The 56,026-nt window shown below is 61.4% G+C and carries 54 protein-coding genes and 1 tRNA gene (2 of these 55 running past the window's edge); 10 read left to right on the forward strand and 45 right to left on the reverse strand.

Annotated features, from left to right (window positions below; genetic code table 11):
- The 5 genes from BMZ24_RS06060 to BMZ24_RS06080 form a co-directional block, all read right to left on the reverse strand.
- A protein-coding gene (locus tag BMZ24_RS06060) for an HAD family hydrolase (protein ID WP_092190340.1) crosses the window boundary here: on the reverse strand, positions 1-1,493 show its 5' portion. The gene continues 664 nt to the left of window position 1, outside the view; the window shows 1,493 of its 2,157 coding nt (coding positions 1-1,493); its start codon is at positions 1,491-1,493; the stop codon falls past the left edge of the window.
- A complete protein-coding gene (locus BMZ24_RS06065) occupies positions 1,490-2,455 on the reverse strand; it encodes a carbohydrate kinase family protein (protein ID WP_092190342.1) in 966 nt (321 codons plus the stop codon). Before BMZ24_RS06065 ends, BMZ24_RS06060 begins: the two co-directional genes overlap by 4 nt.
- Before the next feature lie 464 nt (positions 2,456-2,919).
- On the reverse strand, positions 2,920-4,380 hold the full coding sequence (locus BMZ24_RS06070; protein ID WP_092190344.1) for a carbon starvation CstA family protein: 1,461 nt from the start codon (positions 4,378-4,380) through the stop codon (positions 2,920-2,922).
- 245 nt (positions 4,381-4,625) lie between these two features.
- Complete coding sequence (locus BMZ24_RS06075; protein ID WP_092190346.1) at positions 4,626-6,332, reverse strand: LytS/YhcK type 5TM receptor domain-containing protein; 1,707 nt, start codon at positions 6,330-6,332, stop codon at positions 4,626-4,628.
- 9 nt (positions 6,333-6,341) lie between these two features.
- Positions 6,342-7,127: a LytR/AlgR family response regulator transcription factor gene (locus BMZ24_RS06080; protein WP_092190348.1), complete on the reverse strand. Its 786-nt coding sequence runs from the start codon at positions 7,125-7,127 to the stop codon at positions 6,342-6,344.
- Positions 7,128-7,443: 316 nt separating this feature from the next.
- On the opposite strand from BMZ24_RS06080, the gene crcB reads away from it, so the two are divergent.
- Positions 7,444-7,818: a fluoride efflux transporter CrcB gene (gene crcB / locus BMZ24_RS06085; protein WP_092190350.1), complete on the forward strand. Its 375-nt coding sequence runs from the start codon at positions 7,444-7,446 to the stop codon at positions 7,816-7,818.
- A gap of 81 nt (positions 7,819-7,899) precedes the next feature.
- On the opposite strand, the gene rpe is transcribed toward crcB, so the two are convergent.
- The 22 genes from rpe to fusA all read right to left on the reverse strand — a co-directional run bounded on the left by rpe (position 7,900) and on the right by fusA (position 30,938).
- Complete coding sequence (gene rpe, locus BMZ24_RS06090) at positions 7,900-8,568, reverse strand: ribulose-phosphate 3-epimerase (protein WP_092190352.1); 669 nt, start codon at positions 8,566-8,568, stop codon at positions 7,900-7,902.
- On the reverse strand, positions 8,565-9,023 hold the full coding sequence (gene ahbA, locus BMZ24_RS06095) for a siroheme decarboxylase subunit alpha (protein WP_092190876.1): 459 nt from the start codon (positions 9,021-9,023) through the stop codon (positions 8,565-8,567). Before ahbA ends, rpe begins: the two co-directional genes overlap by 4 nt.
- Before the next feature lie 11 nt (positions 9,024-9,034).
- Positions 9,035-10,237, reverse strand: a complete 1,203-nt coding sequence (gene ahbD / locus BMZ24_RS06100) for a heme b synthase (protein ID WP_208599812.1) — start codon at positions 10,235-10,237, stop codon at positions 9,035-9,037.
- Entirely contained in the window at positions 10,237-11,214 is a 978-nt protein-coding gene (gene hemB / locus BMZ24_RS06105; RefSeq protein WP_092190354.1) for a porphobilinogen synthase, read from the reverse strand. The genes ahbD and hemB overlap by 1 nt, the downstream gene beginning before the upstream one ends.
- A gap of 9 nt (positions 11,215-11,223) precedes the next feature.
- Positions 11,224-12,417, reverse strand: a complete 1,194-nt coding sequence (gene ahbC, locus BMZ24_RS06110) for a 12,18-didecarboxysiroheme deacetylase (RefSeq protein ID WP_092190356.1) — start codon at positions 12,415-12,417, stop codon at positions 11,224-11,226.
- A 144-nt stretch (positions 12,418-12,561) separates the two neighbouring features.
- A complete protein-coding gene (locus tag BMZ24_RS19655) occupies positions 12,562-12,735 on the reverse strand; it encodes a hypothetical protein (RefSeq protein ID WP_153304604.1) in 174 nt (57 codons plus the stop codon).
- Positions 12,735-13,670, reverse strand: coding sequence for a zinc-ribbon domain-containing protein (locus BMZ24_RS06115; protein WP_092190358.1), 936 nt, complete (start codon positions 13,668-13,670; stop codon positions 12,735-12,737). Before BMZ24_RS06115 ends, BMZ24_RS19655 begins: the two co-directional genes overlap by 1 nt.
- Before the next feature lie 51 nt (positions 13,671-13,721).
- The gene (asnB, locus tag BMZ24_RS06120) at positions 13,722-15,605 is read right to left on the reverse strand and encodes an asparagine synthase (glutamine-hydrolyzing) (RefSeq protein ID WP_092190360.1); all 1,884 of its coding nucleotides are present in this window, start codon (positions 15,603-15,605) and stop codon (positions 13,722-13,724) included.
- A gap of 84 nt (positions 15,606-15,689) precedes the next feature.
- On the reverse strand, positions 15,690-16,100 hold the full coding sequence (fliS, locus tag BMZ24_RS06125) for a flagellar export chaperone FliS (RefSeq protein WP_092190362.1): 411 nt from the start codon (positions 16,098-16,100) through the stop codon (positions 15,690-15,692).
- 18 nt (positions 16,101-16,118) lie between these two features.
- Positions 16,119-18,173, reverse strand: a complete 2,055-nt coding sequence (gene fliD, locus BMZ24_RS06130) for a flagellar filament capping protein FliD (protein WP_092190364.1) — start codon at positions 18,171-18,173, stop codon at positions 16,119-16,121.
- A gap of 138 nt (positions 18,174-18,311) precedes the next feature.
- Positions 18,312-19,265, reverse strand: a complete 954-nt coding sequence (locus tag BMZ24_RS06135) for a flagellin N-terminal helical domain-containing protein (RefSeq protein WP_092190366.1) — start codon at positions 19,263-19,265, stop codon at positions 18,312-18,314.
- Between the two features lie 147 nt (positions 19,266-19,412).
- Positions 19,413-20,159, reverse strand: coding sequence for a tRNA (adenosine(37)-N6)-threonylcarbamoyltransferase complex dimerization subunit type 1 TsaB (gene tsaB, locus BMZ24_RS06140; RefSeq protein ID WP_092190368.1), 747 nt, complete (start codon positions 20,157-20,159; stop codon positions 19,413-19,415).
- Positions 20,134-21,201, reverse strand: a complete 1,068-nt coding sequence (rseP, locus tag BMZ24_RS06145; protein ID WP_092190370.1) for an RIP metalloprotease RseP — start codon at positions 21,199-21,201, stop codon at positions 20,134-20,136. The genes tsaB and rseP overlap by 26 nt, the downstream gene beginning before the upstream one ends.
- A complete protein-coding gene (gene dxr / locus BMZ24_RS06150) occupies positions 21,195-22,406 on the reverse strand; it encodes a 1-deoxy-D-xylulose-5-phosphate reductoisomerase (RefSeq protein WP_092190372.1) in 1,212 nt (403 codons plus the stop codon). Before dxr ends, rseP begins: the two co-directional genes overlap by 7 nt.
- An 11-nt stretch (positions 22,407-22,417) precedes the next feature.
- Complete coding sequence (locus tag BMZ24_RS06155) at positions 22,418-23,212, reverse strand: phosphatidate cytidylyltransferase (protein WP_092190374.1); 795 nt, start codon at positions 23,210-23,212, stop codon at positions 22,418-22,420.
- Entirely contained in the window at positions 23,209-23,910 is a 702-nt protein-coding gene (gene uppS, locus BMZ24_RS06160; protein ID WP_092190376.1) for a polyprenyl diphosphate synthase, read from the reverse strand. Before uppS ends, BMZ24_RS06155 begins: the two co-directional genes overlap by 4 nt.
- Positions 23,911-23,919: 9 nt before the next feature.
- On the reverse strand, positions 23,920-24,474 hold the full coding sequence (frr, locus tag BMZ24_RS06165; RefSeq protein WP_092190378.1) for a ribosome recycling factor: 555 nt from the start codon (positions 24,472-24,474) through the stop codon (positions 23,920-23,922).
- A gap of 1 nt (position 24,475) precedes the next feature.
- Positions 24,476-25,195, reverse strand: coding sequence for a UMP kinase (pyrH, locus tag BMZ24_RS06170; protein WP_092190880.1), 720 nt, complete (start codon positions 25,193-25,195; stop codon positions 24,476-24,478).
- A 176-nt stretch (positions 25,196-25,371) separates the two neighbouring features.
- Positions 25,372-26,175 carry a translation elongation factor Ts gene (tsf, locus tag BMZ24_RS06175; protein ID WP_092190380.1) on the reverse strand — a complete coding sequence of 268 codons (804 nt, stop codon included), beginning with the start codon at positions 26,173-26,175 and terminating at the stop codon, positions 25,372-25,374.
- 4 nt (positions 26,176-26,179) lie between these two features.
- Entirely contained in the window at positions 26,180-26,965 is a 786-nt protein-coding gene (rpsB, locus tag BMZ24_RS06180; RefSeq protein ID WP_092190382.1) for a 30S ribosomal protein S2, read from the reverse strand.
- Between the two features lie 126 nt (positions 26,966-27,091).
- The gene (locus BMZ24_RS06185; protein ID WP_092190384.1) at positions 27,092-28,744 is read right to left on the reverse strand and encodes a ribonuclease J; all 1,653 of its coding nucleotides are present in this window, start codon (positions 28,742-28,744) and stop codon (positions 27,092-27,094) included.
- A gap of 133 nt (positions 28,745-28,877) precedes the next feature.
- Positions 28,878-30,938 (reverse strand): elongation factor G, encoded by a 2,061-nt coding sequence (fusA, locus tag BMZ24_RS06190; RefSeq protein ID WP_092190386.1) that lies wholly within the window; start codon positions 30,936-30,938, stop codon positions 28,878-28,880.
- 268 nt (positions 30,939-31,206) lie between these two features.
- Here fusA and BMZ24_RS06195 point away from each other — a divergent pair, with 268 nt between their 5' ends.
- Both BMZ24_RS06195 and BMZ24_RS06200 read left to right on the forward strand, forming a co-directional pair.
- Positions 31,207-32,184 carry a hypothetical protein gene (locus tag BMZ24_RS06195; protein ID WP_092190388.1) on the forward strand — a complete coding sequence of 326 codons (978 nt, stop codon included), beginning with the start codon at positions 31,207-31,209 and terminating at the stop codon, positions 32,182-32,184.
- Positions 32,181-33,275, forward strand: coding sequence for an SPL family radical SAM protein (locus tag BMZ24_RS06200; RefSeq protein ID WP_092190390.1), 1,095 nt, complete (start codon positions 32,181-32,183; stop codon positions 33,273-33,275). The genes BMZ24_RS06195 and BMZ24_RS06200 overlap by 4 nt, the downstream gene beginning before the upstream one ends.
- Positions 33,276-34,008: 733 nt before the next feature.
- Here BMZ24_RS06200 and BMZ24_RS06205 read toward each other — a convergent pair.
- The 16 genes from BMZ24_RS06205 to BMZ24_RS06280 form a co-directional block, all read right to left on the reverse strand.
- Positions 34,009-34,554, reverse strand: coding sequence for a hypothetical protein (locus BMZ24_RS06205; protein ID WP_092190392.1), 546 nt, complete (start codon positions 34,552-34,554; stop codon positions 34,009-34,011).
- A 90-nt stretch (positions 34,555-34,644) separates the two neighbouring features.
- Positions 34,645-35,652 carry a LuxR C-terminal-related transcriptional regulator gene (locus BMZ24_RS06210; RefSeq protein ID WP_092190394.1) on the reverse strand — a complete coding sequence of 336 codons (1,008 nt, stop codon included), beginning with the start codon at positions 35,650-35,652 and terminating at the stop codon, positions 34,645-34,647.
- Positions 35,653-35,679: 27 nt separating this feature from the next.
- A complete protein-coding gene (locus BMZ24_RS06215; protein ID WP_092190396.1) occupies positions 35,680-36,465 on the reverse strand; it encodes a tetratricopeptide repeat protein in 786 nt (261 codons plus the stop codon).
- Positions 36,466-36,483: 18 nt separating this feature from the next.
- Positions 36,484-37,197: an orotidine-5'-phosphate decarboxylase gene (pyrF, locus tag BMZ24_RS06220; RefSeq protein ID WP_092190882.1), complete on the reverse strand. Its 714-nt coding sequence runs from the start codon at positions 37,195-37,197 to the stop codon at positions 36,484-36,486.
- Complete coding sequence (gene gmk / locus BMZ24_RS06225) at positions 37,194-37,841, reverse strand: guanylate kinase (RefSeq protein ID WP_092190399.1); 648 nt, start codon at positions 37,839-37,841, stop codon at positions 37,194-37,196. The genes pyrF and gmk overlap by 4 nt, the downstream gene beginning before the upstream one ends.
- Positions 37,834-38,091, reverse strand: a complete 258-nt coding sequence (locus BMZ24_RS06230) for a DUF370 domain-containing protein (RefSeq protein ID WP_028576869.1) — start codon at positions 38,089-38,091, stop codon at positions 37,834-37,836. Before BMZ24_RS06230 ends, gmk begins: the two co-directional genes overlap by 8 nt.
- A 3-nt stretch (positions 38,092-38,094) precedes the next feature.
- Positions 38,095-38,976 (reverse strand): YicC/YloC family endoribonuclease, encoded by an 882-nt coding sequence (locus BMZ24_RS06235; protein ID WP_092190401.1) that lies wholly within the window; start codon positions 38,974-38,976, stop codon positions 38,095-38,097.
- Entirely contained in the window at positions 38,961-39,524 is a 564-nt protein-coding gene (locus BMZ24_RS06240; protein ID WP_092190403.1) for a DUF4416 family protein, read from the reverse strand. Before BMZ24_RS06240 ends, BMZ24_RS06235 begins: the two co-directional genes overlap by 16 nt.
- Positions 39,521-40,810: a MiaB/RimO family radical SAM methylthiotransferase gene (locus BMZ24_RS06245; RefSeq protein WP_092190405.1), complete on the reverse strand. Its 1,290-nt coding sequence runs from the start codon at positions 40,808-40,810 to the stop codon at positions 39,521-39,523. The genes BMZ24_RS06240 and BMZ24_RS06245 overlap by 4 nt, the downstream gene beginning before the upstream one ends.
- Complete coding sequence (gene mnmA, locus BMZ24_RS06250; RefSeq protein ID WP_092190407.1) at positions 40,800-41,843, reverse strand: tRNA 2-thiouridine(34) synthase MnmA; 1,044 nt, start codon at positions 41,841-41,843, stop codon at positions 40,800-40,802. Before mnmA ends, BMZ24_RS06245 begins: the two co-directional genes overlap by 11 nt.
- A gap of 30 nt (positions 41,844-41,873) precedes the next feature.
- Complete coding sequence (gene gatA / locus BMZ24_RS06255) at positions 41,874-43,340, reverse strand: Asp-tRNA(Asn)/Glu-tRNA(Gln) amidotransferase subunit GatA (protein WP_092190409.1); 1,467 nt, start codon at positions 43,338-43,340, stop codon at positions 41,874-41,876.
- Positions 43,341-43,381: 41 nt separating this feature from the next.
- On the reverse strand, positions 43,382-43,666 hold the full coding sequence (gene gatC / locus BMZ24_RS06260; RefSeq protein ID WP_092190411.1) for an Asp-tRNA(Asn)/Glu-tRNA(Gln) amidotransferase subunit GatC: 285 nt from the start codon (positions 43,664-43,666) through the stop codon (positions 43,382-43,384).
- Positions 43,667-43,668: 2 nt separating this feature from the next.
- On the reverse strand, positions 43,669-45,603 hold the full coding sequence (locus BMZ24_RS06265) for a type 1 periplasmic-binding domain-containing protein (protein WP_092190413.1): 1,935 nt from the start codon (positions 45,601-45,603) through the stop codon (positions 43,669-43,671).
- Between the two features lie 136 nt (positions 45,604-45,739).
- A complete protein-coding gene (dnaK, locus tag BMZ24_RS06270) occupies positions 45,740-47,647 on the reverse strand; it encodes a molecular chaperone DnaK (protein ID WP_092190415.1) in 1,908 nt (635 codons plus the stop codon).
- A gap of 243 nt (positions 47,648-47,890) precedes the next feature.
- Complete coding sequence (gene gap, locus BMZ24_RS06275) at positions 47,891-48,910, reverse strand: type I glyceraldehyde-3-phosphate dehydrogenase (RefSeq protein WP_092190417.1); 1,020 nt, start codon at positions 48,908-48,910, stop codon at positions 47,891-47,893.
- A gap of 10 nt (positions 48,911-48,920) precedes the next feature.
- Complete coding sequence (locus BMZ24_RS06280; protein ID WP_092190419.1) at positions 48,921-49,481, reverse strand: GAF domain-containing protein; 561 nt, start codon at positions 49,479-49,481, stop codon at positions 48,921-48,923.
- Positions 49,482-49,671: 190 nt separating this feature from the next.
- Here BMZ24_RS06280 and ndk point away from each other — a divergent pair, with 190 nt between their 5' ends.
- The 5 genes from ndk to BMZ24_RS06305 all read left to right on the forward strand — a co-directional run bounded on the left by ndk (position 49,672) and on the right by BMZ24_RS06305 (position 52,502).
- Complete coding sequence (gene ndk / locus BMZ24_RS06285) at positions 49,672-50,088, forward strand: nucleoside-diphosphate kinase (protein WP_092190421.1); 417 nt, start codon at positions 49,672-49,674, stop codon at positions 50,086-50,088.
- Entirely contained in the window at positions 50,088-50,879 is a 792-nt protein-coding gene (gene proC / locus BMZ24_RS06290; protein WP_092190423.1) for a pyrroline-5-carboxylate reductase, read from the forward strand. Before ndk ends, proC begins: the two co-directional genes overlap by 1 nt.
- Before the next feature lie 23 nt (positions 50,880-50,902).
- Complete coding sequence (locus BMZ24_RS06295; RefSeq protein ID WP_092190426.1) at positions 50,903-51,433, forward strand: GNAT family N-acetyltransferase; 531 nt, start codon at positions 50,903-50,905, stop codon at positions 51,431-51,433.
- A gap of 68 nt (positions 51,434-51,501) precedes the next feature.
- Positions 51,502-51,577, forward strand: a tRNA-Val gene (locus BMZ24_RS06300).
- A gap of 61 nt (positions 51,578-51,638) precedes the next feature.
- Positions 51,639-52,502, forward strand: a complete 864-nt coding sequence (locus BMZ24_RS06305; RefSeq protein WP_092190428.1) for a class I SAM-dependent methyltransferase — start codon at positions 51,639-51,641, stop codon at positions 52,500-52,502.
- Between the two features lie 70 nt (positions 52,503-52,572).
- Here the strand turns inward: BMZ24_RS06305 and cbiB are convergent, their stop codons facing one another.
- Both cbiB and BMZ24_RS06315 read right to left on the reverse strand, forming a co-directional pair.
- Complete coding sequence (cbiB, locus tag BMZ24_RS06310; RefSeq protein ID WP_092190430.1) at positions 52,573-53,544, reverse strand: adenosylcobinamide-phosphate synthase CbiB; 972 nt, start codon at positions 53,542-53,544, stop codon at positions 52,573-52,575.
- A gap of 15 nt (positions 53,545-53,559) precedes the next feature.
- The gene (locus BMZ24_RS06315) at positions 53,560-54,036 is read right to left on the reverse strand and encodes a tRNA (cytidine(34)-2'-O)-methyltransferase (protein ID WP_092190432.1); all 477 of its coding nucleotides are present in this window, start codon (positions 54,034-54,036) and stop codon (positions 53,560-53,562) included.
- A gap of 122 nt (positions 54,037-54,158) precedes the next feature.
- On the opposite strand from BMZ24_RS06315, the gene rfbB reads away from it, so the two are divergent.
- Entirely contained in the window at positions 54,159-55,184 is a 1,026-nt protein-coding gene (gene rfbB / locus BMZ24_RS06320; RefSeq protein WP_092190434.1) for a dTDP-glucose 4,6-dehydratase, read from the forward strand.
- A protein-coding gene (gene rfbD / locus BMZ24_RS06325) for a dTDP-4-dehydrorhamnose reductase (RefSeq protein WP_092190435.1) crosses the window boundary here: on the forward strand, positions 55,181-56,026 show its 5' portion. Its footprint extends 18 nt past the window's final position; the window shows 846 of its 864 coding nt (coding positions 1-846); it begins with the start codon at positions 55,181-55,183; the stop codon falls past the right edge of the window. Before rfbB ends, rfbD begins: the two co-directional genes overlap by 4 nt.

The following is a 56,026-nucleotide window of genomic DNA, read 5'->3' on the forward strand; positions in this document are numbered from 1 at the left end:
AGGGTCTGCAAGAGCGCCGTGAGCGAGTAGTTTTCGCCGATGAGGCTAAGATCCAGTTCCGCGAAGAGCGCCTGTTTGCGGGAAATGCCCCTGCGTCGGATCGGAGCCATGCGGATCAGCGGTGCGGTTTTTTCCACCAGCGGACGGACAACATCCAGATATTTTTCCACGTGCGCCTGCCATGAATAGTGACGGCGCACGCCGGACAGGCCGTTCTTGGCGAAGGTGCGCCACTCTTTTTTATCGATCAGGGTGCGTAGGATCGTTTCTGCCATGGACTCCTTGTCGAGGGGATCGATGAGGTGACCGTTGCGGCAGTTTTTGATGATGTCGATGGGGCCGCCTTCCTCCGTGGCCACGATGGGCAGCCCGCAGGCAGCGGCTTCGAGCAGGGTCAGGCCGAAGGGCTCGGTCAGCGCGGGGTTGACGAAAACACCGCGCGATGCGGCGGCCAAGCGGAAAAGGATGGCTACTTCCTCGGGCCGGTGATGCTTGGGGTAGGCGATCTTGCCGTAGAGATCGTGGCGGTCGACGGCGAGGAGGATGTCGTTCAGGACGCCCCGCGCACCTTCATCCATGTCCTGGATGTCATCGCGGTTGCCGGCCACGATGACCAGATTGGCGGCTTCCTGCAGATGAGGGGATTCTCCGTAGGCGTCGATGAGGGTCACGATGTTCTTTTTCGGGTCCGGCCGCGAGAGCGCAAGCACCATGGGGCGCGCCGGGCGGTGCAGGAAGCGTTTCAGTTCATTGGCGATGGCGGTGTTTTTTTCGCTCTCGCGGGGCGGATAGAAATGGCTGAGGTCCGTGCCCGGAGGAATCACGCACATGCGTTCGGGCTGGTAGAAATCGTAGAGGCCGTATTGTTCCTCGATCTCCTGCCCAGTGCTGGTGATGATGCGCTCGGCCGCGCTGAGCGTGGTCTCCTCCGCTTCGATGCGCCGGGACATCTTGTACGTGTCTTCGATCTGTCCCCGCGAACTGCCGCTGGCCAGAAGCCGCAGGCGCTTGCTGCGCCCCAGGGAGTGTCCGGTGTGAACGAGGGGAATGCCCATCTGGTGCGAGAGTCTGGCTCCGACATAGCCCGCATCGGCGTAGTGGCTGTGCAGGAGATCGGGGATGCGCTCCTGGCTTTTGAGGAAGGTGAAGACGTTGTCGGAAAAATTATCCAGCGAGTCCCACAGGAGCTCCTTGCGCAGGTATTTTTCCTCTCCGCATTCGATGCGCACGATGCTGGCCTTGTCGGACAGGGGCTCGGTCACCTGCGCATAGTCGGGACTGACGGCGTCGTCGATGACCCTGCGCGTCAGCAGGATGGCTTTTTCCACATCCGGGCGTTCGCCAAGAGCGCGGGTCAGTTCGACCACGTATTTGACCTGTCCGCCGGTGTCCGCGTCGCGGCCCAGCTCCATGTCATGTCCGCGCACCAGTCCGTGAATGCTGATCAACACGATAAAAAGCGGTTTTTTGACGGGCTGTCCGCGTGTCTTCACCGTGTCCACTCCTTGGTAAAATTTTGATAAAATTCAGAATCTTCGGGAACAGCGCCCCGGATTTCGCAGATGGCGGAGGCAAAGTCGTCGGCACGCTTCAGGGCGGTGGTTTCTGGCCAGCACGACAGCATGCCAAGGATGCACACGGCGGAAAAGGCGTCTCCCGCGCCTACCGTGTCCACGATGCGCGAGGGCTCCTTCCCGGGGGAGGCGATAAAGAGCTCATTGTCCCTGTCCAGTTGCCAGGCTCCGTATTTTCCGCAGGTCACGATCAGGCGGTCGATGTCGAACATGCGCTTGAGTTCGGCTCCCTGCGCTTGCGCCAACCCTTCGCCCGCCTTGAACATGTCCGCCAGGGTGCGCAATTCCTCGTCGCTCAGCTTCACGATGTCTGCACTCTGCAATGAAAACCGGACCGTGTCCTCGTCAAACCAGGGTTCGCGCAGGTTGATGTCCAGAAACTGTGGGGCTTTGATGTTTTGCAGCATCTCCGACAACGCTTGCCGGGTGACGTGATGGCGCTGGCTCAGGGTGCCGAAATAGACGAGTCCTGGTGCTTCGGCCGCCATCGCCGCAGCCGTGGCGTCGGCCGGGTCGATGAAGTCATAGGCCTGCCGGGGCAGAATCTCGAAGCGGTGTCCCGCGTCTTCGAGATGGACCCGCACCTGTCCCGTGGGCAGGTTGTCGTCGATCTGGATTCCCGAGACATCCATGCCCCGTTCCTTCATGCCGGCAAGAATTCTGGTGCCAAGGGCGTCGTCTCCCAGGCGGGAGATCATGAGCGGTCTTAGCCCGAAGGCCGCAAGGTGCCGGGCGACATTGAAGGGCGCGCCGCCGAGAACCGCGCGATCGGGAAAGACGTCCGCCAGAATTTCTCCGAAAAGGATGACGGCAGGGCTTTGGCCTTCAGGGGCGGGGTCTTGATGCGCGGCGGGTTGCCGAGGGCTTGTCGTGAGTTTCATACGGATGTCTCGTCATTATGTCGAATTTACAGGATGTTTGTGTGCCTCATGTCTCATTGATGAATGATTTTAATCAGTATTTGCTGTTGTAACTTCATATCCAGTGAAATGTCTGGAAAGCTGATTGACGTTTTATCATGTCGATGAATTCGAGATGTTTTTTTAAGGGAAGTGTAGCTAGCGGATCAATAAAAAAGCAGATGTAAATTTTTTTGTTACATTCTTTATGCGAATGATGTCAATAAAAGCAGGAACTATCCATTTCTCGCATGACAGATGCGGATGTGGACAAAGTGTGGAAGTTCTGGCGCTGGATGTTCGAGGCCTGTCTGGAAGGATGTCCTGGAGGGCGACCGGGAGACAGGTTCAAGTCTGGCGAAGGCTTTTGGCTCGGTTGGTCTTTGGAGAAGAATGAAAAAAGGGAGCCGTGAGCTCCCTTTTTTCATGTCTTATGCTTGATCAGGTCAGCCGATGACTCCGGGTGAGTCGACGGGGTTTTCTTCAATGGGCGTGTTGCGCGCCGCGAGCATGAACCAGACGAAGCAGGCCGCGGCCACGGCGATGCCGATGGGATAGCCGTAGTCGGAGCTCAGGTGCAGCGGAAATTCCGGGGCCACGCAGAGGTAGGTGGAGCAGACCGCTGTCATGAAGGTCGCGGGGACGCTGGCGATCCAGTGTGCCTTGCCGTGACGGACCAGGTACATGGCCGAGGCCCAGAGCACGATGGTGGCGAGGGTCTGGTTGGCGAAGCCGAAGTAGCGCCAGATGACGTTGAATTCCGTCTTGGTGATGATGAAGCCGATCACGAACAGCGGCACGGCGATCATGAGGCGCTTGATGACGGACTTCTGCTCGACCTTGCTGAAGTCGGCGATGATCAGGCGCGCGGCGCGGAAGGCCGTGTCACCGGAGGAGATGGGCAGGATGATGACGCCGATGATGGCCAGGAAACCGCCGATGGGTCCCATCAGCGTGGTGGCGACCTGGTCGACCACTGCTGCGGGGCCGCCGCTGGCCAGGGTGGCCTGCAGGGCTTCGGGGGTCTGGTAGAAGGTCATGCCCAGGGTGGCCCAGACCAGAGCGATGATGCCCTCGCCGATCATGGCGCCGTAGAAGATGGGGCGGCCGCATTTTTCATCGGGGATGCAGCGGGCCATCATGGGCGACTGCGTGGCATGGAAACCGGAGATGGCTCCGCAGGCGATGGTGATGAACATCAGCGGCCAGATGGGCAGGCCCTTGGGATGCACGTTGGCCAGGCCCACGCCGTTGGGGAAGAAGGTGTAGCCGTCCACGATGAGCATGGCCGAGAGGCCGAAGGCCATGATCAGCAGGCAGGCGGTGAAGAGCGGATAGAGACGGCCGATGATCTTGTCCACGGGCAGGATGGTGGCCAGGAAGTAGTAGGCGAAGATGATGCCGGTCCAGACCACGACGGCCACGTTTTTGTCCAGGTTGAAGCCGATCTTGACCGCCAGAAGCTTGGCCGGTCCGAGGATGAAGACCACGCCGACCAGGAGCAGCAGGATGACGGAGAAGACGTTCATGAACTGTTTGGCGAAGTTGCCGAGGTTGTGACCCACGGCGTCAGGGATGGATTTGCCGTCATAGCGTACGGACATCATGCCGGAGAAGTAGTCGTGCACCGCGCCTGCGAAGATGCTGCCGAGCACGATCCAGACCAGTGCGGCCGGGCCGTAGAGGGCGCCAAGTATGGGGCCGAAAATGGGCCCGAGTCCCGCGATGTTCAGGAGCTGCACCATGTAGATGGTTTTTGGGTTCATTTTGACATAGTCGACTCCGTCCGCGAGTCGGCAGGCCGGGGTGGCCTTGCAGCTGTCGACGCCGAAACTGGATTCGACGATCTTGCCGTAAACGAAATAGCCGGTGATAAGCGCCGCGACGGCGAAGAAGAAGTAAAACAAGTGTCCCTCCTTGGAAAAAAGTTGGTTGCGCCAGATCTCTTCAAATCAACTTTCGGTCATGCTGCCATGACCGGGATGGTTTGCCGAGTCGAACTCGGCGGATATGACGCGCTTTAGGCCAACAGGATGCAAGGGGACAAGAAGTCTCGTTTAAAATGTCTTTTTCAGCGCCTGAAGCGTTCGCCAGGAGAGCCGAAACGTCTTGTTCGTGATCGGAATTGTCGGCGCCGATGAAGAAACGGGAGCTAGACCCGGGCCGGCATGGGCAGCATGAAGTCGATGCAGGTGCCCTGGCCGGGCGCACTGACGACCTGCGGGAGATAGGACGGGCCGAAGATCTGTTCCAGCCGCTGGAAGCAGTTGCGCACGCCGATTCCGCCCGACCGGGAATCCAGCCTGGTCTTGGCGAACAGCCGGTTCACCTGGGACTGATCCATCCCTACCCCGTCATCCTTGACCTCCACATGCAGGCACGCGCCTTCCTTGCGCACCTGCACACGGATCTCTCCGCCGTTTTCGTGGGCCAGAATGCCGTGACGCACGCTGTTTTCGACCAGGGGCTGAATGATCAGCGGCGGGATGGGCCAGGATTCGCATCCTTCCTGCACGTCGAAGTCGATCCGAATGCGCTCACCGAAGCGGGCCTGTTCGATGGCCAGATAGCAGCGGATCTGGTCCAGTTCCTCGGACAGGGGCACGAATCCCCGGCTGGCCTCAAGGCTCTTGCGCAGATAGCTGGACAGGTCCTGGAGCAGGCTGCGGGCCTTTTCGGGACTGGTGCGGCAAAAGGAGGTGATGGTGTTCAGGGAGTTGAACAGGAAGTGGGGATTGATCTGGGCCTGCAGGCGCCGGATTTCGGCATGGGCGAGCATGCGTTCGGTGATCTGGATGTTTTCCAGTTCGAGCTGGGTGGAAAAGAGGTTGCCAAGCCCCTTGCCCAGCTCGAAGAGCAGCAGGTCGAGGGATTTGTTGGCCGTGCCATAGAATTTGAGCGTCCCGGCGACGCTTCCGCCCTTGGTCAGGGGCACGATGATGGCCGAGGCAAAGGGACAGTTCGGGTGTCCGCAGCCGATGCCCTCCTTTGCGCTCAGAAACATGGGCTGCCCGGTCTCGAGCACGGTCCGGGTAGCCTCGGTGACGATGGGCCGTCCGGCCAGGTGATGGTCGTCGCCGACGCCGATGTGGGCCAGGACGTTGGTTTCGTCGGTGATGGCCACGGCGCCGACCGCGACCCGGCTGTGGATGATGCGCGCCGTGGCCAGGGCGCTCTCGGGGGTCAGCCCGGAGCGCAAGTGACTGACCGTGGAGTTGGCGATGTCGAGGATTTCCTGGGCCTGGACCGAATCCTGCCTGGCCCGGTAGCGGAAGACCACGTTGATGACCTGTACGAAGGTGGCCGCGCCCAAGGTGTTCAGGATGATCATGGGCGCGGCGATGATGCGCACCAGTTCCACTGCTTCCGCAAAGGAGTGGGACAGGGCCAGGACCATGCCCATGTGCAGCGTCTCGCCGCCCAGGGCCAGTCCGGCCGCCCAGCGCCAGTCCACGCTGCGTTCCTTGAGATAGAGGGTCAGCAGCCCGGCGGCCGCGCCTTCGATCATGGTCGACAGGCCGCACGGCACGGCGCTGAATCCGCCGATATCGATGAGGATGCGGTGCCCTCCGGCAATCAGTCCGGAAGCGATGCCGACCACGGGGCCGCCGAAGAGGCCGCCCGTGATCACGGCCATGGCCCGAAGATTGGCCACGGACTGGGAGACGAGGTTGCCTCCGTAGGTGCCCAGGATTCCTGCCGCGCCGAAGAAGAGGATCTGCAGCAGCGTCGAACGCCACGAGGGGCCCTGGCGCAGACGCATCTTGTGGATGGGGGTGATGGTCAGGAGCAGGAAGGCTCCGGCCACGATGAGGCCGAGGCGTTCGGCCAGGGCCAGGATGAGGGCGTCGGAATTCATGGTTATCCTTTACGCAAGGCCGAGCTGGTCGCGAAAATCGCGCACCCTGGCTTTGCTGACGGTGATTTCGGTGGCCGCGTGATCGCGCATGGTCAAAAGATATTTGCCGTTGAACCAGGGCGCGAAATCCCTGACCTGCGCCAGATTGACGAGCTCGCCCCGGTTGGCGCGAAAGAAGGACAGGGCTGCGAGTTTTTCCTCCAGGCGATCCAGGGTGCCGGGGCCGTGGTGCACATACTGCGTGTCGCGCGTGTGCACTAAAGTGCGGCGCCCTTCCGTGCGGATGAGGACGACATCGGCGTGCCCGAGCAGCAGCACGCGCCCCCGATGCTCCACGGAGATGCGCACCAGCGGCTGGCCGAGTCCCATGCCCTTCAGCAGTTCTTCCAGCTTCGGCTGCGCGGCCTGACCCGGGTTCATGTGGCGCAACTGGTTGCGCAGCCGCCCCAGGCAGTTGGCCAGGCGTTCGCGGGAGACGGGCTTGAGCAGATAATCCACCGCGTTCTCCTCGAAAGCGCGGATGGCATACTGGTCATAGGCCGTGGCAAAGACGAAGAGCGGCGGCTCGGGGCATTTGAGCGCCCGCTCCAGAACATGAAAGCCGGTCGCGCCCGGCATCTGGATGTCCTGAAAGACCACTTCGGGGCGCAGTCGCACGATTTCCTCCATGGCCTGCGATGCGGACATGGCCGTGCCGACGATCCGCACATCCTCAAAGCCGGACAGAAGATAGGACAGTTCGTCCAGGGCGGGCGGTTCGTCATCGACAAGCAGGCAGCGGATAGGTGATGTCATGGGGGCTCTCATGGTGTTTGCCGCGCCTTTATCAGAATCGTGCACAAAACGCATCAAGGACGTAACTCTCTGTTTTGAAATGAGATACAGCCCGCATTGATGTCCATCCGATTCTGCGGCAGAAATAATTGTTCCGGGCGGGATAGCGCTCCACAATCATCCGGGGCTTTGATAAGCGAAGTCTTCGCCATGCCGAACCCCGAGCGTTCCGGATCAGCCGGGGCTTTTCACGGCGGATCAGCATGGCGTTCCCGCTTGTGCATGCGACTGTCCAGGAGCGTCGATGCAACAAGCGAATCAACCGCGAGGAAAACTCATGTCGAAAATTGCCTTGATCGCCCTGGCCGGGGCGTGTGGAACACTGTGCCGCTACTGGCTTTCGGGGCTGGTCTACAATGTCATGGGGCGGGACTTTCCCTGGGGCACCTGGGCGGTGAACATCACGGGCTGCTTCCTGTTCGGGCTGGTCTGGATTCTGTCCGAGGAGCGGGGGCTCCTGTCGGCGCAGGCCCGCATCCTGATTCTCACCGGCTTCATGGGCGCGTTCACGACCTTCTCGACCTTCATCTTCGAAAGCGGCGGCATCCTTGACGACGGCCAGTGGCTCAAGCTGGCCCTCAATCTGGCTGGGCAGAATGTGGTGGGGTTCGCGGCCCTTTACCTGGGCACGGGACTGGGCAGGATCGTTTAGGGGTAAAGCCCGCGCGTGCATGAAAAAGAAAACCCCCGCCGTGGCCAGGGTTGCGTGGAAACGGGGAGCGATGCAGGCCGTCTATTTCGCGTGCACGGCATCCTGAAACGCCTTGTGCCGCTCGGCATACGGGGGAAACCCGAAGAAGGCCGAGCCGGAGACCAGGACGTCGGCTCCAAGGTCGAAGAGCTCTTTTGCGTTGTCCAGGGTCACGCCCCCGTCGACCTGAATCAGTGTCGACAGCCCGCGAGAGCGGATCATGCCGGACAGGGTCGCGATCTTGTCCTTGCAGAACGGGATGAAGGACTGGCCGCCGAAACCCGGATTCACGCTCATGATGAGCACCATGTCCAGCTGGGGCAGCAGATACTCGACGACACCCAGCGGCGTGGCCGGATTCAGCGACAGGCCGACCTGCATGCCCGCCTCGCGGATGGCGCTGACCGTACGCTCGAGGTGCAGCGTGCTTTCGGCGTGGATGCAGAGCAGATCGGCGCCCGCGTCGGCGAACTCCTGGATGTAGCGCTCGGGGCGTTCGATCATGAGGTGCACGTCGAAGAAGAGCCGGGAGGTCTTGCGCAGGCGCTTGATGACCGGAGGGCCGAAGGTGATGTTCGGCACGAAGGCCCCATCCATGACATCCCAGTGCACCCATTTGAGGCCGGCCTCTTCAAGGGCGGTCAGCTCGGAGCGTAGCGCGCCGAAATCCGAGGACAAAAGGGACGGCGAGAGGATGAATTCGCGCATCATTCCTCCCTGTCGCCCATCTTGAAGTCGACCTGGATCTTGTACATCTTGGTCGCAGGCAGGTTCAGGATGGAGATGCCCGTCTTGCGGGTGATTCCGGCCAGGGTCTCCTGCACATCTTCCCAGGACGGACCGATGAAGGTGAACCAGATGTTCTGACGGTGCTGGCGCAGGTAGTTGTGCGTAACGCCTGGGAGCTTGTTCACCTCGGCGATGAATTCGTCCAGCTTGTCCTCGGGCACGGCGGCGGAGCACAGGGTCGAGTGCCAGCCCAGCTTCTTGGACTGGAAGTTGGCCCCGATGCGGCGGATCACGCCTTTTTCCGTCAGCGCCCGCACGCGGGCCAGAGTTTCGGCCTCGGTCAGGCCGACCTTGAGGCCGATCTCTTCATAGGGACGGGCTTCGAGGGGGAAGCCCGTCTGGATCATGTCCAGGATCTTCTTGTCAAAATCATCCATGCTTCCACCCATCAGGCTTTGCGCCGTTCGGCGAGTTTGGGAATGTACGTGCACAGCGGTTCTTCGCCCATGTAGTTGTCGTTCATGGAATATGCCCGGGCACGGCAGCCGCCGCAGACCTTGTGGTATTCACAGATGCCGCACTTGCCTTCGTAATCTTCCTGGGTGCGAAACTGCTTGAATTGCTTCGATGAACGCCAGATTTCCGGAAACGGGGTGGTGCGGATGTTGCCGCAGTCCAGCTCCAGGTAGCCGCAGGGCTGGACCTGGCCGACGTGGGAGATGAAGCAGAAGCCGGTTCCGCCAAGACAGCCCCTGGTCATGGCGTCGAGGCCGAAGTTTTCGGGTGTGACCGGCACGCCCTCGGCCTTGGCCCGCTGACGCATGATGCGGTAGTAGTGCGGGGCGCAGGTGGCCTTTAAGTGCATGTTCGTGGTCTTGCGGAAATCATAGAACCAGTTGAGCACGTCCTCGTATTCCTGGCCCGTGATGACCTCGGCTCCGAGCTGGGCGGCCCGGCCCGTGGGCACCAGCAGGAAGATGTGCCAGGCCACGGCGCCTATGTGTTCGCAAAGGTCGAAGATCTTCTTGAAGCTGCTCAGGTTCGCACGGGTCACGGTGGTGTTGACCTGGAATTCGATGCCGGCTTCCTTCAGGTATTCGATGCCACGCATGGAAGCGTCGAACGCGCCCTGCACGCCGCGAAACTCGTCGTGGCTTTGCGCGTCGGGACCATCGATGGAGATGGAGCAGCGCTGCACTCCGGACTCGCGCATCTTCTGCGCGGTTTCCGGGGTGATCAGCGTCCCGTTGGGCGACATGACGCAGCGCAGGCCCTTGTCGGTGGCGTAGCGGATGAGCTCATAGACATCGGCGCGCATCATGGGATCGCCGCCGGTGAAGATGATGATCGGATTGCCGACTTGCGGAAAGGTGTCGATGAGCGCCTTGGCCTCGGCCGTGTCCAGCTCGCCCTCGTAGGGTTCCAGGTGCGCCTCGGCCCGGCAGTGCTTGCAGGCCAGGTTGCAGGAGCGGGTCACTTCCCAGGCGATGAGCTTGCAGGCCGGGGTGCCGTCGGCCAGGGTCGTGACCATGCCGCCCGGGTGTCCGCCGGGTTTGCCCCCGGGATGTCCACCCGGGTGACCACCCGGATGCCCGGCAGGGGGCCCGTCCAGACCCGAATGGCCTGCGCCGTGATGAGGATTTTTTTGCATTATACGTGTCCCGCCTTGAGCAGGTCTTGGGTGAAGTAGGAGAGGATCAGGTCCGCGCCGGCCCGCTTGAATGCGATGAGGCTTTCGAGCGCCACGGCGGTTTCGTCGATCCAGCCGTTCATGGCCGCTGCCTTGATCTGGCTGTATTCCCCGCTGACCTGATATGCGGCTACGGGCAGGTCGAAGTTGTCACGGACCAGACGGATGATGTCCAGATAGGGCAGGCCCGGTTTGACCATGAGGATGTCCGCGCCCTCTTCCACGTCGGCGGCGGCTTCGCGCAGGCCCTCGCGCCAGTTGGCGGGGTCCATCTGGTAGGTCTTGCGGTCTCCGAATTTGGGCGCGCTTTCGGCCGCGTCGCGGAAGGGGCCGTAAAAGGCCGAGGAGTACTTGACCGCGTAGGACATGATGGGCGTGTCCAGGAAACCCTTTTCATCGAGGGCTTCCCGGATGGCAGCCACCCGACCGTCCATCATGTCCGAGGGCGCGATGATGTCCGCGCCGGCCTGGGCCTGGGCCACTGCCGTGCGGGCCAGCAGCGCCAGGGTCGGATCATTCTGGACTACGCCTTCGGGGGAGACCAGTCCGCAGTGCCCGTGGGAGGTGTATTCGCACAGGCAGGTGTCCGCGACCACGATCAGCTCGGGCCAGCGGCTCTTGATGCGGCGGATGGCTTCCTGCACGATGCCGTTTTCGGCATAGGCCTGGGTGCCGGCCGGATCTTTTTCAACGGGGATGCCGAAGAGGATGAGGCTTTTGAGACCCGCATCCACGGCCGGACCCACTTCGCTCAGGAGCTGGTTCAGGCCCAGCTGGAACTGTCCTGGCATGGAGCTGATGGGCTTCTTGAAGTCCGGGTCCGATTCTACCACGAAATACGGCTGGATCAGGTCCTCCCGTCCCAGCCGGCTCTCCCTCACCATGTCCCGCAGGACGCTCCTTGAACGCAGCCGGCGGCCGCGATGAAAGGTGTTCATGCCGTTCTCCTAGAGCTTTTCGCCGCTGATTTCCTCGTCGGTCAGATAACAGGCCGGATCGTGAGCCCAGAAGTCGTCGTAAAAGGCTTCGGCGCGGGCCCGGAAGTTGCCGCCGCAGATGTTCAGGAAACGGCAGGTGGCGCAACGGCCCTTCACATGCGGGCGCTTGTCCTTGAGCTTGTGCAGAAGTTCGATCTTTTCGTCGACCCAGATCTCGGAGAAGGGGCGCTCCAGGACGTTGCCGAAGGTGTGGTGACGCATGAACTGGTCCGCGTGCACGGCGCCGTCCCAGGAGATGCAGCCGATGCCGCGTCCCGAGGAGTTGCCTTCGTTCATCTTCAAAAGTTCCATGACCTCGGCGGCGCGGGCCGGATCTTCCTTGAGCAGGCGATAGTAGACGTAGGGGCCGTCGGCGTGGTTGTCCACGGTCAACACTTCCTTGGGCTTGCCCTTGTCATGCAGGGCGCGGGTGCGATCCATGATCAGATCGACCACGGCGCGGGTCTCGGCGTGATCCAGATCTTCCTTGATCAGCTCGGAGCCGCGTCCCGAATAGACCAGATGGTAAAAACAGATGCGCGGGACTTCCAGGGATTCGACCAGATCGAAGAGGTGCGGAATCTCGGCGGCGTTGCGCTTGTTGATGGTGAACCTGAGTCCCACCTTGAGCCCTTCGGCCTGGCAGTTTTCCACGCCCTTGAGCGCCAGCTTGTAGGCGCCGGTCACGCCGCGAAACTGGTCGTGCACGGCCTCGGCGCCGTCAAGGGAGATGCCGACGTAGGACAGTCCGACTTCCTTGAGCTCGCGGGCCTTGGCCTTGGTGATGAGCGTTCCGTTGGTGGAGATGACCGCACGCATGCCCGTGGAAGTGGCATATTTGGCCAGATCCACCAGATCTTCGCGCACCAGGGGTTCGCCGCCGGAGAAGAGGATGACCGGCGCGCCGAACTTGGCCAGGTCGTCGATCATGGCCTTGGCCTGATCCGTGGAGATGGGGTCCTTGTGATTGCTCGGCTCCACGGCGTGGGCGTAGCAGTGCACGCATTTGAGATTGCAGCGCTGGGTCATGTTCCAGACCACAACGGGCTTCTTGTCCTTGGCGAACTGCAGCAGGTGAGAGGGGAGTTGGGCGGAATCGCGTCCGTAGCGAAGTGCATCGGAAGGTTCCACCGTGCCGCAGTATAATTTTGAAATACCGATCATGGTTGCCTCATGTGAACGCTGGGGTTCGTCGGGGTGATGTGCGATCCCGGCCGCGCCGGAAGGTGCGGCCGGGTCCGTAAAAAACGAGAAAGCCGAAGGCTTGTCCTAATGGTTGCCATTGTCAAGTCAAGGGGTGAAAAACGCCTACTGCAGGGTGTGGGTGGGAGGCTCGGCGTTTAAAAGCGATGCCGTGTGGTCCTTGGAATCCCCGGCGATGGGCTCGCGTCTTGCCGCCGGATTGTCCGCGCCGCTGCGGGGCTTGCGGGGATCCTTCGGCTTGTTCAGGGCCGTGCGCCACCAGGCTTTGAAGTTGCGCATCAGATCCCTCCGGTCAACAGCGTCAGGACGATGGCGACGGTTATGGCCAGCAGCATGGGCAGGATCAGGACGGCCAGCACCTGTTTGTTCGTGGCGCCGTGCACATGGCGCAGTCCCAGAAACTTGTACACGACCACGCCGATCATGGCCAAGGGCAGGCCGATGTACGGGACGATCATGAGCAGCATGGGCGCCGCGCTGTAGGTCTCGGCTCTGAAGGTGCCCTCGAAGCCTTTGGTGTCCGCCTTGAAGAGCCGCAGAAAGAAGTGGTTCATGGCGGTGTCGAGAAACAGGAAGACGCAGACTTCAATCGGGTACAGGATGAGCGAGAGAGCCGCCTGCAACGTGTTGTCCAGATTCTCGGTCAGCGCGTTCGGGGGGATGATGCCCAAGAGTTGCCAGACGGATTGGGACAGGGCCACGGCCTGGACGATGATCAGGAAGAAAAGCAGCGGTTTGACCATCCCGTATCCCACGGGCATGGCCGAGAAAAAGCCCTTGGGATTGGACAGCACCTCAAGGAAGGTCTGGGCGAAGGCGCGCGGATAGCCGGATTCGGCCTTCTCCCACAGCGGCAGGGACGGTTCCGGCTGGTGCTCGGTGTGGGGATCTTCGTCCTCGTCCTCTTTGAGCGCGGCCAGTTCGTTCCAAAGGTCTTCGTCATGCGGCGGCGCGGGCGATTCGACGGGCCCGGAAGGTGTCTGCTCCGGTTGCACCGGGCCTTGGGCCTCTTCCTGCGTGTCCCGGTTTTCAGGGGCGAACGCTGGTGCCGGAGGCGGAGAATCGGTTGTTGGTTCGATATGTTCGAGCGGAGCTATTTCACGGAATTTGAAGCGATTCCGGCACTTGGGACAAGTGGCCATGACCGCTTTCGGAGGCAGCTTCTCTTCGTTGACAGTGCGTCCGAATCCGCACTTGGGACAGATGATGTTCATGGTAAATGCGTTCTCCTCTTGCGAGAAGGCTGATACCTGCTCTTGTCTCGATTAGCAACCGCGCGGGGATTTGGCGGACACGAAGAGGTCGTCGAAGAGATGCACGAAGAGGGCGACAATGATCACGCCGCTGTAGTCCATGGGGCTGTCCGCATCGAACTCGCGTAGCATGTGGTCCGTGAATTCGGGCCTGAAATAGCCCTTGTCGCGCACGGTGGAGGCAGAGAGAACGTCGCCGATCATGTCTCTGAACATGCGCACGAACCACTTGCTCGGAGGCGCCAGAGGCTGCTTGCGGCGCTGGCTGATGGCGGGGGGCAGGAAGGTGCGGAAACTCTTTTTGAGTAGGTACTTTTCATTGAGGCCGCGCATCTTGAGATGACTGGGCAGGGAGAAGACGTACTCCACCAGCCGGTGATCCATGAACGGCGAGCGCAGTTCGACGGAATTGGCCATGCTCATGGTGTCGGCCAGAGCCAGGGTCAGGTTCGGCAGGCGCATCTTGGTCTCCAGGTACAGGGCCTGGTCCATGAGGGACCTGTCACCCGGAACGGTGGGCAGTTCTTCGTCGCGCTCTTGGATCACGGGCAGCAGGCGGTTCACGAAGGCGTCGCTCATGAGCTGTCCCTTGAACTGGAAGGCCTGGAATCTGTAGGGCAGAGCCGGATGCGCGGCCGGATAACCTTTGAGTGCGGCATACTGCATCCAGGCCTGCTGCTGTGACGTGATGCCGGGAAAGACCCGGCGCAGCAGGTTCGCGCGGCCGACGCTTTCGTTCCTGCCGATGAAGTCCATGAGCTTCAAGAGTTTGAAATAGTCGTATCCGCCCAGGATTTCGTCTGCCCCGTCTCCGGACAGGACTACCTTGAAACCCATATCCCTTATTTGTTTGGACAAAAGATAGAGCGGCAGATTCAGGAGGGTGACCATCGGGCTCTCCAGATGCCAGACCAGTTTTTCGATTTCCTTCTCGGCGATGGTGCAGAGAAATTCGTGATGGCTGGTTCCGAACGAGCTTGAGACCATGCGCGCGAAATGGCGCTCGTCATAGCCCGCGTCCTCGAAGGCGATGGAGAGGGTGTGCACGGGGGCGTTCGAGAGGTGCGCATAGAGTCCGGTGACGCTGCTGGAGTCGATGCCTCCGCTGAGGTAGGAAGCCACGGGCACGTCGGCCACGAGGCGGTCGCGCACGGCTTCGACCAGATGATGGCGCAGACCCTCGGCGGCTTCGTCCTCGGAGATTTTGGCCACGGGGCGGTCCATGGGGATGTCCCAGTAGGGGGCGGTCCGGTGTCCGTTGCCGTCAGCCAGCAGGGCGTGGGCGGGCGGAACCTGGCTGATTCCCTGCAGAAACGTATCCGGAGCCAGGTTGAATCCATAGTCCAGCAGTCGGTCCATGGCCAAGGGGTTCATGGCGCGCTGCACGCCGGGAAAGTGCAGGATGGCCTTGATCTCGGAGGCGAAGATCAGGGTTCCGTCGGGCAGGAGCGTGTAAAAAAGCGGTTTCTTGCCCATGCGGTCCCGGGCCAGGAACAGCGTTTGCGTACGAGGGGTCCAGACCGCGAAGGCGAACATGCCGACCAGGCGGCGCAGGCATTTGTCGCCCCACTGCAGGTAGGCCGCGAGCAGGACTTCAGAGTCCGAGTGGGTGCGGAAAACATGGCCAAGGCTGGCAAGTTCGGCCCGAAGCGGCTGGTAATTGTAGATTTCGCCGTTGAAAACCAGGACCGCCCCGGACGGTTCATGGACCACGGGCTGATTGCCCCCTGCCAGATCTATGACGGAAAGCCGTCTGTAGGCCAGGGCACAGTATCGATCCAGGAACAGGCCCTGATGGTCCGGCCCGCGATGGGCCAGGGCTTGGGCCATGGACGAAAGAACGTTATCTTGCGGAGAGATTCCGCTCGGATTGAAAAAACCGGCTATGCCGCACATGTCGCTTTTCCTGTTGAAGTGTGATCTGGGAAAGCGTTTGCAGAATGCGTGCCTTACATGCCGGCCAGGACTGGGCGCCCCGGCCTATCTGGCGTAATAGGCGGCCGCCCTGGGAGGTGCCTGGTGAGCCGGATTCTTGGAGATTTCCGAAAAGGCGGATCTGAAAGAGGACAGGATCCCGATTACTTCGTCCACCATGTCTATATCCATCTTGAGGTTGGCCTGCAGCAGGCGGGTGCTGCAGTACATGTAGAGCTTGTGCAGGTTCCGGGCGATTTCCCCGCCCTTGTCCGCGTTCAGGGAGCCGTCGAGTTCGGCTATGATATCGAGAGCCTGGGAAATGAGGATGCCCTTCTTGGCAAAGTTTTTCGCCTCTATCTCTCCCTTGGCCTGCTCCAGGAAGGTGATGGCACCGTCGTAAAGCAAGACCACGAGATGGCCGGGGGTTGTGGTGGTGACCTGGGTCTGCATGTAGGCGTTGGCGGCTTTGTGCACTGTGCGAACTCCTTTCTATCACTTGCCGGACAAACTGCTGATTTGCGAGCTGATCTGGGTGGAAATGTTGTTGTACGTACCAAGGACGGCTTCAAGCTTGGCAAAGCGCAGGCGCAGGTTCTTTTCCAGAAGAGTCAGACGGCGCTCCTCATAGGCGATCTTGTCGTCGATGGAATCCATGATGTCCTGGTAGTTGTCCTTGAGGACTTCAAGGGTTCCGGTCGTTGAATCTGTCAACCTTTTGAGTTCGTCAATCAGCTCCTGGGTCTTGCCGGACTTGATCTGGACCGTGCCGGAATAGGAACCGGCCGTCAGGTTGATGACTTCGATGGAAAGGCCTCGTGCCGCATTTCCATCCCCCTGGGCCACGATCTTGGTGCCGTCGATGCTGGCCGGGTATCCATTGATGCTCGCGGCGCTGATGTTGCCGCCGGCATCCACGCTGTAGCTGACGGAATACTCCCCGGCTTGGGTTACGCCCTTGATGGACGAGTCGAAATTGAAATTCGAGGATTCCACTGCGACGCCGTTCACCATTTCCTTGGTTGCCGGGTAATGGTCCGCGCTGAAGAGGCGGGCCACGGCGTCGGGGTCGGTGCTTAGCGCCGCGGAAAAGGCACCGGGGTCGAAAATGAGCATGCCGAAAGTCGGGGAGCCCTGGCTGGTGTCCGTGGTGATGCCCACGCTGCCCAGGGAAACGATGGGGTCCATGTCGTAGTCGAACCCGACTCCTTTTTCCGCCAGGATATTCTTGAGCTTCTGCTGGATCATCTGCATGCCGTAGTTGCCGGTCAAAAGGGACCCGGAAACATTTTCACCGACGGTCGTGACCTGCGTTTGGTCTTTTATTTCCTTTAGCACCGAATTCACGGCCTCGACAAAGGTCTGCACCTTCTCGGTAACCGCTTCCGGATCGAGGCTGGTGGTGATGGTCGTGCTGCCGATGCTGGCCAGATTCAGGGTCACGCCGGAGATGATGTCCGAAATGGAGTTTGAGTTACGCTCGAAGTAGCCGTCGGTGGCTCCCTGGATCTGTGTGAAGGCTGCCGGTTGAAGTTCGCCGACCGTGGTCCCGGGGGAATTGATGATGGAAATCTGTTTGTCCGATCCCGCCGCTCCGGTCAGGGTCAGCTCGACATTGCCGGACACGTCCGTGGCCGTGGCCATGGTGGAGCCCACCGCAGTGTTGATTTTTCCGGCCAGCGAAGCGTAGGTGTCCGCGGCCGCGACATCGACGGAATACAGCGTTCCGCCGTAGGCGAACTTGAAGGTTCCGTCGGCGGTGGTGATTGTGTCCGTCGTGGTCTTGCCGGTAAAGGTGGCCTTCAGTATTTCCGCAGTGGCTGTGGGGGCAAGAGGAAAGCCATCGACCCGGAGTTTTGCGTTGGCGGCATTCTGGGTTTCAATGAACTGACTTTGGCTGAAATTTGTGAGCAGATTGGCCGAGGTCGAGTTTGCATCGACAATGAAGTCATTGCCGGCGCCAAGATCCATGCCTCGAATCTGCAGCCTGTAACCGCTGCCGTCGTTGACCACGCTGGCTCGTACGTAGTTGCGATTATCCGCGTCGGAGTTGATGAGACTGGCGAACTGACTCAGGGTCGTGGTGCTGGTTACGTTCACGGAGACCTGCCGGGAGCCGGCCGTGAAGACGAATGTCCCGTCCGCGCCGCCGCTGATGACGTCATCCGGAGAGGAAAAAATTACCGCCCCCATGTGCATGTCGTTGGTCGCCAGGGACAACACATCCACCTGGTGGGTACTTTCTTCCGCGTTGCTGCCCGCCTTTGCGGTCAAGGCGGTGGTGTTGGAAGAGATGGCGTTCTTGATCAGGAACTCGTCCGTGGTGTTCATGGTATCCAGCGACGCCTTGAGGGAAAGCATGTTGGAAGAGAGCGAATCAAAGGCTTCACTCTTGGCTTCCCATCCCGACCGCCAGTACTCGAGCCGCTTGGTTCGGGTCTGTTCGACTTCGATGAGCTTGGTCACCATGGAGTCGAAGTCCGTCCCGGACCCGAGGCCCGTGAAGCGGATGGCTCCGGAAATAAGCGAACTGGTCAGGTCATCAGCCATGTCATTCCTCTGGTGCGTTGGGTTGGACGAGTCTATTCACACTTCGAGCAATCCTGGTGCCAGAATCAACATTATCGAGTTAAAAAGGCCGGGCCGCTTCCGCGACCCGGCCGGGAAAGAGGTTTTACGAAGCTGTCATTATCCCTGCAAGAGCTGCATGGCCATATTCGGCAGGCTGTTGGCCTGGGAAAGCATGGCCACTGCGGACTGGGTCAGGATCTGGTTGCGCACGAAGTTGGTCATTTCCGTGGCGACGTCGGCATCGGAGATCTGAGACTCGGCTGCCTGCAGGTTCTCTGCCTGGATCTGCAGGTTGGTGATGGTGTTCTCAAGACGGTTCTGCAAGGCGCCGAGGTTGGCTCGGATGTTGTCCTTGGAGGTGATGGCCGAGTTGAGGGCCTCCAGGGCTTCCTGGGCGCCCTGCTGGGTGGAGATGCTGTAGCCTCCAGATGCCGCGTTGCCGGTTCCGTTGGCCCTGGCGGCGTCTGAAGCGTTGCCTACGCCCAAGGCTGAGGCGGTGGAGTTGCCGATGGAGATGTAGTAGTAATCTTCCGCGGAGTCGTTGCCCGTGCCAAAGTGAACCTTCAGGGGGCCGGTTGAGGCCAATCCGCTGCCCGAGTGCTCCTTGCTCCAATTCGCAACGGCCGCGTTTGTGCTGGATGCGGAGAGGTTGCCGTTCAGCAGGTAAATTCCGTTGAAGTCCGTGGCGTTGGCGATTCGGGTGATTTCCGAGGCCATGGCCTGGTACTCCGAGTCGATGATCAGACGCTGGTCCGAAGCGTAGGTGCCGGTGGCCGCCTGGGTGGCCAGTTCCTTCATGCGGATCAGCTTTTCGTCGATGACGCCAAGGGCGCCGTCGGCGGTCTGGATCATGGAGATGGCGTCATTGGCGTTTCTGACACCCTGGTTCAGGGATGCGATATCCGCACGCATGAGCTCGCGAATGGCGAGGCCCGCCGCGTCGTCGGCGGCCGAAGTGATGCGCAGGCCCGAAGACAGGCGGCTGACGGATGTCGACAGGTTGCCGTACGCGGATGCCAGGTTGCGGTTCGCGTTCATGGCCATCAGGTTGTGGTTGATAATGAGTGACATAAAAAATTCCTCCTTGAAAGATTAGCGGCGTCCTTGCCTTTGAATCGAGCAGTTTGCGGGCCTTGCTCATTGTTCTTGATGAGTAAATCGGCCGGACGGAGAATTTCTTTAGAGGAATTTTGTCCAACATCGCATGTCGGACAAAGATTATTCGAAATCGGGGATGTGCTTGCGGGCCTCGGTGGTCGGAATGCCGCGCGAAATGGCGATGGATTCCAGGTTGTCCTCGGCGTCGGACTTGCGAAGATACAGCGGCTGGGGGGGCTGGCTTGAATACTCCGCCGCGCATGCAGCGGCCAGCAGAGAGGACGGCAGGGGCGTATCGAGAAATTGAGGCAGGACCGTGGCCTTCGGCAAGGCCAACAGTTCGGGATTTTTGCGCAGTCCGCTGCCGAGCAGAAAGATGCCCGCCGGACGTGACTGCAGCAGTTCGTGAGCCTTGGGAACCGGCAGCGGCCGGACAGGAGCCAGAGGCATGCCGGCCTTAAAGCCCTGAATGTAGACCTGACCCTTGCGGGCGTAAGTCAGGACCCAAAGTTCTGTGTCGCGCACGAATGGTTCGGCCTGGGCGGCCAGGATTTGCGGATATTGCAGGCCGGCCATGGGGATGGCGTGCGGACGGGACAGCCCGTGCATGGCCGCGTGGGCTATGCGCAGGCCCGTGAACGATCCCGGCCCACGCACACAGGCGATGCCGGAAAGCTCGGCGGCGCCCATGGCCTGCACCCCAAGGGCGCGTTCGATGGCCGTGGGCAGGTGGCGGATGGATTGCCCGGGGCATAGGACCTCTTCGCTGAACATGACCTCGCGGGGGCTGCCAAGGACAACCTGAATGCGTTCCTCGGCGCAGTTCAGCGCGAGATAGCGGCTACTTGAAGTGTCGGAGAATATCATTGAATGTGGCCAGGATCATGAGCATGAGCAGCAGCATCATGCCGATCTTCAGGGCAACTTGCTGAACTCGCGGGCTCAGGGGTTTGCCGGTGACGGTTTCCAGGAAGAAGAAGAGGATGTGCCCGCCGTCCAGCACCGGGATGGGCAGCAGGTTCAGGATCCCAAGGTTGATGCTGATCAGCGCGGTCAGGGCCAGCAGATTGACAATGCCGTTTTGCGCTTCCTTGTGGATCATCTCAGTGATGAGGATGACTCCGCCCATGTCCGACATGGGGATGACCCGCTCGATGAGCTTGACGATGCCCATGACCATCAGCCCGCTGACTTCCCGGATTTGACGGGCGCCCTGAACCGCGGCGTCAAAAAATCCAAGCTCGCGACTCAGGATTTCACCCTTGGGGGCGATGCCGAGCATGGGCATGGTCTTGATTTCGCCGAACAAATTGCGCTTTTCCTGCAATCGCGGAGTGACGTGCACGGAAAAGAGCTCGCTGCCCCGTTGCACGGTCAGGAACATCGAATCGCCTTCATTGGTCTCGATGCGATCGACCAGGTCTTCCCAGACCTCGATCCGTACGCCATCGATTTCGATGATCTGATCTCCGGGGACGATGCCGGCTTCTTCGGCCGCGCTTGAGTTGGTCACCTGGCCGATAACGGGTAACAGCTCCTGCACGCCCTGGCTGTAGGCCAGACCCCAGAAAATGAACCAGGCCAGGATGAAGTTGAATACGGGCCCGGCCAGCACGACCAGCATGCGTTGCCAGGGCGGTCTGCGCGAAAATGATTCCTCCGGGCCAAATCCTTCGGGAAGTTCGGCGTCGACAGATTCACCCACGAGCTGCACGTATCCGCCCAGGGGAAAGGCGCAGACCCGGTAGTCCGTCTTGCCCCGGGTGAAGCCGAAGAGCCGCGTCCCGAATCCCAGGGAAAAGACGCTCACCCCCATGCCAAGGCCGCGAGCGACCACGAAGTGCCCCAGTTCATGAAAGAAGATCAGTCCGCCCAGGACCACCACCACAGCCAGAATACTGGTTACCATTCGCCTTTTCCTATGGCCTCTTCGGACCGAGTTCGTGTTTGTGCATCAAGGTCCAAAATGTCCCCCAGATCATGCATCAAGGTCAAGGAATGTTTGCCCAGCATCATCTCGATGAGCCGGGCAATGCCCGGAAAAGAGATGCGTCCGTCAAGAAATGCCTGAACCGCGATTTCATTGGCGGCATTGAGCACCACAGGGTGGCTGGGGCCGGCGGAAAGCGCCTCGCGCGCCAGATTCAGACAGGGAAAGCGCAGCGGATCGGGGGCCTCGAAAGTCAGGGTGCCGATCCGGGCCAGATCGAGGCGCTCAAGGCCGATGTGCAGTCTTTTGGGATAGCCGAGGCAGTACCCGATGGGGATCTCCATGTCCGGCATGCCCAGATGGGCCAGCTGCGAGCCGTCTTCGTACTCGACCAGGGAGTGGACGATGGATTGGGGATGGACCACCACGTCCACCTCGTCCAAAGACGCACCGTATAGATGCACGGCCTCAATGATCTCAAGGCCCTTGTTCATCATGGTCGCGGAGTCGATGGAAATTTTTGCGCCCATGGACCAGTTCGGGTGCCTGAGGGCCTGGGCAGGAGTCACGGCCTGGATTTCCTGCAGGCTTCTTGTGCGAAAGGGGCCGCCCGACGCGGTCAGGATCAGGCGGCAGGCCTGCCTGCCCTCATGGCCCGCGAAGGCCTGAAAAAGGGCGTTGTGCTCCGAGTCCACGGGAAGAATGACGGCTCCGCTGGTCCGGCAGGCACTGCGGAAAAGGTCTCCGGCCAGAACGAGGGCCTCCTTGTTGGCCAGGCACAGCACCTTGCCGGCCTCGGCAGCGGCCAGGGCCGGGACCAACCCGGCAGCGCCGACCTGGGCGGCCAGGATGAGGTCGGCCTCGGGCAGGGTGGCCATGGCCGTGTACCCTTCCTGTCCAACGAGAATGCGCGGGTTGTACCCAGCAGGGAGCAGGACGGAGAGTTCGTCTGCTTTTTCCTCGTTCAGGACTCCCAGGTATTTCGGACGGAAGATCTCGGCCTGCCTGGCCAGCAGCTCCATGTTCCGTGCTCCGGCCAGGGCCACGACATTGAGGTCGTCGCGATTCTTGGCCACGACCTTGAGCGCGCTGGTGCCGATGGACCCGGTGCTGCCCAGAATGGCGAGGCTGCGCTGGCCGGGGCGGTCGAAAACCGGGGAAGAGAGGCCGGAAATGTACTTCATGGCTTTTAGTCTCAGGCGAAAAAGGAGAACAAGGCGGTCAGCCCGCAGTACAGGGGAAGGGTGAAGAGCAGACTGTCGATGCGATCCAGAATGCCGCCGTGTCCGGGCAGAATCTTGCCGGAGTCTTTAACTCCGCGCCAGCGTTTCAGGGCGGATTCGAAAAAGTCGCCGATCTGCGCGGCAATATTCAGGGCCACGCCAAGCAGGGCGAAGCTCGTCCAGTGCGCGCTGCCGAAGAAAAGGCCCATGGCGGTGCAGACCAGAACGCTCGCGCAGAGGCCCCCGAGGCTGCCGGCCCAGGTTTTTTTCGGACTGACCGAAGGCCAGATCTTGGGACCGCCGATGAAGCTCCCGGCATAGTAGGCCCCGGTGTCGGCGGCAAAGGTGGTCAGCAGCACAAGTCCGATTTCCGGAGCGGAAATGGTCCGGAAGAGACGCAGGATAAAGGGCAGATACAGAAGGCCGAAGAGCAGTGTCTGGCTGTCCTTAAAAGCGTCGGGAGATTTTAGCCTGTCGTGGGCGATCAGAAATGAGACGGCCACGCCCAGCATGGCCATGCAGACCAGGGCCCCGCCGCTCCAAGACAGAGGCGCCCAGATCATGCCCAGTGCGAAGAAGAGGCCAAGGGCTTTGAAAGCAAGCTTTTCACGTCCCGGCCAGAACATGGCGTAGAACTCCATGAGACCGAGGCCCGCCACTGCCGTGACGCCGATGCTCAGGACCGGGTCGCCGCTCAAGATGGCCCAGCCCAGCAGGGGCAGCAGCAGCAGGGAAGTCAGGACGCGTTTGAAATGCGGACTTGTCATGCGGACTCCTCACCCGTGGTCCCGAAGCGGCGCTGACGGGACGCGTAGTCCTCCAGGGCGGCGTGCAGTTCGCCGACATGAAAATCCGGCCAGGGCACGGCGGAGAAATAGAGTTCGCTGTAGGCGCTCTGAAAGAGCAGATAGTTGCTGAGTCGCAGTTCGCCGCTGGTGCGCAGGATCAGGTCCGGGTCGGGCATGCCCGAGGTGTAGAGTTCGCCCGCGAACATCTCCTCGGTCAGTTCCGACGGTTTGACCTGCTTCTTCAGTAGAGCCTGGCAGGCACGCAGAATTTCAAGCCGCCCCGAATAGTTGAGGGCCAGGTTCAGGTTCATGGCCGAGCAGGTGGCGGTTTTTTCCATGGCGTGGCGTAGCACCTGCCTGGTGGGCAGGGGCAGTTCGTCCAGATCGCCGAGCACGTTCAGTCGGATGGACTGTTCCAGCAGGGAAGGAAGCTCCTCGGTCAAAAAATCCTTGAGCAGGTTGAAGAGGAAACCGACCTCCTGTTTGGGCCTGGACCAGTTCTCCTTGGAGAAGGTGTAGAGCGTCAGGTAAGGAATGCCGAGCTTTCGGCATTCCTTGACGATTTCGCGGGCGGTTTCAGTGCCGGCCTTGTGGCCGGCGCTGCGGTCAAGACCCCTGGCGCGGGCCCAGCGGCCGTTGCCGTCCATGATGATGGCGAGATGATTGAGCGGTGGCATGGACTGGATCTAGATCTCCATGATTTCCTTTTCTTTCTCGGTAAAGACCGCGTCAGCCTTCTTCACGAAGTTGTCCGTGGTTTTCTGGACTTCGTCCTGGGCCTTGTGCAGATCGTCTTCGCTGATTTCCTTGGCGGTGTGCATTTTCTTCAGGGCGTCGTTGACGTCCCGGCGCACGTTGCGGATGGCGACCTTGGCATCTTCAGTATACTTCTTGGCCATCTTGACCAGGTCCTTGCGGCGTTCTTCGGTCAGAACCGGGATGTTGATGCGAATGGCGCGGCCGTCGTTGATGGGCGTGAGTCCCAGGTCCGACTTCATGATGGCCTTCTCGATGCTGTTGAAGGCGCTGCGATCCCACGGGGAAATGGAAATGGTGCGGCTGTCCGGGATGGATACGGAGGCAACCTGATTGAGCGGGGTCGGGGTGCCGTAGTAATCGACCCGGATGCTGTCCACCAGCGCCGTGGAGGCCCGGCCGGTGCGCAGCTTGGAGAAATCCTTTTCCAGACTGTCGATGCTTTTCTGCATCCTGTTGGTGCAATCCTGTGTGTGCTTTTCCATGTCATTCTCCTTGAACAATTGTTCCGACTTCCTCGCCTCTGACCACCCGCTGGATATTGCCGGGTACAAAGAGGTTGAAGACCCCGATGGGGAGTTTGTTGTCCATGCAAAGGGATATGGCCGCGGAATCCATGACCTTGAGACGACGTTGCAGGACGTCCAGGTAGGTCAGTTTGTTGAACATGACGGCGTCGGAATGCTTTTCGGGGTCCTTGTCGTAGACGCCGTTGACCCTGGTGGCCTTCAAGATGGCCTCGCATTTGAGTTCCATGGCCCTGAGCGCCGCCGCCGTGTCCGTTGTGAAATAGGGAATACCCGTTCCGGCGGCGCAGATGACCACGCGGCCTTTTTCGAGATGACGGATGGCGCGGCGCCGGATGTAGGGCTCGGCAACTTCCTTCATGTCGATGGCGGTCATGACGCGGGTCGTGATGCCCAGTTTTTCCAGGGCGTCCTGAACCGCCAGGGCATTCATGACCGTGGCCAGCATGCCCATGTAGTCGGCCGAGGCACGGTCCATGCCCTTGGAGGAGACGGAAATTCCACGAAAAATGTTGCCACCGCCGATGACCATGCTGAGCTGCACGCCCATGGAAGCCGCCTCGGCAAGCTCGCGGCAGATGGATTGGATGGTCTGGGGTTCGATGCCGAAGCCCTGCTCTCCGGCCAGGGCCTCTCCGCTCAGCTTGAGCATGACTCTGCCGTATCGGAGTTTCTCCATTGTGTAGGTACCTCTTGGGTAAGCGGTGAACGAAAAGGAGGCCGGGATGACCAAGCCTCCTTCTCGGATGATCGTATATCCATTTCGCGCATCCGCTGCAACAGCAGGCGTGAAGCGGGACAGATGCGGGTTTCGACGATCTGAGGGCCAAAAAAAAGGGCCTTGCGGCCCTTTGCTTATGCGCCGATGGCGAACCGGAAGAACCGGACAATGTCGGCGTTTTTACCAAGAAGATCCTTGATGGTCTTCTTGTCGTCCTTGATGAAGAGCTGCTCGCGCAGACATACTTCCTGATAGAACTTGCGGATGCGTCCCTCGACGATCTTCTCGGCGATCTGGGCCGGCTTGCCTTCTTCCTTGGCCTGGTTCAGGTAGATTTCCTTCTCCTGGGCCAGGGTTTCGGCCGGGATCTGATCCGGGCCGACGCAAAGGGGATTGGCGGCCGCGATCTGCATGGCCACATCCTTGGCCAGCTCGGGAGTGGCCTGACCGGACAGTTCGACCAGGACGCCAAGTTTCTTGGTGGAATGGACGTAGGTGCCGATGGCTCCGTCGCCGGTGAAGGACACGTAGGCCAGGCGGCCGACCTGCATGTTCTCGCCGATCTTGCCGATGAGGCCGGTCAGATCGGAGGCTTCGGCAGGCAGCGCTTCCAGGTCGTCGGTCTTCTTTTCCAGGGCGAGATTGGCCAGGCCTTCAGCCAGGGCAATGAATTCCTCGTTCTTGGACACGAAATCGGTCTCGCACTTGAGTTCGCTCATGGCGGCGGATTTGCCGTCAGCGGCGACGACAACGGTCACCAGGCCCTCGGAAGTGGCGCGGCCGGCTTTCTTGGCGGCCTTGGACAGCCCCTTTTCGCGCAGCCATGCAATGGCCTTTTCTTCGTCGCCATCACATTCGGCCAGTGCCTTTTTGCAATCCATCATGCCCACGCCGGTGCGTTCGCGCAGGTCCTTAACCATCGCTGCGGTAATGCTCATCGTATTATACCTCTTCGTCTGTATCTACGGATTCTGGCTCTGCGGAACCGGCCGGAAGCTCAACTTCGGGAACCTTGGTGGTTTTGGGCTCTTCCACGGCGTCCTTGGTGCTGGCGGCGCCTTCCATGCAGGCATCGGCCATTGCGCCGGCAAAAAGCTTGATGGCGCGGATGGCGTCGTCGTTGCCGGGGATGATATAGTCAATCAGATCGGGATCGCAGTTGGTATCGACCACGGCCACGATCGGGATGCCGAGCTTGCGACATTCCTTGACGGCGATCTCTTCGCGATGCGGATCGATGATGAAGGCGGCCGCCGGCGGCTCTTCCATGTCCTTGATGCCGCCCAGGGTCAGGTTCAGCTTGGTGACCTCGCGTTCCATGCGCACGACTTCCTTTTTCAGGAAGCGGCTCACGGAGCCGTCTTCGAACATGGTTTCGAGCTTTTTCAGGCGGGTGATGCTGGTGCGGATGGTCTGGTAGTTGGTCAGCGTGCCGCCGAGCCAGCGGTTGGTGACGTGGTACATGCCGCAGCGCTCGGCTTCGGTCTTGATCACGTCCTGGGCCTGGCGCTTGGTGCCGACAAAAATGATCTTGCCGCCGCGTGCAACGGTGTCCGCGATGAAATCGTGGGCCTTGCGGTACAGCTTTACGGTCTGCTGCAGGTCGATGATGTGAATGCCCTTGCGCGCGCCGAAAATGAAGGGGCGCATCTTGGGGTTCCAGCGGCGGGTCTGGTGGCCGAAGTGAACTCCGGTTTCCAGCATCTGTTTCATACTGACATAAGGCATGGTAATCTCCTTGGTTTTATTCCTCCGTCCGCAGGAGCCCGAATGGGCCAAACCAAAAATGCGGACGTGTGGAGTGTTTGGGAACTGAAGTCGGTACGCGAGAGCTTTATGCTTGGCAAGAAAAAATTACACCCGGGCGATGAGGGGAATGACAATGGGGTCGCGCTCCAGGACCTTGCGGAAAAAGCGGCGCAGGGAGGACCTGATCTTCTCTTCCAGCTTGTAGGCCTCGCAGCCGGGGTTGCCTTCCATGACATCAAGTATGATGCACTTGGCGTCTTCGAGGATGTGGGAGAAATGCTGCTCGAATATGAAACCCTTGGACTGGATGCTGGGGCCGAAGACGATGGTCCCGAATTCGTCCTGCACCAGGAGCACGATGACAAGGCCTTCCCCGCCCAGGATCTGGCGTTCCTTGAGCACGCTCTGGCCCACGTCGCCCACGCCCTTGCCGTCGACGAGGATGGACTCGGCGAAGACAGCTTCCTCCAGGCGGATGCCCGTGGACGAAAGGGTCACGGGCTGACCGTTCTCCAGGATCAGCGCCCGTTCCGGCGCGATGCCGCGCGAAACGGCCAGCTCGGCGTGCTTGAAGAGGTGGCGGTATTCGCCGTGCACCGGCACGAAGAACTTGGGCCGGACCGTGTCGAGCATGATCTTGAGTTCTTCCTGATGGGCGTGCCCCGAGGCGTGGATGGCCTGCACCTTCTCGTAGAGGACGCTCGCCCCGTGCCGGTAGAGGTCGTTGATGACTCGGGTGATGGCCCTGGTGTTGCCCGGGATGAAGCGCGAGGACATGACCACGGTGTCGCCCTTGTGGATGTTGATCTGCCGGTGCTCGCTCCGGGCCACGCGGCTCAGGGCCGAGAGGGGTTCGCCCTGGGAGCCGGTCAGCAGGATCACGATCCGGCTGTCGTCCAGATAGGCCAGTTCTTCCATGTCGCACGAGTTTTCGCGGTTGAAGCGCAGGTGCCCGAGATCCTTGGCGACCTCGATGTTGGTGACCAGGCTGCGCCCCGTGAAGGCCACCTTGCGGCCATGCTTGGCGGCGAGATCGAAAATTTCCTGCATGCGCTGGATGTGCGTGGCGAACAGGGTCACCAGGATACGGCCCTTGGCGTCGGCAAAGACCTCGTCCAGGGAGTCCTGGATTTCCTGTTCGGTCAGGGAGAAGCCTTCCCGCTCCACGTTGGTCGAGTCGGACAGCAGAAGCAACACGCCGTCGTCCGAGAATTTCCTGAAGGCATCAAGATCGGTGGCGTGCGCGCCCTGGGGATTGCGGTCGATCTTGAAATCCCCGGTGTGCACGATGCGTCCGGCCGGAGTTTCGATGCCAAGGCCAAAGCCCTCGATGATGCTGTGGCAGACCGGCATGAAGGTCACGGCGAACTCGCCCAGGTCGACCCGCTCCCGCGCGCGCACCGGGTGCAGCTTCACGTGGGAGTCGAGATTGCGCTCCTGCAGGCGTTTCAGGGCCAGGCGCAGGGTGAACTCCGAACCGTAGAGGGGAACCTCCTGCAGATAGGGAACAAGCCAGGCCAGCGCTCCGATATGGTCTTCATGCCCGTGGGTCAGAATGATGCCCTTCAATTTGTGCTTGCGGCTGACGATGAAGTCCATGCGGGGGATGACCACATCTACTCCATAGAGTATGACATCCGGAAACATGAGCCCGCAGTCCACCAGGATCATGCTCTGCTCGGTCTCCAGGGCCATGCAGTTCATGCCGATTTCTCCCAGCCCGCCAAGAGGGGTCAGGGTCACGTGCGATTCGGGCATTAAGGGGCTCCGGTATGTTGAGGTGTGATGTGATGCTTGCGCATCCTGACGGAAACTAAGGGAAGTGGAGCCCAAGGACAAGACCAAAAAAAAGGCCGCGGTGAAGCGGCCCTTTTTTGTGCGGAAGACGGAATTAATCTTCTTCCTTCTTGCTGTCGGCGATGACCTGTTCGGCCACGTTGGGTGGGCACTCCTCGTAATGGGCGAATTCCATGGTGAAGGTGCCCTGGCCGCCGGTCATGGAGCGCAGGTCCGGGGCGTATTTCATCATTTCCGCCATGGGTACGTGAGCCTTGACTTCGGTCACGCCGCCAATGGAATCGGAGCCAAGAACCCGGCCGCGCCTGCTGGAGAGGTCGCCGATGACGTCGCCCATGAACTCGTCGGGGATGAAGACTGCCGCGAGCATGATGGGTTCGAGCAGGATCGGGTTGCACATCTCGACGGCTTTCTTGAAGGCCAGGGAACCCGCGATCTTGAACGCCATTTCCGAGGAATCCACGTTGTGGTAGGAGCCGTCGTAAACAGCCACCTTGAAATCGACCATGGGATAACCGGCCAGAAATCCTCGCGCCGCCGCTTCCTGGACGCCCTTGTCCACTGCCGGGATGTAGTTGCGCGGGATGGAGCCGCCGACGATCTCGTCCAGGAACTCGTAGCCCGCGCTGCGGGCGTTGGGCTCCATGCGGATCCAGCAGTCGCCGAACTGGCCGCGTCCCCCGGACTGCTTTTTGTGTCGGCCCTGGACCTGGGCCTTGCCCTTGATGGTTTCGCGGTAGGGGATCTTGGGGGTCTTCAGGAGGATGTTTGTCTTGTAGCGCCGTCTGACCTTTTCCACGGCCAGTTCGATGTGCAGCTGCCCCATGCCGGTGAGCAGCATGTCGCCGGTTTCATCGTTGCGGACCAGATGCAGGTTGATGTCTTCGTCCAGCAGCTTCTGAACCGCCGCGAAAACCTTGTCTTCCTCGCCTTTTTCCTCGGCGGCCAGGGCATAGGAAATGATGGATGGGCTCAAGGCCGGCTTGGGCAGGATGAAGGGGGCCTTTTCCGCGCACAGGGTGTCGCCGGTGGCCGTGTTCTTGAGCTTGGCCACGGCCACGATGGCTCCGGGTCCGACCTCCTGCTTGCACGGCGTCTGCTTTTTGCCTTCCAGAAACAGGATCTGGCCGATCTTTTCCTTTTCGTCCTTGGTTGCGTTGAGGACGCTGGCGTCGGGGGAGAGCACGCCGGAGAGCACGCGCAGCACGGAGAGTTGTCCGGCGAAGGGGTCGGCGATGGTCTTGAAGACAAAGGCGGCAAACGGGGCGTCAGGGCTCGACGGGCGTTCGTTGCCCTCGGCGTCGAGCCAGGGCTCGTGCTCAAGCGGCGAGGTCATGAGATTCTGGATGGTGTCCAGGAGCGTGACCGCGCCCTTGTTCTGCATGGCGGCACCCACGCAGACCGGGACCAGCATGCGTGCGGCGATGCCTGCGCGCAGGCCGGTGGCCACCTCTTCGTCCGTGAGCGAACCTTCCTCCAGGTATTTCTCCATCAGCTCTTCGCTGCTCTCGGCGATGTTCTCGATGGCGATTTCACGCGTCATGGTGACTTCGTCGGCCAGGTCTTCGGGCATGTCGATGGGAGTCAGGCCGCCATTCTCATCGAAGGCGTAGGCCTTGTCGGCCAGGACATCGACCAGTCCCCGAAAGTCGGCTTCACTGCCGATGGGAAGATAGAGGAGGACGGGCTTCATGCCCAGGACGTCGATCAGACCTTGATAGGCCATCTGGAAATTCGCGCGTTCACGATCCATCTTGTTGATGAATACCATGGCAGGCAGCGAGGCCTTGACGGCTTCGGACCAGATCTTCTTGGTCAGCGGCTTGACCCCGTCGATGGCGTCGATGACCAGGATCACGTTGTCCGCGCCCTGCAGGAGATAGGGGAGATCGCCTATGAAATTGTTGTCGCCGGGCGTGTCGATAAGGAAATTCAGGTTCTTTTTCCAGGGGAGCTGTGCAAAGCCGGGTTGAATACTGCCCCTGCGCTTGATTTCTTCGGGTTCGTAGTCGAGGACCGTCGAGCCCTCGTCGATCTTGCCCAACCTGGTGATGGAACCGGCGGCGAACAGCAGCATTTCGGCCACTGAAGTCTTTCCGGTTCCTCCATGCCCTATCAGGGCGAAAGTCCTCTGTTTTTGAAGTTGATCCTGCATACAGCCCCCTTATGCAAAGTATTACGCAACCATATGGCTACAGGGTATAAGATCGTTCCTGCCTTTCGGGATGAAGGACGGGAATTCGCTTGCAAAAGAGAAGAAATTGGATGAAAGTCCCACGCTCTATAACCTCAGGGTGCTTGTAACCCGTCTGCGATCCTGAACTTTTTCAAGAAATACCCCTATAGGGAGGGGGCTTGGAAGTTGTCAAGGGCAATGGGATTTTAAGCACTGCGTAATTCTTCAAAATCGTTGAGAGAAAATCATGAATACGGTCGACTCACTGCCCCTGGATCCTGCATGCGCCACGCTTCTGCGCTGCCGCGCCGAGGATATGGATGCCGATGGGGCCTGGCTTTTCTGGTCCAATCCGCCGTCCCCGGCCCTCTGCCGCAGCCTGAAGGACCATGGGCAGCTTGTGCCAGTGCTGGTCGATGGCAAAGGCGCGCGGCCCGTGCTCGTTGCGGGCGCGGCCCGGGTGGCCGCCCTGGCGGAGCTTGGCCGTGAAATTCTGTGCATGGATCTGGGGCCCCTGAGCGCCGAGGACAGAGGGCTGGCCTATGTACAGTCCAACGCCGGGGCGGAGTTGACAGACGGGCAGCTCGTCCGCGCCCTGCGCTATTTCAACGCCCTGCCGGACGTGAACATGGAGCGGGTTCTGGAGGCGCTCGGCCTTGAGGCTCGCTCCAAGCGGCTGCGTCTGGTCCGTTCCTGGCTGACGCTGCCTGCGCGCTGGGATGCGCTTCTGGTCGCGGGGGCCGTCCCCCTGGCCTGCTCGGACTTGCTGGAAGCCTTTGCCGCCGCTGACCTCGAAGCCCTTGAGGCACTCTTTGCAACGCTCTCATGGTCGCGCGGGAACGCGGTCAACGTGCTGACCTGGATTCGCGAAATCCGCGCCCGTGACGGCGTTTCCGTGGCGCAGTTGCTGGAGGGCGCTGGCTTGAGGGAGGTTCTGGCGGCCGGGCTCTCACCCAAGGACGCCATGACCCGTATCCTCCACGAAATCCGTCTGCGGCGCTACCCGGTGTTGTCGGACATGGAGCGCGATTTTATCGACACCGTCCGCCGGGTTTCGGCCGGAACGCGCTGGAGGATTGTGCAGCCGGACGTGTTCGAGAGCAACGCGGTGGAACTGAGCGTGCGCCTGACGAGCCCGGACGGGCTGCGCGCCGTCAGCGCCGAACTTGCTCGCATCGCGGCCCGTGAAGATCTGGACGGCCTTTTTCCGCTGGGTGGCAAATGAAGACGCTGCCCACCTATCTGCAGGGCATCAGCCGGGTGGTTGTCGATGCGGCCGTGGCCGATTCCCCCGTGGCGCAGCGCGTGCGCGAGAAGCTGCCCCACCTGACGGCGGAAGTGCTGGCCGAGGGCGAAGCCCTTTCCTCCGGGCTGGCGCGCGAAGACATTCTTTATCTGAAGCGATACCGGGGGCGTTTTTTGCGTCATTGTCCCGGCACCAGTCATTATCGCTGTTGCGGGTACCAGATCGTGCACATCGGCGAGAATTGTCCGCTGCGTTGCTCGTATTGCATCCTGCAGGCCTATTTTCAGGATCGCGTGCTCAAGGTCTGGGCCAACCAGGACGATCTGTGGCGCGAGCTTGACCAGGCCTTCAGCGCAAATCCGGATCGCCGTTATCGGGTCGGCACCGGGGAGTTCACCGATTCACTGGTCCTTGAAGCCCTGACCGGCTACAGCCGGGACCTGATCGAATTCCTGGGGAGCTATCCGCAAGTCTGCCTTGAACTCAAATCCAAGGTCGTGGACCTGTCCTGGATGGACGTGGTGCGCGATCCGTCCCGGGTTCTGCCGGCCTGGTCCATGAACGCGCCGGCCATCGCCGACCATGAGGAACAGGGCGAGTGCGCGAGCCTGGAAGAGCGCCTTGCCGCGGCGAGGACCTGCGCCAGGGAAGGTTTTCGGGTCTGTCTGCATTTTGACCCCATGATCCATTTTCCCGGCTGGCAGGAAGGCTATGCCCGCACCGTCGAGATGATCTTCGACCATCTGCGTCCCGAAGAGATCGCCTATGTAAGCATGGGCTCCTTTCGGCACATGCCGGACCTCAAGCGCTGCATCATCGAGAATTTCCCCGGGTCAGGCTACATTCACGGAGAGTTCATAACCGGTATCGACGGCAAACAGCGCCTGCTGCGTCCCTTGCGGGTCGAGCAGTTCCGTTTTCTGGCCGACGCGCTGCGCCGGGGCGGGCTCGATCGGCAGCTGTATCTGTGCATGGAGTCGGACGAGGTTTGGCAGGCCGTATTTGGTCGGATACCGGCGGATCTGGGGGGGCTTTACCGGCATCTGATGGCGCAGGCTTTTGGCGAATAGAGGAGAGGAAGGGGGCGTCAGGCTGGGGGGCTTTTTGAGTGGCGGAACGCGGCCCGGTGTCGCCATGGCCTTGAGGCGCTGATGGTAGGTTTTTTTTGGTGAAGAGGGAGAAGAGTGAGGTGTCGTCCGGGGTGGTGGCTTTTTTGAGTGGCGGAACGCGGCCCGGTGTCGCCATGGCCTTGAGGCCCGCCGGAACTCCTTCGCGGGCCTCGTAGAGTTGAATCGTTGCGTGCGGAGCGAAAAATTTTGAGCAGTAAGCCCGGCAACGATTCAACAAACGATGCCTGGCTCAGTCAGACAGCCGACGCGCCTCAAGACCATGGCGACACCATGCCTTGAGGCGCTGATGGAAGGTTTTTTTTTGGGTGAAGAGTGAGAAGAGTGAGGTGTGGTCCGGGGTGGTGGCTTTTTGAGTGGCGGAACGCGGCCCGGTGTCGCCACGGCCTTGAGGCCCGCCGGAACTCCTTCGCGGGCCTCGTAGAGTTGAATCGTTGCGTGCGGAGCGAAAAATTTTGAGCAGTACGCCCGGCAACGATTCAACAAACGATGCCTGGCTCAGTCAGACAGCCGACGCGCCTCAAGACCATGGCGACACCATGCCTTGAGGCGCTGAGGGAAGGTTTTTTTGGTGAAGAGGGAGAAGAGTGAGGTGTCGTCCGGGGTGGTGGCTTTTTTGAGTTGTGGAACGCGGCCCTGTGTCGCCATGGGCTTGAGGGCCGCCGGAACTAAAAAATCATTCCGCCTTGGGTTGTGGCTTCATGATGCCGCCCAGATCCAGATTCATGTTCTTTATGCAGCTGTCCTTAAGATGGCAGCGTTCGCATCCGTAGCGGTGGGGATAGGGGGTGATGGTCGCGTATTTGCGGTCCAGGGCCCCTGAATCCTGAAGGTTCAGGCCGATCTTCTCAAGCGTCCGGCACAGGGGCTTGGTCGGTTCGGGAACCGGCGCGCACTGCTTTTCTCCCAGCTCTGGCATCAGCGCCTTCAAGGTCCCCATGATCATGGTCTGGGCGATGGCCTCGTGCTTGAATCCCTCGGAAGGGGACTGCTTCCAGATTTCGTCAACCTGATCCTCCACCGCGCTCTCAAGAAAAACAACCACATGCTCCTTGCGGTCGCCGAGTTTGTAGACCTTGAGCATGGGCAGCCATTTTTCCCAAACGTCGAGCACGGCGATCATGTCGCGAGGGCCGAGTTCGTCGATCTGGGACAGAAAAAGAAACGTGGGAAAATCGAACTCCGGCTGCACCGGCAGTTGCGTGATGGATAAAGTCTTCATGGGTACTCGAACCTGTGGTCTAGGGTGTCTGGGAAGCCGGACGTCGGGGCCTTGGCGTGGATTGGTCCTTGATATACTTGCGCGTGAAACTCAAGGATTTTCTCTTGCTCCAAGGTGTCTGGCCGCCCACAGCGAGGCCTGGAGCCGGTTGGGCACGTCGATTTTCTTGTAGATGTTGTAGATGTGCGATTTGACGGTGTTGAGGCTCAGGAAAAGCTTCTGCGCGATATCCTTATTGGTGGCGCCGGCGGCGAGCATGAGTAGAATTTCCTGTTCACGCTGGCTCAGTTCCGCCTGTCCGTCTTCCGGGGCGATCAATTCGGCGGGGCGGTTCTGCTTGCCGAGCAGAAACGCGGACATGGCCTCGCGAGAGAACCAGAGCTCGTTTTCGAGCATGGCGCTCACGCCTTTGACCATGAGCCTGAACGGGGAATTGCGGTAAAAAATGCCGCGAATGCCGGAATTGATGGCTTCAAGTTCGAGGGAGCGGTCTTCGGGGACATTGAAGAGGGCCACGGACGTGGACATGAACGGTGAGTCCTCGCCGTTTGCCTCCTGCAGAAGTTCCTCCATGGACATGCCGGTGCAGTCCAGCAGGGTCAGATCGGGCCGCGCGGTTTCAAGAATCTTGGGCAGCGATGGGGAGTGGCTGCAGCTTACGCCGGTCTCCTGGCTGAGTCTGGCTGCCAAGAGGTCGTTCAGGAGCGGATCGTCTCCGACGATCCCGAGCATGGCCGGTCCTGCCTGGCCGGGTTTTTTACCCGTGTTGACGCGGATGGAGGTGACTTTGGTTGGATCGAAGGCGATGGCCATGCCGCTTTTTTCCGTGCGCACCACGGTGCCCTCGACCCGGAATCTGGCTTGCGGGTGGCCTGCTTTCATTCCGCCGAAATCAAGGGAGATGTTCAGCGTCACTGCCGTGCCGGCGGGATATGTCTGTCCGGTTTCGAAAAAGACCCCGCCAGCGGAAATGTTTGTCGTCGCCAGCTCCTGGTCCGAATAATCATGCATGATCGAGCTCACTTTCGAGGGGATGCTCATGGAAAAACGTTCAATTCCGCGTCGATTATCCTTTTTGGACGCCGTACTGTTGTTCATGTTTCCTCCGTGCGGCTTCGCAACGTGTTAGTCCGATACTTTTGCTTCCGCGGCGGAGATATCTTGCGGCAACAGATTGTTTTTCTTGAGATACGCTAGGAATTTCTTGGCAATTTCCAAATTGTTGTTGAGGCGCAGGGCCGTGCGCAGATGTTCGATGGTGCTTTGGATGTCGGCCTTGGCGAAGCAGGCCCGAGCCATGTTGTAGTGCAGATTCTCGTCGGCCGGGGAAAGTTCCAGGGCTTTGGAATAGTATTCGGTGGCCTGTTCGTACATTTCATTTTTGCGCAGGCTGATGCCGAAATCATTGAAGAGATGCTTGTGCTCGGCCTCGAAGGTCGCCTCCATCTTGATCAGACGCTGGAAGATATTGTCGGCCTTGCCTGTTTCCCCCCGGTCCAGATAGGTCAGACCCAGACCGAAATTGGCCCTGATGTTTTCTTCATCGACGCGCAGGGCGTTGCCGAATTCGTATTCCGCGCTGTAGGTCTCGCCGTTGACCCGGAACCGTTCGGCCTTGGCGATGGTCTGGTTGAGTTTGCGGATGCTTGGATAAACCTTGCTTGAATAGAACTCGGGTTCGGGAGCGTACTGTTCCAGAAACTCTTCTTTCGGGATTTCCTGCTTGGGACCCGAGGGGACGTAGTTCGGATTCAGGGGTTGAATGGTGATCACGCCCTGGTCATCTTCCTCTGCAAACCAGTACATGGTTTGCGTGGTTTTGCGGACGGTCGCACCCGCACCGACCTTGGCAATTTTTTCGGAGGAAAAAACCCCCTTGATCCGTGCGCGTTGATTCTCGGTTTCCGACATGGGCGTCCCCCGCAGAAATTATGTTATTGTCTTCAAGTAGTCCCGAGCTGCCTGCACAGGGTTGTCCGACCGGGTGATCGGCCGGCCGACGACAAGGTAATCGCTGCCGTCAAGGGCTGCCTGAGCCGGCGTGCAGACACGGGACTGGTCTCCGGAGTCGGCATCGGGCAGGCGAATTCCGGGAGTGAGAAGCTGAAAATATGCTCCACATGCCTGACGTATAACACGAACTTCCCTGCCTGAACAGACCACGCCGTCGAGTTTCCAGTTTTGGGAGCTCCGGGCAAGATGAACGGTCAGATCACGCAGATCCTCATCGGTCGCCCCCGGGTTCCAGGCCAGGTCTTTTGGCCCAAGGCTGGTCAACAGCGTCACGGCCAGGATGCTGGGCGGTGTCTGTCCGGGCGCAAGGCCCTGATCCCGGCCTGCCGCCGCCGCTTCGCACATGGCGCGTCCGCCAAGGGCGTGGATGGTCAGCATGTCCGCGCCCATGCGCGTGGCCTGGGCCGTGGCCGCCTGTACGGTGTTGGGGATGTCCATGAACTTGAGATCAAGAAAAACCTTAAATCCCATATCCTTGAGCCGGGCGATCAGCTCCCGCCCTGCACTCAGGTACAGTTCCAGGCCGACCTTGACCCATGGCACGACGCCTTGCAGACGGGAAGCCAGGGACAGGGCCTGGGCCGTCTCGGGAAAGTCCAGGGCCACGACAAGGGCCGGTGAGGTTTTCATGAGATCCCCCATTGACGGATCAGGGCGGCTTGCCACGATTCCTGGTAGGCCGGTTTGGTTTTCTCGGCCACATAGATGGCGCGCAGCTGCTCGTAAGCCAGGTTCAGGTCGTCGTTCACGATCCAGTGGTCGAACCATTGGCTGTCCGCGATTTCGTCCCGGGCGGCGGCCAGGCGGCGGATGATGGTGGCCTCGCTGTCCGTGCCCCGTCCGTTCAGGCGCGCCTCCAGGACTTCGCGTGACGGCGGGAAGACGAACACGTAGCAGCCCTGCCCCATATTGCTCTTGATCTGGCGCGCGCCCTGCACGTCGATGTCGAAGATGACGTCGCGCCCGTTGGCCAGCAGGTCCATGGTGGTCTGCCTCGGGGTGCCGTAGAGGTTGCCGTGGACTTCGGCCCATTCGGCGAAAAATTTCTCGTCCCGGCGGCGTTCGAACTCCTCGCGGGTCAAAAAATGATATTCCCGGCCGTCGAGCTCGCCCGGGCGGGGGGCGCGGGTGGTGCAGGACACGGAAAAGGTGAAGGCGCTGAATTCAGCGGTCAGGCGCCGGATGAGGGTGCTTTTCCCCGTGCCCGAAGGGGCGCTGATGACGAGCATCATGCCCACGTTGGTTTGTGGGGGATGGGTGCTTGCGCTATTCATCACTGCCTCCGGCGGTGAAGCGTTGACTGATTGTTTCGGGCTGGATGGCGGACAGGATGCAGTGGTTCGAATCGGTGATGATGAGCGAACGGGTTTTGCGGCCCTGCGTCGCGTCGATGAGCCGCCCGGCCTGTTTGGCCTCCTCCCGCAGGCGTCGCATGGGGGAGGAGGTCGGGCCGACGATGGCCACCACCCGGTTCATGACCACGGCGTTGCCGAAGCCGATGTTCAGGAGTTTTTTCTTTTCCACTGCCTACTCCAGATTCTGGATCTGCTCTCTGCATTTTTCGAGTTCGGCCTTGAAGGTCACCACCAGCTGGCTGATGCTCGTGTTCTGGCTCTTGTTGCCGCAGGTGTTGATTTCGCGGAAGCACTCCTGGACCATGAAGTCGAGCTTGCGGCCCACGGGTTCGGTCTGGTTGAAGTACCCGTCGATGCCCTTGAGATGAATCTCAAGGCGCGTCAGCTCCTCGGACACATCGACCCGGTCGGAGATGGTGGCCAGTTCCTGCAGCATGCGGTCCGGATCTATCTGGGCGCCGCTGTCGAGGAGCAGCTTGGCGACCCGCTCCTGCAGCAGGGCGAATCGTTCCGGTGCGGTCTGGGCCGCAAGGACGCGGATTTCCTCCACCAGCACGGTCAGGCGCGCAAAGCGCACGCGCAGATCCTCCTCCAGGGCCAGACCTTCCCGGACCCGCGCTTCGTCCCAATCTTCAAGAGCCTTTTTCAGGGTTCCGGTCAGGCTCTCGATGAGCTGCGGGTTGTCGATGCTGCCGGAGTCCTTCCACAGGGAGGGGATGTTCAGCAGCCGGTTCAGGTCCGGTGTGTGCGGGATCTGCATCGACGTGGCCAGGCGCTCAAGCTCCTGGAGCATGGAGGCCGCCATGGTCCTGTCCAGGCTCAGGGACTGCAATTCGGGGTTGTTGATCTTGAGTCCGAGAAAAAGCTCCACTCCGCCCCGGTTGGCGACAGCGCGAACCTCGTTCTCCCAGGTTTTCTGGTGGGCGTAGAGGGTGGGTGGAATCTTCCACTTCAGGTCCAGGTGGCGGTTGTTGAGACTGCGGATCTCCCAGGACAGGGTCCAACCTTCCTCCTGGGTTCCGGCGCGGCCGTAGCCGGTCATACTTTTGGGCATGGCGTATCCTCTGATGATGTTAAATGCTTGAGGGAGTCCCTGTACATGTCCCGAATGCGGGTCAGGTGCTTTTTGACCTCGGGCGCGGCGTAGTCCGGGAAGGTCCAGGGGAGGTCACACCAGTCTCCCTGTTGAAAGATGAGAGTCAGATCGGCCCAGATTCCCAATGACAGGTACACCCGGTGCGTGAAATTCTTGCCCGTGGCCAGAACCAGGCGTTCCTGGGTGATGTAGCCCGGATCGAGGTTGAAAAGCCTCCTGCCGTCATGCGCCCAGCGAGTCTCCAGCCTGTTGGTGCCCAGCTTGATTTCGGCCAGGCCGTCGAGGGGCAGGGGGCGTTCAAAGGACAGGATGTAACGGAAAATGGGCGTTCCCAGCTCCGAATCGTAATAGCTGGTCCGGTTGAAGGGGATGGGCTGCGACTCGTAATCGATGCGGCCCATGATCTCTTCAAGGCAGGGGCGAAGCTCCGGCCAGACCTCGTCACGGCGGGCGCTCAGCACAGACAGGAAGGCGCGGCCCGGCAAGGGTGGTGTCGGGATGCTCACGCTCCCTCCCGCTGCTCTCGGGCAAGCTTGGCCGTTAGTCCCGAAGAGGTCAATCCCGTCGGGACGACGCGCAAAAGCTCCCGGGCCCGGGAGGGCGCGTCGCTGACCGCGCACTCGACATAGAATTCGTTCATGCCCGTGCCGCCGTCTTCCAGAGCCACGTCCATGGCCGGGAGTTTGAGCAGTTCGAGCAGAAAATCAGCGCGTTTGAGGGACACCTCCCGGCGCAGGGCCTTGGCCCTCTCCCGGCGAATGTGGCCGGGCACGGAGCCCTTGAAGTCCACGGCCGGGGTGCCCGGGCGCTCGGAATAGGGGAAGACGTGGGCGTAGGAGAGGGGCAGGCGCCGCACGACCTCAAGGGTTTCGTCCGCGTGCTCCCCGGTCTCGCCGGGAAAGCCCGCGATGAGGTCCGCGCCAAGGCCGAAGACCGGCCAGATTTCACGCAGGTCTCGCAGAAAATCGAATATCTGTTCCGGCCCGTAGTGCCCCCTGCCCATGCGTCGCAGCACTTCCCGGCTGCCGCTCTGCAGGGAGATGTGCAGGTGCGGAGTCATGAGGCGGCTTTGCGCCAGGGTGGAGAGCGCCTTGGCGTTCAGGTCCCCCGGTTCCAGGGAGCCCAGCCGCAGCCGGGCCCGGCCTGCCCAGCGGGGCGACAGGGCCTGGTCCACCGCGGTCAAGAGATCCCAGAAATCCTCTTTTGCGGGCAGATCCCGGCCGTAGTGGCGCAGGTTGATGCCGCACAGGGATATTTCGCGGATGCCGGAGTCAAGCAGGCGCGACGCTTCGCTTATGATCTCTTCGGCAGGGCGGCTGACGGAGCGCCCGCGCGTGGTGGGGATGATGCAGTAGGTGCAGCCGTGGGAACAGCCGTCCTGGACCTTGATCACGCCCCGGGCGCGGTTGTAGCCGGAGATGGCCAGCGCGGGAAAGGGGGCTTTTGTCTGGTTCGGGCTGCCAAGCAGGGTCTTGTCTTTCTGGGCGATGATCTCGTCGACGGCGTCCATGGCCAGGATGCGCTCCCGGTCGGCCTCCACGGCGCAGCCCGCCACGACAATCCACGGCTTGGGACTGGCCGAGGCAAGGCTCCGGACCAGCTTGGCCAGATCGAGCACCGCGCGTTCGGTCACGGCGCAGCTGTTGATGAGCACGATGTCGGCCAGGGACGGGTCGTCGGTTTCCATCAGTCCGTCCGCTACAAGGGCTTCGCGGATGGCCTGGGATTCGTACTGGTTGACCTTGCAGCCCTGGGTGGTCAGAAAAAATAGCTGTCCGGGTTCACGCCGCATGGATTGCCTCCTGGATCACGCCGCCGGCCAGGACCTGTCCTTCCGGCGAATACACGGCCGCCACCTGCCCGGGAGTGGGAATGGCCCGCGGCCCGGGGAAGGCGATGGTCATGCCCGATTGGTCCACGGCCACGTGCGCCGGTTCGGGGCGCTGGCGGTAGATGGTCTGCACGAGAACCTCATGGGGCCAGAGTTCTGGCGGCAGGAGCAGGTTGGGGATGCCCGTGCGGCAGCCGGACGACATGGCTTCTGCTTTGGGGCCGACGAGAAGCCGGTTGTGCGCGAAGTCCTTGCCCGTCACGTAGAGGGGTTCGCTGTAGGCGATGCCGAGCCCCTTGCGCTGCCCGAGGGTGTGGTTCCAGAGGCCCGCGTGGCGGCCCAGGACCGTGCCGTCGGCCAGCGTGATGGGGCCGGGCCCGCCGAGCCGGACGTTTCTTTCCCGCAGAAAGTCCCTGTAATCAGTGGGAATGAAGCACACCTCCTGGCTTTCCCGTCCGGCCGGGGGATTCATGTCGCGCTCGGCCAGGGCCAGGCGCACGGCGTTCTTGGTCCAGCCGGACAGTGGGAAGAGGACGTGTTCGAAGCGCTTCCGGGGCACCCTGGACAGGAAATAGCTCTGATCCTTGTCCGCATCGAGTCCCCTGTACAGGGCCGGGCCCTGCGGGGTGTGCAGCAGGCGGGCATAGTGGCCCGTAGCCAGCCGATCCGCGCCCAGTTCCCGCGCCCTGTCCAGCAGCAGGCCGAATTTTATGGCCGGATTGCAGGTCGCGCAGGGGTTGGGGGTCAGCCCGGACTGATAGGCGCGAACAAAGGGGACGATGACCAGTTCCTCGAATTCGCGCCGCAGGTCCACCAGATGAAAGGGCACGGCAAGGGTGGCGCACAGATCGCGCAGCCGTTCGTGCAGGGCTTCGTCGTCCGCGCCCAGAAAACGGGCGTGCACTCCCATGACCTCGGCCCCGGTTTCCCGGAGCAGAAGCAGGCTCATGAGGGAATCGGCCCCTCCGCTCAGTGCGATCGCGGTTTTGTGCATGTAAAAAAAGGCCGGAAGATCCGGCCCGGGTTAAGCAAGTGGCGGTTCGGGCAGCTTTGGCAGATGCGTTTCCAGAGTCTGGGCCGCACTCAAAAGGCCAGCTTCTTCCATGTTGCCGGCGAAGAGTTGCAGGCCGACCGGCATGCCGGTGTCCTTCCCGAGCCCGACGGGCAGGGAGAGCCCCGGCAATCCGCTCAGGTTCAGGGAGATGGTGAAGATGTCCGTCAGGTACATCTGCAGCGGATCGGAGGTGTTTTCTCCGATGGCGAAGGCCGTGGTCGGACAGGCCGGACCGCAGATCAGGTCGCACTGGCCGAGAGCGTTCAGGAAATCCTGGCGGATCAGGCGCCGGACCTGGGCTGCCTTCCTGTAGTAGGCGTCGTAGTATCCGGCCGAGAGCACGTAGGTGCCGAGCATGATGCGGCGCATGACCTCTTCTCCGAAGCCTTCGGAGCGGGAGCGGGTGTACATGGTCGCAAGGTCCTGGGTCTGGCTGCTGCGGCGGCCGTAGCGCACCCCGTCGAAGCGAGCCAGGTTGGAGCTGGCTTCGGCCATGGCCAGGATGTAGTAGGTGGCGATGGCGTATTCGGTGTGCGGCAGCGACACGGGCACGATCTCGGCGCCCAGGGAGGCGGCCAGTTCGACGGCGCTTCGACAGGCCGCGTCCACCTCGGCCGAAAGGCCCTCGCCCCAGTACTGCTCGGGCAGTCCCAGGCGCAGGCCCTTCAGGGATTCGCCCCGGCCCATGGCTGCAAGATAGTCGGGCACCGGCGCGTTGACGCTGGTGGAGTCCTTGGGATCGTGACCGGCGATGACCTGCAGGATTTCCGCCGCATCGGCCACGGTGCGGGTCATGGGACCGGCCTGGTCCAGGGAGGAGCCGTAGGCGATGAGGCCGCGCCGCGAGACGCGCCCGTAGCTGGGTTTCAGGCCCACGATGCCGCAGAAGCTGGCGGGCTGGCGGATGGAGCCGCCCGTGTCCGTTCCGATGGAGGCGAAACATTGCCCCGCCGCCACGCTGGCCGCCGAGCCGCCGCTGGAGCCGCCCGGAACCCGTGACGTGTCCCAGGGATTCTTGGTGACCTTGAAGGCGGAATTCTCCGTGGACGAGCCCATGGCGAATTCGTCCATGTTGGCTTTGCCGAGGATGATGGCCCCGGCGTCTTTAAGTCTGGTCACGCAGTCGGCGTCGTAGACCGGAACGAAGTTTTCGAGAATCCTGGAGCCGCAGGTGGTGGGCATGCCCACGGTAGCCAGGACATCCTTTATGATGACGGGCACTCCCCACAGGGGCCTGGCTGCGTCCGGTCCTTTTTTGTCCATGGCTTCGGCCTGGCTCAGGGCTTCTTCCCCGGAGACGTGCAGGAGGGCTTCAAGCCGTGGCTCGGTCGCGGCGATGCGCTCCAGGCAGGAGGCGGTCGCCTCCTGGGCGGTGACTTCACCCGCGCGCAGGAGATCGCGGACCTCGGTCAGGGAATGATGGAAAAGCTGTGACATGAAAAATTTCCTCTTGGAGCTGTTCGGAAATGCGCCGCCGATCAGACGATGCGCGGCACGATGAAGTATTCGCCGTCGGTCTCGGGAGCGTTGCGCAGGATCTCGGTGCGTTCGAAATCCTTGCGGACTTCGTCCTCGCGCAGGAAGCCGGGCTGCTCGACGGGGGTGTACATGGGCTCGATGCTGCTGGTGTCCAGTTCGTTCAGCTTGTCCATGTAGCCAAGAATGTCATCCATCTGGACGCTGAGGCCGGCGGCCTGCTCGGGGCTGATTTCGAGCCGGGACAGGGTGGCGATGGCCAGGGCTTTTTCAGGGCTTATTTTCATGCTCATCCTTGCTGCTTCTTGTTTTGAAGTTGGATCCGGCGTTCTTCGCGGCGGATCTGCCTTTGCTCCCTGGCCTGACGAATCTTGTCCATGTCCGCCCGGATCATGCCCGAGCGTGTTGGCTGGAACAGGAACAGGTCCTGGGAAGCCTGGCCTGCGTCCCAATGCATGGGCGCCAGGGTCCAGGGCATGCGGCTGGCGGCTTCGGCCAGCGCCTGATTGAAGGCCGAGACGGAGCTTTGGCCTCCTCCGAGCAGGGCGGTGAAGCGCACGAAGTCGTATCCCAGTGCCGCCCACATGTCCGCCTCTTCCCCGCCGCTCTCTTCCATGCCGCGTTTCAGGCTCTGGGCGCTCTGCGAGGCAAGGTCCGTGCTCCAGGCTCCGGGAAAGAGCGTCAGATCGAAGTATTGCGTTTCCAGGTTGGACTCGTTCAGACTCTGCCCCCACAGTTGCGGTCCCAGGAAAATGAGCCGCGTCTCTTCGTAATAATGGAAGAGCGGGGCCAGCTGCTGCACGCGAAAAAGGGAATCGGGCAGGAAAACCGCCTGAAAGGGAGGTTCGGGATTCAGGGTGTCCTTGGCTCCGCTGGCGCCCAGAATGGCGGCCACTGCCTTGCCCCAGGTCGGCGGATTCTGGATGTCGTAGCCTCTGGTCGTGGCTATGCGCGCGCCCAGAATTCCGGCCTGCTCGCGAAAAATGTCCGCCATGGCCGTGCCGAACCGGTCCTGGGGGTGCAGGATCGCGTAGGACGTGATTCCCAGCTGCTCGCAGCCCCGGATGACGGCCCGGACCTGGTCGGCGGGGGTGCTGAAGAAACGCCAGGCCTCCTTGCCCTCGTCTTCGACGCTGGGCATAAAGGTCAGGAATCTGGATGTGCGGTGCAGGCCCGCCAGACGGATCTGGCCCCAGATTTCCTTGCGCAGCGGTCCGCCGATGATGGGCACGCCGCTCACGGCGCGCAGTTCCTCCAGAAAGGTCGGAGATTCGGTGTTGATGAGCTTGATCGCCGGAGCCTCGGTCTGGGCCCGGCTTTCGCGCCAGGCCGTGTCTGCTCCCTTGGCGATCTTCCAGCCTACCTGCGAGTAGGGGCCGGAAAGGGGCAGGAGCAGGACCAGACTCTGTCTGACCACGCCCATTTGCTGCTCCAGGGCACGCAGTTGGGCGGCAAAGAACTCCTTGTTGGCAAGACCTCCGCCGCGCACGATGGTGGACAGGCTGGGCCAGACGGCCGGCCAGTTGTCCCTGTCCTGCGTCAGAAGTTTCATGCTCCGCGCCCAGACCACCATGGACCAGGGATAGACGCTCGGGTCGGCGTCCAGGGCGCCGGCCAGGATCTTGTGCAGCTCATCTGCCTGCAAGGATTCCGCCCGGCGCAGGGCGTCTGCTTCCAGCGCGCTCTTGGTTCCGTCGTCGGGAGCGGCCTTGTAGATAAAGCTCATGGTGTCAAAGGCCAGCCCGTATTCGGGGATGGCCCAGAAATGGTCGACAAGCTCCATCCCGGCCGCCTCGCGCGTGGTCCAGTCAAGGTCGGTGCGACCGGCGAGGTCGATGAGGTAGCCGACATAGGCGTCCTTGCCCTTGCGCGCCAGGAGAAGCTGAGCGTTGGCCTGGTTCCAGTCCCAGGAGGACGTGGCGGTTTTGTTTTCCGCCTGCCAGGCTTGCAGGTTCTTTTCCGCCAAATCGTATTCCCCGAGCTGCACCGCGCTGCCGACGGTATTGCGCCAGGCCTCGCTTCGGCCGGGATCGCCCACGCGGCTTGTCTCAAGATATTTGGTGTAGCGCTGGAGAGCTTTCTGCGGGTCCGCCGCCTTGTGTCCGGGCAGCCCGGAGGCGGGCTTTGCGCCTGGAGTGGAGTACACGATTTTCTTGGCGCAGGAGGCGGAGCCGAGAAGCAGGGCCAAGATGAGGATGCAGGAATAAAGTGGTCGGATTTTCATAAGGTATGGAGCCTGACACGGGTCTGACGGGGTGTCCCGGTTGAATAAAAAAAAGCCTGGCCCCGTCAAGGGCCAGGCGTGGAGTATAGGGACCGGCAAATTGCCGTGTCAAGCCAATGCTTGCCGTGCTTCGTACTTACTTTTTCACTTCCGTGTAGTCGGCGTCCACCACGTCTTCGTCGTCGTTTTTGGCGCCCCCGCCCTGTCCGGCGTCCTGCGGGCCTTCATGGGCTCCGGCGTCGGTCTTCTGGGCGTAGAGCTTTTCGGCCAGCTTGTGCGAGGCCTGGGCCAGTTCGTCCATGGATTTCTGGATGGCGTCGGTGTCTTCGCTCTGCAGGACGCTCTTCAGGGCCTCGGCCTTGCCTTCGATGTCCGCCTTCATGGCTGCGTCGATGTTCTCGCCCAGATCGCGGATGGATTTCTCCGTGGTGTAGATCAGGGTGTCGGCGCTGTTGCGGACTTCGATGAGCTTCTGCTTCTTCTTGTCCTCTTCGGCGTTGGCTTCAGCTTCCTTGACCAGACGCTCGATGTCGGCGTCGCTCAGGCCGCTACTGGCCGTGATGCGGATGGACTGTTCCTTGCCCGTGCCCAGATCCTTGGCCGAGACGTTGACGATGCCATTGGCGTCGATGTCGAAGGTGACCTCGACCTGCGGCACACCGCGGGGAGCGGCCGGGATGCCGGTCAGCTCAAAGCGGCCCAGGGTCATGTTGTCGGAGCACATGGGACGCTCGCCCTGCAGCACGTGAATGGACACGGACGGCTGGTTGTCGGCGGCCGTGGTGAAGGTGTTGCTCTTGCGGGTCGGGATGGTCGTGTTGCGATCGATGAGCTTGGTGAACACGCCGCCCAGGGTCTCGATGCCCAGCGACAGCGGGGTCACGTCGAGGAGCAGCACGTCCTTCACGTCGCCGGCCAGGATGCCGCCCTGGATAGCCGCGCCCATGGCCACGACTTCATCGGGGTTCACGCTGCGGTTGGGCTCCTTGCCGAAGAATTCGCCGACCTTCTTCTGCACCAGCGGCATGCGGGTCATGCCGCCGACCAGGATGACTTCGTTGATGTCGCCGGTCTTGAGGCCCGCGTCGGCCAGGGCCTTGCGACAGGGCTCGATGGTGCGGCCTACCAGCGCTTCGCACAGGGATTCCAGCTTGGCGCGGGACAGCTTCATGGTCATGTGCTTGGGACCGTTCTGATCGGCGGTGATGAAGGGCAGGTTGATGTCCGTCTCCATGGAGGAGGACAGGTCCTTCTTGGCCTTTTCGGCGGCTTCCTTCAGACGCTGCAGGGCCATCTTGTCCTTGGACAGATCTATGCCGTTTTCCTTTTTGAACTCTGCCACCAGGTAGGTGATGATCTCGTGGTCGAAATCCTCGCCGCCCAGGAAGGTGTCGCCGTTGGTGGCGCGCACTTCGACCACGTTGTCACCCACTTCGAGGATGGAGATGTCGAACGTGCCGCCGCCGAGGTCGAACACGGCGATTTTCTCGTTGGCCTTCTTGTCGGAGCCGTAGGCCAGGGAGGCGGCGGTGGGCTCGTTGATGATGCGCTTCACTTCGAGGCCGGCGATGCGGCCGGCGTCCTTGGTGGCCTGACGCTGGGAGTCATTGAAATAGGCCGGGACGGTGATGACCGCTTCGGTCACGGTCTCGCCCAGGTAGGTTTCGGCGTCTTTTTTCAGGCGCTGCAGGATGAGCGCGGAGATTTCGGCCGGACTGTACTTCTTGTCTCCGATTTCCACGTAGGCGTCATTGTTGGCTCCGGCCACGATCTTGTAGGGGCTCTTGGCGATCCAGCTCTTGAGCTTGGGATCGTCGATCTGGCGGCCCATGAGACGCTTGACCGCGAAAATGGTCTTGTCGGAGTTGGTGACAGCCTGGCGCTTGGCGATCTCACCCACCAGACGATCCTGATCGGTGAACGCCACAATGGAAGGAGTCGTGCGCCCGCCTTCGGGATTAGTGATGCATTTGGCTTCCTTGCCTTCCATGACATAGACACAGCTGTTGGTCGTACCCAAATCTATTCCGATAATCTTACCCATTGTGGTCTCCTCTGCGGTATTTGAAATAATTATGTAAAAATCGGGCACAAATTAACGCCTAAAAATTGCTTGTAAAGGGCAGGGGCGGCATTTTTTTTGGACCGAAGGGTTCGCGGGCGTGAAAGGGCGCGCGTTCTGGAAGATGTTCAAGGGGGCGAAAGTGGGCGCGTGGGCGGCACGTGAAAAGGCCCCTGCCGCGCATTGCGGCAGGAGCCTTGATTTGGATCGTTCAGGCCGGATGGATCAAAGGCCTTTTTGCGCCATGAGATGAGCCAAGTCGGCCACGCGGCAGGAATAGCCCCACTCGTTGTCGTACCAGATCAGCACCTTGGCCAGGTTCCCGGCCTGGACCGTGGTGAAGTCCGCGTCCACCACGCCCGAATGCGGGTCGGCGATGAAGTCCGAGGAGACCAGGGCCTCTTCGGCGTAGCCGAGTATGCCCTTGAGTTCATTTTCGGAGGCTTCCTTGAAAGCGGCCTTAAGCTCCTCGGCCGTCGTGTCGCGTTCGAGCACGGCCACGAAATCCACCAGGGACACCGCAGGCACGGGCACGCGCACCGAATAGCCGTCAAAGCGCCCGGCCATCTCGGGGATGACCTTGGCCACGGCCTTGGCCGCGCCGGTCGAGGTCGGGATCATGTTGCAGGCGGCGGCCCTGGCCCGGCGCAGATCCTTGTGCGGCAGATCGAGGATGCGCTGGTCGTTGGTGTAGGCATGGACCGTGGTCAGCACGCCTTTGGCCACGCCGAATTTGGCATGCATGACCTTGACGGCCGGAGCCAGGCAGTTGGTCGTGCAGGAGGCGTTGGAGACGATGTGGTGGATGGCCGGATCGTACTTGTCCTCGTTCACGCCGATGACCACGGTCAGATCCTCGTCTTTGGAAGGCGCGGTGATGATGACCTTTTTGGCTCCGCTTTCAAGGTGCTGCCCTGCTGTGGGCCCGGTGCGGAAAATGCCCGTGGATTCGATGACGATGTCCACGCCGCACGACCTCCAGGGGATGAGCTTGGGATCGCGCTGGGCGAAGCTCTTTATCTGCCACTCGCCGCCCACCCGGATGGTGTCCGCGTCTGCCTCCACCGGAGCCGCAAAGTGTCCGTAGGAGGTGTCGTGACGGAGCAGGTGGGCGTTGGTCTGGGTGTCGAAGAGGTCGTTGATGGCCACGACTTCCAGGGTGTCGCGGTGGCGTTGCCAGATGGTCTTGAGCACCTGCCGGCCGATGCGTCCGAAGCCGTTTATTCCTATTCGTGTTTTTTCCATAAGGTGCTCCCTAGTCTTCAAAAACCTGGTAGTCGTAAGCGTTTATGAGTTCCATCTGGCGCTTCAATGTCTGGTGCATGCGCGCGTTTTCGATGGCGATGGCCGAAATGTTGGCGATGGCCTGCAAAAAGCCGATCTCTTCCTCGTCGAACTCGCGGCGCTCTCCCGTGTAGACCCGAAGCACTCCGATGGGGCGGCTGCCTTCAACGAAAAGCGGGGCCACCAGTACGGAAACCAGCCCTTCCTTGGCCGCTTCGCCGCCGTACTGAAAGCGCGGATCGGAGCCCGCGTCGGCAATCTGGACCACCTTGCCTGTGAAGGCCTCGCGGTCCAGGCCGCTCTTGGCCACTTCGACCACGCCCTTCTTGGCGTAGCGTTCGCTCAGGCCAAAATAGGCCGCGGGCTTCAGGACCTTGCCGCTGCGGTCGAGGAGCCGGATGAAGCATCCCTTGACGCCCATGGCCCGGGTCACCTGTTCCGCGATCCGGCTCAAGACCTCGCTCGGGTCGAGGCTTGAGTTCACAGTCCGACTGACTTCATAAATAATTTCATAGAGGCGTTTTTTACTCATGATTTCCTCCGTTCATGTCTAAAACTTCGCGAAAGCCATACATGACGAAGGCGCAAGAGAACAACACCTTTTCGCTTCTGGAACAAAATTACGAATTGAATGATCAAACAAGAGTGACTTTTTCCGCGTGTGTCTTGAGTTTTCCACATGCAGAGGATACGAGGCCCCAAAATCTTTTACAGGAGTATTTATGGAACGCACCTTTTCCATCATCAAACCCGACGCCGTCGCCCGCAACATTCAGGGCGAAATCATGGCCATGATCCAAGGCGCGGGGCTGCGCATCGTGGGCATGAAGATGATCCAGCTGACCAAATCCCAGGCCGAAGGCTTTTACGCCGTGCACAGCGAGCGTCCCTTTTTCGGCAGTCTTGTGGAGTACATGTGTTCCGGCCCGTGCGTGGTCATGTGTCTTGAAGGCGAGAACGCCGTGCAGAAGTACCGCGACCTGATGGGCGCGACCAACAAGGACAACGCCGCCGAAGGCACCATCCGCAAGAAATACGCGCTGGACATCGAAAAGAACTCCTGCCACGGTTCCGACGGTCAGGATACCGCGGCGGTCGAAATCGCATACTTCTTCAACGCACTGGAGCTGGTGGGATAATGAACAGATTCGGGTTCATCGGGCTTGGGAACATGGGCGGGGCCATCGCCAGGGGCCTGGCCTCGGGCGGAGCTTTCGCCCTGCACGGATTTGATCCCAGCGAGGGCATGTGCCGCAGGAATGCGGACATCATGACCATCCATCCGACTGCCCTGGAGCTGGCCAGGAATTCGGACTATGTCCTGCTGGCCGTCAAGCCGCAGGTCATGCGTCCGGTGCTGACCGGCTTGGTCCCGGCCCTTGGACCCGAAACCTGTCTTGTCTCCATCGCCGCCGGGGTCACCCTGGACCAGCTGGTTGAATGGTCGGGAAGGAAATGTCCCGTGGTGCGCGTCATGCCCAACACTCCGGCCATGGTCGGCAAGGGCGTGTACGCCCTGTGCTTCGACCATGAACTCCTGAACGAGGACCGCAGGCAGGCCATGCTGGACGTTTTTTCCTCCATCGGCCAGGCCCACGTGCTGCCGGAAAAGCTCTTCGACGCCTATACCGGCCTCATCGGTTCCGGCCCCGCCTACGTCTACGCCTTCATGGAAGGCCTCATCGACGCCGGCGTCACCCTGGGGCTGACACGGGCCCAGGCCACCAGCATGGTCGCGGGGCTGGTCTCGGGGTCGGCGCTCATGGCCGAGGCCGAGGGCGCCCACCCGACGCTCTTGAAGGAAATGGTCACCTCGCCCGGCGGGACGACCATCGCGGGCCTCAACGCCCTGGACGAACACCGCTTCAAGTTCGCGATCGGCCGGGCGGTCCGGGCGGCCGCCGAGCGCAGCAAGGAACTTGCGGACTAGGGCGGCCACGAGCCGCCTTTTCTATGCCGTATTCATTCCGTAGCGCACGCATCCTCGCCCAGCCCGTGACCAGGGCCGAGACTCCGGAAATAGAGGCTGTCTATGCCGGAAACAGGGAGCTGCTGCTCCTTCTGGACCGCGAAAACGATCCTCCGGTCCTGGCCCGCCGCTTTGTCGAGCACCAGAACCTGCCGCCGCGCGGCTGTCCGTCCTCCCTGCACAATCTCATTCTGCGCGAACCCATGGACAGCGATGTCATCGGGCTCTTGAGCCTGTACACCGGATATCCCAAGGGCGATGTCGCCTATGTCGGCGAACTGTTTCTGAGCGCCGAATTTCAGGGCATCGGTCTGGGCCGGGAGGCTTATCTCAGCCTTGAGGCCATGCTGCGTCCGGGGCCCATGACTCGGGTGCGGGTGGGGGTGGGGCTCAAGAACTGGAATGCCCTGAGGTTCTGGATCAGGCTTGGTTTCATGCACGTGACCGGGATGAGCGGCGACCGTTTTTTCGGCCCCGGCAGACACGCTTTCCTGGAACTGCAGAAAAATCTGTGATCCCGGACGGATCAGTCGGCGGTAATATCTTGACATGACACGGGGGGCGGGGCTAAACGCAACTCCTCGGGCGATTAACTCAGCGGTGAGAGTGCCACCTTCACACGGTGGAAGTCACAGGTTCAAATCCTGTATCGCCCACCACCGACCGCACAAACCCTTTCAGGCACCCGCCCGGAAGGGTTTTTTCGCTTATGGAGCATCCATGCAGACACCGGACGATTACGAACTTCTCGACAGTGGAAATGGACAGAAACTGGAACGCTTCGGGCCCGTAATCCTGGCCCGCCCATGCGCCCAGGCCGTATGGGAGCCTTCACTGCCCGCGCTCTGGGAGTCCGCCAGCGCCACCTTCGACCGCAAGGACGGGCTCAACTGGCACGGCCGGGAACGCCTTCCCGAGGAATGGATCGTGACCGTGCGCGGGGTGCGCATGCGTCTTTCGACCACGGATTTCGGGCACCTCGGCATTTTTCCCGAGACGCTTGATCTGTGGGAGTGGATCGCCGACGCCGTGCGGCAGGGCGCTGCCGAGCGCAGGGAGGCGCCGCGTTTTCTGAACCTCTTCGCCTATTCCGGAGGCGCGACCCTGGCGGCGGCCCTGGCCGGGGCGCAGTGCTGCCACCTCGACGCGTCAAAGGGCATGGTCGAATGGGCGCGCGGCAACGCGGCCCTGAACGGTCTTCAGGATTCGGGGACCAGGTTCATCGTTGACGATGTCGGTGCCTTCCTGAAACGCGAGGTGCGGCGCGGACGCAAATACGATTGCGTTCTTCTCGACCCGCCTTCATTCGGGCGCGGGAAGCGCGGGGAGCTCTACAAGGTCGAAAAAAACGTGCAGGAGACTCTTGATCTGGTGCGCCAGGTTTTGAGCGACGAGCCGCTTTTCGTCATCCTGACATCGCACACGCCGGGTTTTTCGCCCATCGTGCTCAGGAATCTGCTGGAGCAGACTTTTGGAAAAGGAAGGCTGGCGTGCGGAGAAATGCTTTTGCACGGCGCAGAGGAAGTTCTGGATCTGCCCAGCGGCACATGGGGACGATGGGAAGCAAAGCGCTCCGACATTTGAGATTTCAGTTTCGGGATTTGAAATCCGGTGGGCCAAGACCCCGGCTTTTGGTCACGGATCGCGGATCGCGTCAGCCCAGGTTCCACCAGCCAAGATAGCTGCCGGTGATGGTCAGGAACACGGTACACAGCAGGGCTGCGGGCAGCAGGGTGCGCAGCATGCCGCGAATGCGCGCCGGGGACCAGCTCACTCCGAGCGGCCCAAGGAAGGGCTTGTCCTTGATCTCCCCGAAGTAGCGGGTCGGACCGCCCATGCTCACTCCGGCCACGTGGGCGGCGGCGCTCATGGGCCAGCCCGCGTTGGGGCTGTCCATGCTTCGGGCGTCCCGCGCGATGCGCTCCCAGGCGGCGGGGCGCAGCAGCAGCCACCCCGTGGCCCAGATGGAGATCGCGGCCAGGCGGGCGGGCAGCCAGGCCAGGATATCGTCGGCCCGAGCCCCGGCCTTGCCGAGTTCCTCGAAGCGCTGCGTGCGGTAGCCCCACATGGAGTCCACGGTGCTCACTGCCTTGTAGGCCCACAGCGCGGCGGGACCCATGATGCAGAGCCAGAAGAGGGGAGCCACGAAGCCGTCATTGAAGTTTTCGGCCAGGGTTTCGCCCAGGGCGCGGCAGACTTCGTCCTCGGTCATGTCTTCCGTGTCCCTGCTGACCAGTCCGGCCAGATGCGCGCGGGCCGCCGCCAGCCTCCCGCCTTCGAGCAGGGCCAGAACGGTGTTTGTTTCCCGCACCAGGCAGCCAAGGGCCAGGCCCGCATAGCCAAGATACAGGGCCAGGATCTCGCCGACCAGGGGCAGTCCGGTCAGCAGCCGGACCATCAGCGCGCAGCCCAGGGCCACGGCGGCGACGCTCAGTGCTCCGCCGATGCGCGGTCCGAGGAAAAAGGATTTTGCCCAGCCTTCGAGGCGCTCAAGCAGCTTGCCGATGAGCCGCACCGGGTGCGGCCAGTCCCGAGGATCGCCGAAGAGCAGGTCCAGGGCCACGCAGCCCAGCAGAAAGACAAGCAGTGACAGGTTCAGCGGCAGATTGTAGAGCGTGTCGGGCATGCGCGTCTCCGGTGGTTACGGGGCGTCCGGCCGGTCCTCGCGCAGGTCCAGCTCCCCGGTCTGACGATAGGCCTCGTAAAGAAGCACGGCCGCGGCATTGGCAAGGTTGACGCTTCTGACCTCTCCCCAGATGGGGATGCGGATGATGTCCGTGGCGTCATGCAGGACTTCCGGGGGCAGGCCCCGGGTCTCGGGGCCGAGCACGATGATGTCGTCGGTCCTGAAGGAAAAACGGTGATAGGCCACTCCCTGGCGCGCGCTGGTGAAAACCAGCCGTCCCGGATCCCGACCCTCCAGGAAGGCGGCCCAGGACGGCCAGATGCGCTTGTCCACGTGGGGCCAGTAGTCAAGGCCCGCCCGCTTCAGGTACTTGTCGTCCAGGCTGAAGCCCAACGGCTCGATGAGATTCAGACGGGTGGTGGAGGCGGCGCAGAGCCGGGCGATGGTTCCGGTGTTGGGCGGGATTTCCGGCTCGTAAAGGGCGATTTGCATCTTGGAGTCTCTTTAAGTATTTTTCATGGCTGTCACGGTCGGTGCACTGACGCGCCGCCGACTCGTCATCCACTTGGCTTTCAAACCCGCTTCCGTCAAGAACAGCGAAGTCAGGAGAACACATGCATCTGCTCGTCACCGGAGGCTGCGGCTTCATCGGTTCCAATTTCATCCAGCACATGCTTGCCACGCACGACGATGTGGTCATCGTCAACCTCGACAAACTGACCTATGCGGGCAACCGCCGCAATCTGGCCGAGGAAGAGGCCCGGCACATGGGCCGCCGCTATCATTTCGTGCACGGCGACATCTGCGACCAGGAGCTCGTACCGGAGCTCATGAAGCGCTTTGTCTTCGATGCGGTGCTCAATTTCGCGGCCGAGTCGCATGTGGACCGCTCCATAAGCGACCCCTTTCCCTTTGTCACGACCAACGTCCTGGGCACGCAGAACCTGCTGGAGGCCGCGAGACGGGCTGAGATTCCGCGCTTCGTGCATATTTCCACCGACGAAGTCTACGGCACCCTGGGGCCCACCGGGCAGTTCACCGAGGACACCCCCCTGGCGCCCAATTCCCCGTACTCCGCGTCCAAGGCTTCCTCGGACCTTCTGGCCCGGGCCTATTTCCACACCTACGGGATGCCCGTCATGGTCACCCGCTGCTCCAACAACTACGGTCCCTTCCAGTTTCCGGAAAAACTCATTCCCCTGGTCTATCTGAAGGCCTCCCGGAACGAGCCCATCCCCGTCTACGGTGACGGGCTGAACGTGCGGGACTGGATCTACGTCATGGATCACTGCCGGGGCGTGGAGGCCACGCTTTTCAAGGGCATGCCCGGCGCGGTGTACAATTTCGGGGGGGACGCCGAGCGGACGAATCTGGAGGTGGTGCGCCTCATACTGCGGCTGACGGGCAGGAGCGAGGAACTCATCACCCATGTCACCGACCGGCCCGGCCATGATCGCCGTTACGCCATGGCTTTCGAGCGCTCCACGGCGGATCTGGGCTGGACCCCGCAACATTCTTTCGAGGACGGCATGGCCCGCACCCTGGCCTGGTACAAGGCCAACGAGGCCTGGCTTGACGAAGTGCAGAGCGGCGCCTATCGCCAGTTCATGGATGCATGGTACCAAACGAGGCAGGCATGAAGAGCGCGGTCGTGCTGGGCGGCAAGACCGGCCTGCTCGGGCAGGCGCTGTGTCTGGCCCTGTCCAGGCAGGGATGGACCGTGAATGCACCGGGGCGCGACGAGCTGAACCTGTTCGAGCGTCCGGCCGTGGAGGAATACCTGGCCCGGACCGGAGCCACGGTGCTTTTCAATACGGTGGCCTACACCAAGGTCGATCAGGCCGAGGACGAACCGGCCGAGGCTTCCAGACTGAACAGGCAGCTGCCGCTGGTTCTGGGCAAGGCCGTGCAGAACGCCGGGGTTTTCCTGGTCCATTACAGCACGGATTTCGTTTTCAACGGCAGAAAGACAAGTCCCTACGCCCCCGGGGATCAGCCCGCGCCAGGTTCGGTCTACGGCCAGACCAAGCTGCTGGGCGAGCGGGAACTTTTGGCTCTTGATCTGCCGAATCTGCTCATCATTCGCACTTCGTGGCTTTTTGGACCGTGCAAGACCAATTTCGTGACCCGCATCCTGGAGCTGGCCGCGACGCGGCCGGAGCTTTCCGTGGTCCACGACCAGATCGGCAGCCCCTCCTACACCCCAGATCTGGCCGCCGGTTCGCTGGCGCTGCTGGACAAGGGCGCGACGGGCATCTTTCATCTGGCCAACGCGGGACAGGCAAGCTGGTGCGAACTGGCTACGGAGGCCGTCCGGGGGGCGGATCTGGCCTGCCGGATCAAGCCCATCCCTTCGTCCGAATACCCCCAGAAGGCCTGCCGTCCGGCGTATTCGGTCCTGGACCTGAGCGCCTTCACGGCCGTGACGGGCATTGCTCCGCGTCCGTGGGTGCAGGCCCTGCGCGAATTTCTTTTCTCCCGG

This window comes from Desulfomicrobium norvegicum (assembly GCF_900114595.1).
Classification (GTDB): Bacteria; Desulfobacterota; Desulfovibrionia; order Desulfovibrionales; family Desulfomicrobiaceae; genus Desulfomicrobium; species Desulfomicrobium macestii.

Bases quoted from the DNA above. Each gene is read 5' to 3' on its own strand.
- BMZ24_RS06235 (WP_092190401.1), bottom strand. From the start codon at position 38,976: ATGCCCAAAAGTATGACCGGCTACGGCCGCGCCGGAACCCAGGAGGAA.
- ndk (WP_092190421.1), top strand. From the start codon at position 49,672: ATGGAACGCACCTTTTCCATCATCAAACCCGACGCCGTCGCCCGCAAC.
- BMZ24_RS06185 (WP_092190384.1), bottom strand. From the start codon at position 28,744: ATGCCCGAATCGCACGTGACCCTGACCCCTCTTGGCGGGCTGGGAGAA.
- frr (WP_092190378.1), bottom strand. From the start codon at position 24,474: ATGGAAAAGCACACACAGGATTGCACCAACAGGATGCAGAAAAGCATC.
- dnaK (WP_092190415.1), bottom strand. From the start codon at position 47,647: ATGGGTAAGATTATCGGAATAGATTTGGGTACGACCAACAGCTGTGTC.
- BMZ24_RS06195 (WP_092190388.1), top strand. From the start codon at position 31,207: ATGAATACGGTCGACTCACTGCCCCTGGATCCTGCATGCGCCACGCTT.
- gmk (WP_092190399.1), bottom strand. From the start codon at position 37,841: ATGAATAGCGCAAGCACCCATCCCCCACAAACCAACGTGGGCATGATG.
- BMZ24_RS06265 (WP_092190413.1), bottom strand. From the start codon at position 45,603: ATGAAAATCCGACCACTTTATTCCTGCATCCTCATCTTGGCCCTGCTT.
- gap (WP_092190417.1), bottom strand. From the start codon at position 48,910: ATGGAAAAAACACGAATAGGAATAAACGGCTTCGGACGCATCGGCCGG.
- ahbD (WP_208599812.1), bottom strand. From the start codon at position 10,237: ATGCAAAAAAATCCTCATCACGGCGCAGGCCATTCGGGTCTGGACGGG.
- proC (WP_092190423.1), top strand. From the start codon at position 50,088: ATGAACAGATTCGGGTTCATCGGGCTTGGGAACATGGGCGGGGCCATC.
- gatC (WP_092190411.1), bottom strand. From the start codon at position 43,666: ATGAAAATAAGCCCTGAAAAAGCCCTGGCCATCGCCACCCTGTCCCGG.
- pyrH (WP_092190880.1), bottom strand. From the start codon at position 25,195: ATGGAGAAACTCCGATACGGCAGAGTCATGCTCAAGCTGAGCGGAGAG.
- BMZ24_RS06295 (WP_092190426.1), top strand. From the start codon at position 50,903: ATGCCGTATTCATTCCGTAGCGCACGCATCCTCGCCCAGCCCGTGACC.
- ahbA (WP_092190876.1), bottom strand. From the start codon at position 9,023: ATGGATGATTTTGACAAGAAGATCCTGGACATGATCCAGACGGGCTTC.
- BMZ24_RS06135 (WP_092190366.1), bottom strand. From the start codon at position 19,265: ATGTCACTCATTATCAACCACAACCTGATGGCCATGAACGCGAACCGC.
- tsaB (WP_092190368.1), bottom strand. From the start codon at position 20,159: ATGATATTCTCCGACACTTCAAGTAGCCGCTATCTCGCGCTGAACTGC.
- BMZ24_RS06080 (WP_092190348.1), bottom strand. From the start codon at position 7,127: ATGACATCACCTATCCGCTGCCTGCTTGTCGATGACGAACCGCCCGCC.
- BMZ24_RS06280 (WP_092190419.1), bottom strand. From the start codon at position 49,481: ATGAGTAAAAAACGCCTCTATGAAATTATTTATGAAGTCAGTCGGACT.
- BMZ24_RS06205 (WP_092190392.1), bottom strand. From the start codon at position 34,554: ATGAAGACTTTATCCATCACGCAACTGCCGGTGCAGCCGGAGTTCGAT.
- rfbB (WP_092190434.1), top strand. From the start codon at position 54,159: ATGCATCTGCTCGTCACCGGAGGCTGCGGCTTCATCGGTTCCAATTTC.
- fusA (WP_092190386.1), bottom strand. From the start codon at position 30,938: ATGCAGGATCAACTTCAAAAACAGAGGACTTTCGCCCTGATAGGGCAT.
- tsf (WP_092190380.1), bottom strand. From the start codon at position 26,175: ATGAGCATTACCGCAGCGATGGTTAAGGACCTGCGCGAACGCACCGGC.
- hemB (WP_092190354.1), bottom strand. From the start codon at position 11,214: ATGAACACCTTTCATCGCGGCCGCCGGCTGCGTTCAAGGAGCGTCCTG.
- mnmA (WP_092190407.1), bottom strand. From the start codon at position 41,843: ATGCACAAAACCGCGATCGCACTGAGCGGAGGGGCCGATTCCCTCATG.
- BMZ24_RS06200 (WP_092190390.1), top strand. From the start codon at position 32,181: ATGAAGACGCTGCCCACCTATCTGCAGGGCATCAGCCGGGTGGTTGTC.
- rseP (WP_092190370.1), bottom strand. From the start codon at position 21,201: ATGGTAACCAGTATTCTGGCTGTGGTGGTGGTCCTGGGCGGACTGATC.
- cbiB (WP_092190430.1), bottom strand. From the start codon at position 53,544: ATGCCCGACACGCTCTACAATCTGCCGCTGAACCTGTCACTGCTTGTC.
- BMZ24_RS19655 (WP_153304604.1), bottom strand. From the start codon at position 12,735: ATGCGCAACTTCAAAGCCTGGTGGCGCACGGCCCTGAACAAGCCGAAG.
- BMZ24_RS06155 (WP_092190374.1), bottom strand. From the start codon at position 23,212: ATGACAAGTCCGCATTTCAAACGCGTCCTGACTTCCCTGCTGCTGCTG.
- dxr (WP_092190372.1), bottom strand. From the start codon at position 22,406: ATGAAGTACATTTCCGGCCTCTCTTCCCCGGTTTTCGACCGCCCCGGC.
- BMZ24_RS06315 (WP_092190432.1), bottom strand. From the start codon at position 54,036: ATGCAAATCGCCCTTTACGAGCCGGAAATCCCGCCCAACACCGGAACC.
- BMZ24_RS06305 (WP_092190428.1), top strand. From the start codon at position 51,639: ATGCAGACACCGGACGATTACGAACTTCTCGACAGTGGAAATGGACAG.
- fliD (WP_092190364.1), bottom strand. From the start codon at position 18,173: ATGGCTGATGACCTGACCAGTTCGCTTATTTCCGGAGCCATCCGCTTC.
- asnB (WP_092190360.1), bottom strand. From the start codon at position 15,605: ATGTGCGGCATAGCCGGTTTTTTCAATCCGAGCGGAATCTCTCCGCAA.
- BMZ24_RS06215 (WP_092190396.1), bottom strand. From the start codon at position 36,465: ATGTCGGAAACCGAGAATCAACGCGCACGGATCAAGGGGGTTTTTTCC.
- crcB (WP_092190350.1), top strand. From the start codon at position 7,444: ATGTCGAAAATTGCCTTGATCGCCCTGGCCGGGGCGTGTGGAACACTG.
- BMZ24_RS06065 (WP_092190342.1), bottom strand. From the start codon at position 2,455: ATGAAACTCACGACAAGCCCTCGGCAACCCGCCGCGCATCAAGACCCC.
- BMZ24_RS06075 (WP_092190346.1), bottom strand. From the start codon at position 6,332: ATGAATTCCGACGCCCTCATCCTGGCCCTGGCCGAACGCCTCGGCCTC.
- rpe (WP_092190352.1), bottom strand. From the start codon at position 8,568: ATGATGCGCGAATTCATCCTCTCGCCGTCCCTTTTGTCCTCGGATTTC.
- gatA (WP_092190409.1), bottom strand. From the start codon at position 43,340: ATGTCACAGCTTTTCCATCATTCCCTGACCGAGGTCCGCGATCTCCTG.
- uppS (WP_092190376.1), bottom strand. From the start codon at position 23,910: ATGCCACCGCTCAATCATCTCGCCATCATCATGGACGGCAACGGCCGC.
- pyrF (WP_092190882.1), bottom strand. From the start codon at position 37,197: ATGAAAACCTCACCGGCCCTTGTCGTGGCCCTGGACTTTCCCGAGACG.
- ahbC (WP_092190356.1), bottom strand. From the start codon at position 12,417: ATGATCGGTATTTCAAAATTATACTGCGGCACGGTGGAACCTTCCGAT.
- BMZ24_RS06210 (WP_092190394.1), bottom strand. From the start codon at position 35,652: ATGAACAACAGTACGGCGTCCAAAAAGGATAATCGACGCGGAATTGAA.
- BMZ24_RS06115 (WP_092190358.1), bottom strand. From the start codon at position 13,670: ATGAACATCATCTGTCCCAAGTGCGGATTCGGACGCACTGTCAACGAA.
- BMZ24_RS06245 (WP_092190405.1), bottom strand. From the start codon at position 40,810: ATGCGGCGTGAACCCGGACAGCTATTTTTTCTGACCACCCAGGGCTGC.
- rpsB (WP_092190382.1), bottom strand. From the start codon at position 26,965: ATGCCTTATGTCAGTATGAAACAGATGCTGGAAACCGGAGTTCACTTC.